The sequence below is a fragment of the Bradyrhizobium sp. USDA 4354 genome, assembly GCF_054060315.1.
This window is the reverse complement of sequence record NZ_JBSSDC010000001.1, coordinates 7,264,310-7,319,259: the sequence shown is the minus strand read 5'-3', so window position 1 is coordinate 7,319,259 and position 54,950 is coordinate 7,264,310. Positions and strand designations below refer to the sequence as shown.

The 54,950-nt window shown below is 63.3% G+C and carries 53 protein-coding genes, 1 tRNA gene, 1 pseudogene and 1 riboswitch (1 of these 56 cut by a window edge); of the genes and pseudogenes, 30 read left to right on the top strand and 25 right to left on the bottom strand.

All coding sequences use genetic code 11. From position 1 onward, the window contains the following. On the bottom strand, nt 1-789 hold the 5' portion of the coding sequence (locus ACVIIV_RS33995) for an MFS transporter (protein ID WP_456748084.1). Its footprint begins 414 nt before the window's first position; 789 of the gene's 1,203 nt are visible here — the first part of the coding sequence; it begins with the start codon at nt 787-789; the stop codon falls past the left edge of the window. A 108-nt stretch (nt 790-897) separates the two neighbouring features. Next, a riboswitch (Fluoride riboswitch) is annotated at nt 898-974 on the bottom strand. A gap of 327 nt (nt 975-1,301) precedes the next feature. Between ACVIIV_RS33995 and ACVIIV_RS33990 the strand changes: the two genes are divergently transcribed. Together ACVIIV_RS33990 and ACVIIV_RS33985 are read left to right on the top strand one after the other, a co-directional pair. Then, nucleotides 1,302-2,165, top strand: a complete 864-nt coding sequence (locus ACVIIV_RS33990) for a DUF1194 domain-containing protein (RefSeq protein WP_456748083.1) — start codon at nt 1,302-1,304, stop codon at nt 2,163-2,165. A 179-nt stretch (nt 2,166-2,344) separates the two neighbouring features. Then, nucleotides 2,345-2,980 (top strand): hypothetical protein, encoded by a 636-nt coding sequence (locus tag ACVIIV_RS33985; protein ID WP_456748082.1) that lies wholly within the window; start codon nt 2,345-2,347, stop codon nt 2,978-2,980. Nucleotides 2,981-3,004: 24 nt separating this feature from the next. On the opposite strand, the gene ACVIIV_RS33980 is transcribed toward ACVIIV_RS33985, so the two are convergent. Next, nucleotides 3,005-3,829: a nucleotidyltransferase domain-containing protein gene (locus ACVIIV_RS33980; RefSeq protein WP_456748081.1), complete on the bottom strand. Its 825-nt coding sequence runs from the start codon at nt 3,827-3,829 to the stop codon at nt 3,005-3,007. Between the two features lie 109 nt (nt 3,830-3,938). Between ACVIIV_RS33980 and ACVIIV_RS33975 the strand changes: the two genes are divergently transcribed. Then, nucleotides 3,939-4,541, top strand: a complete 603-nt coding sequence (locus ACVIIV_RS33975) for a hypothetical protein (protein ID WP_456748080.1) — start codon at nt 3,939-3,941, stop codon at nt 4,539-4,541. A 31-nt stretch (nt 4,542-4,572) separates the two neighbouring features. On the opposite strand, the gene ACVIIV_RS33970 is transcribed toward ACVIIV_RS33975, so the two are convergent. From ACVIIV_RS33970 to ACVIIV_RS33935, 8 genes are all read right to left on the bottom strand, one after another. Beyond that, nucleotides 4,573-5,652, bottom strand: a complete 1,080-nt coding sequence (locus ACVIIV_RS33970; RefSeq protein WP_456748079.1) for an Acg family FMN-binding oxidoreductase — start codon at nt 5,650-5,652, stop codon at nt 4,573-4,575. Between the two features lie 103 nt (nt 5,653-5,755). Further along, nucleotides 5,756-7,003 carry a class I SAM-dependent RNA methyltransferase gene (locus ACVIIV_RS33965; protein ID WP_456748078.1) on the bottom strand — a complete coding sequence of 416 codons (1,248 nt, stop codon included), beginning with the start codon at nt 7,001-7,003 and terminating at the stop codon, nt 5,756-5,758. Continuing rightward, the gene (locus ACVIIV_RS33960; protein ID WP_456748077.1) at nt 6,996-7,730 is read right to left on the bottom strand and encodes a TlyA family RNA methyltransferase; all 735 of its coding nucleotides are present in this window, start codon (nt 7,728-7,730) and stop codon (nt 6,996-6,998) included. The genes ACVIIV_RS33965 and ACVIIV_RS33960 overlap by 8 nt, the downstream gene beginning before the upstream one ends. A gap of 332 nt (nt 7,731-8,062) precedes the next feature. Next, nucleotides 8,063-9,991 (bottom strand): 1-deoxy-D-xylulose-5-phosphate synthase, encoded by a 1,929-nt coding sequence (dxs, locus tag ACVIIV_RS33955; protein ID WP_456748076.1) that lies wholly within the window; start codon nt 9,989-9,991, stop codon nt 8,063-8,065. 619 nt (nt 9,992-10,610) lie between these two features. After that, complete coding sequence (locus ACVIIV_RS33950) at nt 10,611-10,862, bottom strand: exodeoxyribonuclease VII small subunit (protein WP_027516568.1); 252 nt, start codon at nt 10,860-10,862, stop codon at nt 10,611-10,613. A gap of 73 nt (nt 10,863-10,935) precedes the next feature. Continuing rightward, nucleotides 10,936-11,865: a histone deacetylase family protein gene (locus ACVIIV_RS33945; RefSeq protein WP_456748075.1), complete on the bottom strand. Its 930-nt coding sequence runs from the start codon at nt 11,863-11,865 to the stop codon at nt 10,936-10,938. A 133-nt stretch (nt 11,866-11,998) separates the two neighbouring features. Then, the gene (locus ACVIIV_RS33940) at nt 11,999-13,654 is read right to left on the bottom strand and encodes a bifunctional metallophosphatase/5'-nucleotidase (protein WP_456748074.1); all 1,656 of its coding nucleotides are present in this window, start codon (nt 13,652-13,654) and stop codon (nt 11,999-12,001) included. 146 nt (nt 13,655-13,800) lie between these two features. Further along, nucleotides 13,801-15,576 carry an acyl-CoA dehydrogenase gene (locus tag ACVIIV_RS33935; protein ID WP_456748073.1) on the bottom strand — a complete coding sequence of 592 codons (1,776 nt, stop codon included), beginning with the start codon at nt 15,574-15,576 and terminating at the stop codon, nt 13,801-13,803. A 277-nt stretch (nt 15,577-15,853) separates the two neighbouring features. Here ACVIIV_RS33935 and ACVIIV_RS33930 point away from each other — a divergent pair. Then, a tRNA-Gln gene (locus ACVIIV_RS33930) sits at nt 15,854-15,928 on the top strand. Nucleotides 15,929-16,038: 110 nt separating this feature from the next. Here ACVIIV_RS33930 and ACVIIV_RS33925 read toward each other — a convergent pair. Then, nucleotides 16,039-16,509, bottom strand: coding sequence for a DUF1622 domain-containing protein (locus tag ACVIIV_RS33925; protein ID WP_456748072.1), 471 nt, complete (start codon nt 16,507-16,509; stop codon nt 16,039-16,041). A gap of 127 nt (nt 16,510-16,636) precedes the next feature. Here ACVIIV_RS33925 and ACVIIV_RS33920 point away from each other — a divergent pair, with 127 nt between their 5' ends. From ACVIIV_RS33920 to fabI, 6 genes are all read left to right on the top strand, one after another. Further along, nucleotides 16,637-17,089 (top strand): DUF2254 family protein, encoded by a 453-nt coding sequence (locus ACVIIV_RS33920; protein ID WP_456748071.1) that lies wholly within the window; start codon nt 16,637-16,639, stop codon nt 17,087-17,089. A 32-nt stretch (nt 17,090-17,121) separates the two neighbouring features. After that, nucleotides 17,122-18,174 carry an AI-2E family transporter gene (locus ACVIIV_RS33915; protein ID WP_456748070.1) on the top strand — a complete coding sequence of 351 codons (1,053 nt, stop codon included), beginning with the start codon at nt 17,122-17,124 and terminating at the stop codon, nt 18,172-18,174. Nucleotides 18,175-18,237: 63 nt separating this feature from the next. Continuing rightward, a complete protein-coding gene (locus tag ACVIIV_RS33910; RefSeq protein WP_456748069.1) occupies nt 18,238-20,457 on the top strand; it encodes a DUF3141 domain-containing protein in 2,220 nt (739 codons plus the stop codon). 29 nt (nt 20,458-20,486) lie between these two features. After that, nucleotides 20,487-21,449, top strand: coding sequence for a phosphate acetyltransferase (locus tag ACVIIV_RS33905; protein ID WP_456748068.1), 963 nt, complete (start codon nt 20,487-20,489; stop codon nt 21,447-21,449). A gap of 5 nt (nt 21,450-21,454) precedes the next feature. Next, nucleotides 21,455-22,669: an acetate/propionate family kinase gene (locus ACVIIV_RS33900; protein ID WP_456748896.1), complete on the top strand. Its 1,215-nt coding sequence runs from the start codon at nt 21,455-21,457 to the stop codon at nt 22,667-22,669. Then, complete coding sequence (gene fabI / locus ACVIIV_RS33895) at nt 22,666-23,454, top strand: enoyl-ACP reductase FabI (protein ID WP_456748067.1); 789 nt, start codon at nt 22,666-22,668, stop codon at nt 23,452-23,454. Before ACVIIV_RS33900 ends, fabI begins: the two co-directional genes overlap by 4 nt. Nucleotides 23,455-23,521: 67 nt before the next feature. Here fabI and ACVIIV_RS33890 read toward each other — a convergent pair whose 3' ends face one another. From ACVIIV_RS33890 to ACVIIV_RS33870, 5 genes are all read right to left on the bottom strand, one after another. Continuing rightward, nucleotides 23,522-23,980 carry a MaoC family dehydratase gene (locus tag ACVIIV_RS33890; protein WP_456748895.1) on the bottom strand — a complete coding sequence of 153 codons (459 nt, stop codon included), beginning with the start codon at nt 23,978-23,980 and terminating at the stop codon, nt 23,522-23,524. A 14-nt stretch (nt 23,981-23,994) separates the two neighbouring features. Further along, nucleotides 23,995-24,645: a 3-oxoacid CoA-transferase subunit B gene (locus ACVIIV_RS33885; RefSeq protein ID WP_456748066.1), complete on the bottom strand. Its 651-nt coding sequence runs from the start codon at nt 24,643-24,645 to the stop codon at nt 23,995-23,997. A gap of 4 nt (nt 24,646-24,649) precedes the next feature. Beyond that, on the bottom strand, nt 24,650-25,303 hold the full coding sequence (locus ACVIIV_RS33880; protein WP_456748065.1) for a CoA transferase subunit A: 654 nt from the start codon (nt 25,301-25,303) through the stop codon (nt 24,650-24,652). Between the two features lie 66 nt (nt 25,304-25,369). Next, entirely contained in the window at nt 25,370-25,984 is a 615-nt protein-coding gene (locus tag ACVIIV_RS33875; protein WP_456748064.1) for a hypothetical protein, read from the bottom strand. Further along, nucleotides 25,981-26,907 carry an alpha/beta fold hydrolase gene (locus ACVIIV_RS33870; protein WP_456748063.1) on the bottom strand — a complete coding sequence of 309 codons (927 nt, stop codon included), beginning with the start codon at nt 26,905-26,907 and terminating at the stop codon, nt 25,981-25,983. The genes ACVIIV_RS33875 and ACVIIV_RS33870 overlap by 4 nt, the downstream gene beginning before the upstream one ends. 133 nt (nt 26,908-27,040) lie before the next feature. Here ACVIIV_RS33870 and ACVIIV_RS33865 point away from each other — a divergent pair, with 133 nt between their 5' ends. From ACVIIV_RS33865 to ACVIIV_RS33850, 4 genes are read left to right on the top strand one after another with little or no spacing between them, the layout of a single operon-like run. After that, nucleotides 27,041-29,548 carry an alpha/beta hydrolase gene (locus ACVIIV_RS33865; protein ID WP_456748062.1) on the top strand — a complete coding sequence of 836 codons (2,508 nt, stop codon included), beginning with the start codon at nt 27,041-27,043 and terminating at the stop codon, nt 29,546-29,548. A gap of 9 nt (nt 29,549-29,557) precedes the next feature. Further along, nucleotides 29,558-30,421, top strand: a complete 864-nt coding sequence (locus ACVIIV_RS33860) for an alpha/beta fold hydrolase (protein WP_456748061.1) — start codon at nt 29,558-29,560, stop codon at nt 30,419-30,421. A gap of 39 nt (nt 30,422-30,460) precedes the next feature. Continuing rightward, nucleotides 30,461-30,637, top strand: coding sequence for a hypothetical protein (locus tag ACVIIV_RS33855; protein WP_456748060.1), 177 nt, complete (start codon nt 30,461-30,463; stop codon nt 30,635-30,637). 16 nt (nt 30,638-30,653) lie between these two features. After that, entirely contained in the window at nt 30,654-31,109 is a 456-nt protein-coding gene (locus tag ACVIIV_RS33850) for a potassium channel family protein (protein ID WP_456748059.1), read from the top strand. Here the strand turns inward: ACVIIV_RS33850 and ACVIIV_RS33845 are convergent. After that, a complete protein-coding gene (locus ACVIIV_RS33845) occupies nt 31,090-31,773 on the bottom strand; it encodes a helix-turn-helix domain-containing protein (protein WP_456748058.1) in 684 nt (227 codons plus the stop codon). The genes ACVIIV_RS33850 and ACVIIV_RS33845 overlap by 20 nt on opposite strands. Nucleotides 31,774-32,116: 343 nt before the next feature. On the opposite strand from ACVIIV_RS33845, the gene ACVIIV_RS33840 reads away from it, so the two are divergent. The 3 genes from ACVIIV_RS33840 to ACVIIV_RS33830 all read left to right on the top strand — a co-directional run bounded on the left by ACVIIV_RS33840 (nt 32,117) and on the right by ACVIIV_RS33830 (nt 33,657). Beyond that, a complete protein-coding gene (locus ACVIIV_RS33840) occupies nt 32,117-32,746 on the top strand; it encodes a response regulator transcription factor (protein WP_456748057.1) in 630 nt (209 codons plus the stop codon). A gap of 126 nt (nt 32,747-32,872) precedes the next feature. Further along, a complete protein-coding gene (locus ACVIIV_RS33835) occupies nt 32,873-33,247 on the top strand; it encodes a response regulator transcription factor (protein WP_456748056.1) in 375 nt (124 codons plus the stop codon). A gap of 140 nt (nt 33,248-33,387) precedes the next feature. Then, nucleotides 33,388-33,657: a hypothetical protein gene (locus ACVIIV_RS33830; RefSeq protein ID WP_456748055.1), complete on the top strand. Its 270-nt coding sequence runs from the start codon at nt 33,388-33,390 to the stop codon at nt 33,655-33,657. A gap of 127 nt (nt 33,658-33,784) precedes the next feature. Here the strand turns inward: ACVIIV_RS33830 and ACVIIV_RS33825 are convergent, their stop codons facing one another. After that, the gene (locus tag ACVIIV_RS33825) at nt 33,785-34,357 is read right to left on the bottom strand and encodes an invasion associated locus B family protein (RefSeq protein ID WP_456748054.1); all 573 of its coding nucleotides are present in this window, start codon (nt 34,355-34,357) and stop codon (nt 33,785-33,787) included. Between the two features lie 30 nt (nt 34,358-34,387). Beyond that, a complete protein-coding gene (locus ACVIIV_RS33820) occupies nt 34,388-35,281 on the bottom strand; it encodes an alpha/beta hydrolase family protein (protein WP_456748053.1) in 894 nt (297 codons plus the stop codon). A 157-nt stretch (nt 35,282-35,438) separates the two neighbouring features. On the opposite strand from ACVIIV_RS33820, the gene ACVIIV_RS33815 reads away from it, so the two are divergent. The 3 genes from ACVIIV_RS33815 (at nt 35,439) to ACVIIV_RS33805 (ending at nt 38,167) form a co-directional block, all read left to right on the top strand. Continuing rightward, nucleotides 35,439-35,798, top strand: a complete 360-nt coding sequence (locus ACVIIV_RS33815) for a hypothetical protein (RefSeq protein WP_456748052.1) — start codon at nt 35,439-35,441, stop codon at nt 35,796-35,798. Beyond that, nucleotides 35,795-37,489 (top strand): SulP family inorganic anion transporter, encoded by a 1,695-nt coding sequence (locus ACVIIV_RS33810; protein ID WP_456748051.1) that lies wholly within the window; start codon nt 35,795-35,797, stop codon nt 37,487-37,489. Before ACVIIV_RS33815 ends, ACVIIV_RS33810 begins: the two co-directional genes overlap by 4 nt. Before the next feature lie 252 nt (nt 37,490-37,741). Further along, a complete protein-coding gene (locus ACVIIV_RS33805; RefSeq protein ID WP_456748050.1) occupies nt 37,742-38,167 on the top strand; it encodes a hypothetical protein in 426 nt (141 codons plus the stop codon). A gap of 65 nt (nt 38,168-38,232) precedes the next feature. On the opposite strand, the gene ppk2 is transcribed toward ACVIIV_RS33805, so the two are convergent. Together ppk2 and ACVIIV_RS33795 are read right to left on the bottom strand one after the other, a co-directional pair. Beyond that, nucleotides 38,233-39,033: a polyphosphate kinase 2 gene (gene ppk2 / locus ACVIIV_RS33800; protein ID WP_456748049.1), complete on the bottom strand. Its 801-nt coding sequence runs from the start codon at nt 39,031-39,033 to the stop codon at nt 38,233-38,235. A gap of 44 nt (nt 39,034-39,077) precedes the next feature. Then, nucleotides 39,078-39,533 (bottom strand): hypothetical protein, encoded by a 456-nt coding sequence (locus ACVIIV_RS33795; RefSeq protein WP_456748048.1) that lies wholly within the window; start codon nt 39,531-39,533, stop codon nt 39,078-39,080. Between the two features lie 151 nt (nt 39,534-39,684). Between ACVIIV_RS33795 and ACVIIV_RS33790 the strand changes: the two genes are divergently transcribed. From ACVIIV_RS33790 to ACVIIV_RS33765, 6 genes are all read left to right on the top strand, one after another. Then, a complete protein-coding gene (locus tag ACVIIV_RS33790) occupies nt 39,685-40,140 on the top strand; it encodes a hypothetical protein (protein WP_456748047.1) in 456 nt (151 codons plus the stop codon). After that, nucleotides 40,133-41,368: an HlyD family secretion protein gene (locus tag ACVIIV_RS33785; RefSeq protein WP_456748046.1), complete on the top strand. Its 1,236-nt coding sequence runs from the start codon at nt 40,133-40,135 to the stop codon at nt 41,366-41,368. The genes ACVIIV_RS33790 and ACVIIV_RS33785 overlap by 8 nt, the downstream gene beginning before the upstream one ends. Nucleotides 41,369-41,560: 192 nt before the next feature. Then, entirely contained in the window at nt 41,561-43,465 is a 1,905-nt protein-coding gene (locus ACVIIV_RS33780; RefSeq protein WP_456748045.1) for a sensor histidine kinase, read from the top strand. Nucleotides 43,466-43,568: 103 nt separating this feature from the next. Then, nucleotides 43,569-45,242, top strand: coding sequence for a DUF3300 domain-containing protein (locus ACVIIV_RS33775; protein ID WP_456748044.1), 1,674 nt, complete (start codon nt 43,569-43,571; stop codon nt 45,240-45,242). Then, complete coding sequence (locus tag ACVIIV_RS33770; RefSeq protein WP_456748043.1) at nt 45,239-46,153, top strand: DUF2950 domain-containing protein; 915 nt, start codon at nt 45,239-45,241, stop codon at nt 46,151-46,153. The genes ACVIIV_RS33775 and ACVIIV_RS33770 overlap by 4 nt, the downstream gene beginning before the upstream one ends. A 1-nt stretch (nt 46,154) precedes the next feature. Further along, nucleotides 46,155-46,601 (top strand): hypothetical protein, encoded by a 447-nt coding sequence (locus ACVIIV_RS33765; protein ID WP_456748042.1) that lies wholly within the window; start codon nt 46,155-46,157, stop codon nt 46,599-46,601. A 259-nt stretch (nt 46,602-46,860) separates the two neighbouring features. Here ACVIIV_RS33765 and ACVIIV_RS33760 read toward each other — a convergent pair whose 3' ends face one another. Continuing rightward, a complete protein-coding gene (locus ACVIIV_RS33760) occupies nt 46,861-47,853 on the bottom strand; it encodes an AI-2E family transporter (RefSeq protein WP_456748041.1) in 993 nt (330 codons plus the stop codon). Between the two features lie 845 nt (nt 47,854-48,698). Between ACVIIV_RS33760 and ACVIIV_RS33755 the strand changes: the two genes are divergently transcribed. The 3 genes and pseudogenes from ACVIIV_RS33755 (at nt 48,699) to ACVIIV_RS33745 (ending at nt 50,851) form a co-directional block, all read left to right on the top strand. Beyond that, nucleotides 48,699-50,261, top strand: a complete 1,563-nt coding sequence (locus tag ACVIIV_RS33755; protein WP_456748894.1) for a glycoside hydrolase family 17 protein — start codon at nt 48,699-48,701, stop codon at nt 50,259-50,261. Between the two features lie 159 nt (nt 50,262-50,420). Next, nucleotides 50,421-50,510, top strand: a pseudogene (locus tag ACVIIV_RS33750) (ATPase inhibitor subunit zeta); the annotation flags it as partial. Nucleotides 50,511-50,524: 14 nt separating this feature from the next. Further along, the gene (locus ACVIIV_RS33745; RefSeq protein ID WP_456748939.1) at nt 50,525-50,851 is read left to right on the top strand and encodes a hypothetical protein; all 327 of its coding nucleotides are present in this window, start codon (nt 50,525-50,527) and stop codon (nt 50,849-50,851) included. A 263-nt stretch (nt 50,852-51,114) separates the two neighbouring features. Here ACVIIV_RS33745 and ACVIIV_RS33740 read toward each other — a convergent pair whose 3' ends face one another. Beyond that, the gene (locus ACVIIV_RS33740; RefSeq protein ID WP_456748040.1) at nt 51,115-51,393 is read right to left on the bottom strand and encodes a hypothetical protein; all 279 of its coding nucleotides are present in this window, start codon (nt 51,391-51,393) and stop codon (nt 51,115-51,117) included. Between the two features lie 498 nt (nt 51,394-51,891). Here ACVIIV_RS33740 and ACVIIV_RS33735 point away from each other — a divergent pair, with 498 nt between their 5' ends. After that, the gene (locus ACVIIV_RS33735) at nt 51,892-52,128 is read left to right on the top strand and encodes a hypothetical protein (protein WP_456748039.1); all 237 of its coding nucleotides are present in this window, start codon (nt 51,892-51,894) and stop codon (nt 52,126-52,128) included. 223 nt (nt 52,129-52,351) lie between these two features. Here ACVIIV_RS33735 and ftsH read toward each other — a convergent pair whose 3' ends face one another. Together ftsH and ACVIIV_RS33725 are read right to left on the bottom strand one after the other, a co-directional pair. Further along, nucleotides 52,352-54,193, bottom strand: coding sequence for an ATP-dependent zinc metalloprotease FtsH (gene ftsH / locus ACVIIV_RS33730; RefSeq protein ID WP_456748038.1), 1,842 nt, complete (start codon nt 54,191-54,193; stop codon nt 52,352-52,354). A 214-nt stretch (nt 54,194-54,407) separates the two neighbouring features. After that, complete coding sequence (locus ACVIIV_RS33725) at nt 54,408-54,686, bottom strand: hypothetical protein (protein WP_456748037.1); 279 nt, start codon at nt 54,684-54,686, stop codon at nt 54,408-54,410. Between the last annotated feature and the right edge of the window lie 264 nt (nt 54,687-54,950).

The following is a 54,950-nucleotide window of genomic DNA, read 5'->3' as shown; positions in this document are numbered from 1 at the left end:
GATGTTCATCAGCACCAGCACCGCCGGCACCCACATCGCATGGAGCCCGATATTCTGTGCGCGCAGGATCAAGAAGGCCTCGCTGAAGCGCGCGAGCGTGAAGACGATTCCGACCGCCACGACACGCCAATAGACCGCTCCGAGCTGCCGCATCGCGGCGAGATTGAGCGGATTCTTTGCGGGCTCCCGGCGTGGATCGGGCTCCGGCTCGTCCACCGCGAACGCGATCAAGCCAAAGGACAAGAATGCCGGCAGCACCGCCACCCAGAACACGAGAGCAAAATTGTCAGCCGTCCACCACATCAGGCCGATCGCTGCGAGTGGTCCGACGAACGCGCCGATGGTGTCGAGCGATTGCCGCAGGCCAAAGCTCGCGCCGCGCAGGCCGACCGGAGCGATATCGGCGATCAGCGCATCGCGCGGCGCGCCGCGGATGCCCTTGCCGACGCGATCGATGAAGCGCGCGGCCACCAGCCATCCGACGCTGGGCGCGAGCGGGAACAGCGGCTTGGTGAGGGCGGCAAGCCCATAGCCGAGCGCGGCGAGCAGCTTGCGGCGTCCAAGCCAATCCGACAGCGCACCGGAAAAGATCTTCGTGATCGCGGCCGTTGCCTCCGCAATCCCCTCGATGAAGCCGACGGTGAGGGTGGAAGCGCCGAGCACGGTGACGAGATAGACCGGCAGCAGCGCGTGGATCATCTCGGAGGAGACGTCCATCAGCATCGAGACGAAGCCGAGCACCCAGATCCCCCTGGGCAGCGTGGCGCGCGCAGCGTTCGGTGTCGTCATCGTCACGTCTTCGCCTGCTCCTACCGGCCTTCACCAGGCAACAAAAAACCCGCCATCGGCGGGTATGTCCATGATCCCGCCCAAGGCAGAGGTCCAAAGATTGCCTCTCCTCAAGCAGGAGTCATCAGCCCATGAGGTCATCGACCGCCGGGCGGTTGTCGGGGGACTCCATCCCCATCTATCCAACCAACCCTAGCATGGAAATCGTGCCGGACAAGTGGGAGAGGAGTGTCCCATCATCACCTGTCGTTCCGGGCCGATGCGCAGCATCGAACTCCGGTGCGCCCTTGCGCACCTGAGAATCTCGAGATTCCGGGTTCGGCTCTTCGAGCCGCCCCGGAATGACGGAGCCTGTGATCGCGCGTGTTCCGGTGACGCAAGCGCGGCAACATGGCGGCAGCTTTGCGTGACGCGTGCCAATTCCTTAACTCGAATGTGAAGCGCAAGCGATCTTCGGCCTTTGCGGCAAGGCGATTGCATGTCACCATCGCGTCATACGACGGGAGACTGCGATGCGCTTGCTGTTCTCGATCGGGGCTGTGTTGGTGGCCGGCATGCTTGCCGGAGGGGACGTCGCGGGCATCGCGGCACCAGGACCCAAATTCGAAGCGCCCAAGAATCAACCGCAGCGGCTTGCGGCCGACAAGGACGCGCAGACGGTCGACGTCGAGCTGATCCTCGCGGTCGACGTGTCCTACTCCATGGACATGGACGAGCTCGCGATCCAGCGCGAGGGCTATGCGCAGGCAATCCAGTCGAAGGAGTTCCTGCAGGCGCTGAAGCTCGGCCCGAACGGCCGCATCGCGGTGACCTATTTCGAGTGGGCCGCCTCCAGCGACCAGAAGGTCATCATTCCCTGGCGGCTGGTCGACGGACCGGAAACGGCGGACGCGGTCGCCGCCGAGATCATGAAGACGCCGATCCGGCGCGCCTCGCGCACCTCGATCTCCGGCGCGATCACTTTTGCGATGCCGCTGTTCGACGAGGATCCCTATCGGGGCTTGCGCCGTGTCATCGACATTTCCGGCGACGGTCCCAACAACAATGGCGGTCCGGTCACGGTGGCGCGCGATGCCGCGCTCGAGAAGGGCATCGTCATCAACGGCCTGCCGATCATGGTCAAGGAGCCGTCCTATTCGACCATGGATATCGATAATCTCGATCTCTACTATGAGGACTGCGTCATCGGAGGGCCCGGCTCGTTCGTCGTCACGATCAAGGAACGGGAGAAGTTCAAGGAAGCGATCCGCACCAAGCTGCTGATGGAAGTCGCAGGCCGCACGCCGGAGCGTCCCGTGATGCGCGTTGCCGACAAGGAGCCGCGCGTCAACTGCCTGATCGGCGAGAAGATCTGGTCCGATCGCTGGGGCCGCTAGGGGCGTGCATCCCGATCGGGACCTTTCGCCTCATCTCGCTCGGCGGTTGAACTTAACCCCCCGTTAACCGGCACGTGGCCCTAATCGGACGGTTTCTGTTTGTTCCCTGCCGGCGTCCTGACATTGGCGGCCGCCGGGAACGAAAGCGGGCTTGTCAGGCCCGTCCTCCGAGCAAGTCGATGGCCACCGTCACTGCGACCACCAGCCAGATTTCGCCCGCCAATGAGCGGGTCTTTCGCCAGAGCAGACTGCTCGGTGAATGGAAGGGCAATTGGGTCGGCAACAACCAGCCCGTCAGCTTCAAGGTCGTCAACATCCGCGGTGCCCGGGCGCAGGTCGAGTACACCCATAACGGGCGTACCGACCGTGGTTTTGCCGAGGTGAACGGCTCGCTGATCACCTTCGGCGGGGTCACGGTCGGCACCAAGGACGGCAAGAACATGGTGCTGCTGTTCTCCGTGGGTGGCGCTGGGAAACAGACTGCCAACCTGGAGAAGCAGGACCCGCCGGCCTCCGACAGCCGCCTCATGGGAAGCTGGGGCGGTTATTCCAGCGACAACGGCAAGAGCGCGAGCTTCAAGGTGATCTCGGTCAACGGCAAGGAAGCTCAGGTCAGCGTCACCACCGACGGCATCACCCGCCAGGGCACCGGCATCGTCTACAAGAACGTCATCATGTTCGGGCAGGCGCAGATCGCGACCGACGACGGACAGAACGGCAAGGTCATCTATCAGGTCGGCACGAAATCCTTCATGGTGCCGGTGACGAAATATCCGCCGGCGGATTCGTCGTCTTCTGTCGACAAGACGGCATAGCGTTCACGGCGGTGTCCCGCCGGGTTATGTCAGCGTCTTCAATTGCTGGTCGACCTGCCGCAGCATTGCGCAGGCCTGTGCGAAGCCGCCGTCAGCGACGAGTTGCCAGATTTGGTCGGACTGCTCCACCAAGTGTGGGATCCCCAGCGGCAAGCCTGCTGCCTCCTGCAGGGCCCCCTTCTCGTTGATCAGATAGCGCTCGTTCAGTGCGAACAGCACCTGCGCGACACAGGCGAGCGATCTGTAGAGGCATCCCGCGACATGGGTCCGCTCGTTGCGTGCGGCCGCGAGCTCGGCATTTTCGATGCTGAACAGGACCTCCCATTGGAAGCGCCGGATCAGGGCGCTGCGCAAAGGCTCCGGATAGGGAAGCGCGATCGATTTGAGCCGGGCGATCACGCCCTTCGGATCGTGCAGCGGCTGACAATATGCGATCTCGCCCATCCAGATCGCTGAGCAGAAGCCATGCGGATGGCCGGGCTGGTAATCCATGGTGACCACGCCGGCGCGGCAGGATTCCATGACGGCCTCGACCGCGTCGGCGTTACGGTAGAGCAGGTCGACCTTGCGGCCTTCCACCGAAAGCCAGGCGCCGCCGACGATCCATTGACCCCATTCTCCGACCGGCGTCACGGTCGTGGCGGCGGGATCGTCCGCAATGTCCTTCGCGGCGGCCAGCACCCGCTCGGTGTCCAGCGGAAACGCCGTCTTGAAGTAGAGGCCGATATCGTAGTCCGACGCCGCGTGCGCGCTGCCCCGCGCGCGTGAGCCGCCGAGCACGACAGCCTGAACGCCCGGTACGTCGGCAAGAACGGATGTCAGGCGCGTGAGCAACGGATCGTGCGGCATCAGATGCGGATCCCCGAAAGACCTGCGGCCGCGACGCCGGCGCGGTCGCTCTGCTGGCATTGACGATGGCCGAGGAGTATAATTTGCAAAATTCTTGACGGTCATCTGAATGTTCAACCTTGCACGTTCATGCCTCCTTGCAGCTCTCGCAGTGCTCTGCCTCGGCGGAGAGCCGGTTCATGCGCAAGTCGCGCCGCTGAGATATTGGATTCCCGGCGGGCCTTTCGGCCTCGGTGGTGGTGCCGGCCAGAGTTCCGACACCTACGGCAACTTCGCGAGCTTCAATGCCGGCGATGCGGGGGCTTGGCGTACCAGCTATGCGAACGGTTTCTTCGTCGGCAGCGAGCGCGGCAATTTTGGTTGGAGCGGCTTCAATCAGGCCGGTTCGGCCGGCAATTTCAGCGCGCTGTCCTATGACAGCACGCAGTTCGGCTACAACACCAAGACGGCTGGCGGCATGCCCGTCACGTTCTTCGCCGGCTTCGACACGTTGAAGTATGGCAACGGCATCGGTAGCTCGCTGGCGCCGCTGACCTCCAGCGCCGCGCCCGGCTATGGCGGGTTTGCGGGTGTCGAATTCAAGCCGACCTCCAATCTCAGCCTGTCGTTCGGGGTCGGCTACACCCAGCAGCAATCGGGCCGCATGGACAGCGACATCAACTCCTCGATGCTGCCCGGCGAGTCCCCGGCCTTGGGTGGCCTTCGGCGTTAGAGCATGATCCATCCAAATCTCATCGCGCTTTTCAGGATTTCATCACCAGTTCCGGTGGACGTCGCAGCGATTTCGGCAGGTTCGGGCCGGTTCCGAAGCGCATCACGATGTCTGGACGCCGTTCGCCTAGTCCGAGTGAGATCCCGAATTGCTGCCTCAGCGCTGCCACCTCGACCGGCTGGTTGACGAAGGAGTATTTCAGTCCCAGCGCGGTCGCCTGCAAACCGAAGCGCTGGCAGGCGCGGCCGATCGCGATCCAATGCGACTTGTCGCTGCGATCGGCGGCGAGCACGACGACGCCCGCAGAGCTGTCGAGCTCCTCGCGGTACTTCTTGTTTTCCCCGCTCTCGGTGAAGAAGAGCTTCAGAAGCGGCCGCGCCACCCATGAAGGCAGCGAGGGATTTCCCGACGCGGGCGCGAACAACCCGTCCATGGTCGCGAGTGCCTCCGCCTCGTTGAAGCGGATCCAGCTGACGAGCTCGCGCATGAAGGCCGTGTCGCGCATTTGCGCCGAGTTGCCTTCGAGCACATAGTCGGCGACTTTTGCCATCCCCGCGCGCTCGGTGATCAGGATCGCCGAGACGCCGGGTTCACGGCAGGCGTTCTCGAGCTGGCGCAAGATCTCGGGCGCGGCTGGCGTGCCGGCGAAGGCGGCACGGGTGCATTGCCTGATCGGAATTGCGTCGGCCAGTGCCGATGCCGCAGGAGGGGCCTCCTCCAGCGTGATCACGATGCGATCGCCGTCCACGACCAAATCGGCGTGCCGGCCCAGCGTGGACGCGGCGAGGATGAGGTTTTCGGCGGCGCAGCCGAGACTGACGAAGAGGTGATGATCGTCCGGATCGACGGCCGGACAGCGGCGCGTGAAGTCCGGCTCAATCGCGATGACATTGCCGCGAACGGAGAAAATCCACGGCTGGGTGTTGTGGCTGTTGGCCGCGAGGGTCGCAAAGCGCACGAGCTCGCGATCCCTCGGCGCTGGTCGCAGCGGAGTCCGTGACGAGCTGACCGCCTCGTCATAGGTCATCGCCGCCGCTGCGGCCGAGGGACCGCCGATCGCTGCCGCAGAAAGTCCGAGCGCGGTCGTGATGAATTGTCGCCGGTTGGCCACGCCTGTCCGCTCCGCTTCGATTGCGCAGGGCATTCTTAGCGCCATCGGACGACAGAGCGATTGACCGGTATCAAGGCTGTGGGCTCGATTGGGAGTTTGGAGCCTATCGCACGAACCGTGCCACCAGCTCCACATGCGGCGTGTGGCGGAACTGATCGACCGGCACCACCGCCTCCAGCCGAAAGCCGCCGTCGATCAGCAGCCGCGCGTCGCGTGCAAAGGTTGCGGCGTTGCAGGACACCGCGATCACGACGGGCACCTTGCTCGCGGCGAGCTTCAACGCCTGCGCCTGGGCGCCCTGGCGCGGCGGGTCGAACACCACGGCGTCGACGTCGCGCAGCTCCTGCGGCACCAGGGGGCGGCGGAACAGGTCGCGCGGCTCGGCTTTGATTGGCTTCAGGCCCGGTGTACGCGCGGCTTTCACGAGGGCCGTGATGGCGCCGGCATCGCTGTCATAGGCGGTGAGGCGGGCTTTCTCGGCGAGCCGCAGAGCGAACGGGCCGACACCGCAGAAGAGATCGGCGACCTCCTTGGCCTTGCCGATGCGCTCAGTGACGAGGGCCGCAAGCGTCTCTTCGCCCGCCGCCGTCGCCTGCAGGAACGAGCCCGGCGGCAGCGTCACTTCGGCGCGGCCCATCTTCACCGTCGGCGGCAGGCGTTGCAGCACCAGCTCGCCGTGCCGCGTCAGTCGTGCCAGGCGATGCTGCTCGGCGACGCGCGACAGCGCCGTCACCAGCGGCGTCGGCAGCGGGCCGGAGCCGCGCACGTCGACGTCGAGGCCGTTGGCGGTCGCGGTGACCTGGATATCGAGCGGCTTCGTCACCGGCATCCTGGAGGTCAGCGGCTCGGCCAGCGCCCAGGCGGCATCGAGCGCGCCGTCGAGTGCGGGATCGAGGATGGGGCAGCGATGGATCGGAATGACGTCGTGCGAGCTCGCCGCGGAGAAGCCGACCTTGAGGATGTCGTGCGTGCCGAACCGGCCGTGCAGCGTGATGCGCCGGCGGCCGGCGCCGTGGGCATCGACCAGCGGCGCCACCTCGCAATCGATGCCGGCCTGCGCCAGCGTTTCCACCACGATATTGCGTTTCCAGGCGCGATACGGCTCAGCCGCCCAATGCTGGATGGCGCAGCCACCACAGACGCCGAAATGCGGACAGAATGGCTCAATGCGTTCGGGGCTTGCGACCTCCACCGCGAGCAGCTTGCGGCGGTCGGGATGGTGGCCCACGACGTGATCGACCTCGACGGTCTCGCCGCCGAGCGCGTAGGGCACATAGATAGCTTCGCCGGCGTCGAGGCAGACGCCGTCACCGCGATGGCCGACATGATCGATGGTCAGTCGCTCAACCACGGCGCGCGCCCAGGAAGAATTCGATATTGCCGTCGCCGCCCGTGATCGGCGAGGGGAACACCTCGATATCGGTGCAGCCGAGCGAAGCGGCAAAGGCCGCGACGTCGTCGCAGATCTCCTGGTGCACGGCGGCGTCGCGGATGATGCCCTTCTTGTTGTGCTTCCGGTCCGCCTCGAATTGCGGCTTGATCAGCGCCAGCAAGCTCATCGGCGCGGCCGCCAGCGACAGCGCCACCGGCAGCACCGTCTTCAGCGAGATGAAGCTGACGTCGATGACGACGACATCGGGCCGCACCGGCAGGCGCCTGCCCTCATAGCTGCGGATGTCGGTCTCCTCCATCGACACGATCTTCGGATGATTGCGCAGCGAGGGATGCAGCTGGCTGCTGCCAACATCGATTGCGAACACCAGGCTCGCACCGTTCGCCAGCAGCACCTCGGTGAAGCCGCCGGTGGAGGCGCCGACGTCGAGGCAGACATGGTCCTCGATATCAATCGTGTAGCGCTCCAGCGCCCCGGCGAGCTTGACGCCGCCGCGGGAGACGTAGGGGTGCGCGGGTTCGGCCTGGATCACCGCGTCCTCAGCGATCGTCTCCGACGGTTTCGAGACCTGCTTGTCGTCGGCCGTGACGAGCCCGGCTTCGATGGCCGCGCGTGCCCGCGCCCGGCTCTCGAACAGGCCGCGCTCGACCAGCAATACATCCGCGCGCTTGCGGGGAGGGGGCATCGGGTCTCCGGGACGATGAAAAGGCTAATGTAGCGATCAATCACGCGGCCGCCATCCGGACGCAAGCTCGAACGCGGCCAGATCGTGCCGGACATCGATGGACATCGTGGCCGGCGTCACCAGCGAGCAGCTGACTCGGCCGACATTCAATGAAGCGAATGGCGAAATATTTGGAATCAAGGTGCGAGCCACAGCGCATGCTCTGCTCCCTCCCCCGCTCGCGGGGGAGGGCTGGGGAGAGGGTGTCTCCGCAAGCAAGAACCCTCAAGAGGAGAAAGCCCTCACCCGACGCTGCGCGTCGACCTCTCCCGCAGGCGGGAGAGGTGAAACCATCAAGCCAGCTTGACCGTCTCGGCCTTCACGTCCTTGCCGAGCGCCTCGAACACCTTGGCGACGATGCCCTTGGCGTCGAGGCCGGCGCGGCCGTACATCGCCGCCGGGGTGTCGTGGTCCTGGAACACGTCGGGCAGCACCATCGAGCGGAACTTGACCATGCCGGTGTCGAGCACGCCCTGATCGGTCAGGAACTGCGCGACATGCGAGCCGAAGCCGCCGACCGAGCCTTCCTCGATCGTGATCAGGATCTCATGATCACGCGCGAGCTTGAGCACCAGCTCGGTATCCAGCGGCTTCATGAAGCGCGCATCGGCGATCGTGGTCGACAGGCCGTGGGCGGCGAGCTCGTCTGCGGCCTTCTCGCATTCGGCGAGGCGCGTGCCGAAGGAGAGCAGGGCGATCTTGCTGCCCTGACGGATCATGCGGCCCTTGCCGATCTCGAGCGGAATCCCGACTTCGGGCATCTCGACGCCGCGGCCTTCGCCGCGCGGATAGCGCAGCGAGCTCGGACGGTCGTCGATCGCGACCTGGGTCGCCACCATGTGCACGAGCTCGGCCTCATCCGCCGCCGCCATGATCACCATGTTCGGCAGGCAACCGAGATAGGCGTTGTCGAACGAGCCGGCATGAGTCGCACCGTCGGCGCCGACGAGGCCGGCGCGGTCGATGGCGAACCGGACGGGCAGGTTCTGGATCGCGACGTCGTGCACGATCTGGTCGTAGCCGCGCTGCAGGAAGGTCGAGTAGATCGCGCAGAACGGCTTGTAGCCTTCGGAAGCAAGACCTGCGGCGAAGGTCACCGCGTGCTGCTCGGCGATGCCGACGTCGAAGGTGCGGTCGGGGAAGGCCTTGTTGAAGATGTCGACGCCGGTACCCGACGGCATCGCCGCGGTGATGGCGACGATCTTGTCGTCCTTCTGCGCTTCCTTGACGAGGCTCTGGCCGAACACGTTCTGATAGGCCGGCGCATTCGGCTTGGCCTTGGCCTGGGTGCCGGTCGCGACGTCGAACTTGACGACGGCGTGGTACTTGTCCGCGGAAGCTTCCGCCGGGCCGTAGCCCTTGCCCTTCTGCGTCACGACGTGGACCAGGATCGGGCCGGTCTCCATGTCGCGGACGTTCTTCAGCACAGGCAGAAGATGGTCGAGGTTATGGCCGTCGATCGGGCCGACATAGTAGAAGCCGAGCTCCTCGAACAGCGTGCCGCCATCCATCATGAAGCCGCGGGAATATTCCTCGACGCGATTGGCGCGGTTGGCGAGGATCTTGGGCAGGCGCTTGTTGATCTGCTTGGCCGCATCGCGCAGCGTGCGATAGGTCTTGCCCGAATAGAGGCGCGACAGATAGGCGCTCATGGCGCCGACCGGCGGCGCGATCGACATGTCGTTGTCGTTGAGGATGACGATCAGGCGCGAGTTCATCGCACCCGCATTGTTCATGGCCTCATAAGCCATGCCGGCCGACATCGCGCCGTCACCGATCACGGCGATAACGTTGTTCTTGCCGCCGGAGAGGTCGCGCGCCACCGCCATGCCGAGGCCGGCGGAGATCGAGGTCGAGGAATGCGCCGCACCGAACGGATCGTAGTCGCTCTCGCTGCGTTTGGTGAAGCCGGACAGGCCGCCGCCAGTGCGCAGCGTGCGGATGCGGTCGCGCCGGCCGGTGAGGATCTTGTGCGGATAGGCCTGGTGGCCGACGTCCCAGATCAGCCGGTCGCGCGGCGTATCGAAGACATAGTGGATCGCGGTGGTGAGCTCGACCACGCCGAGGCCCGCGCCGAAGTGACCGCCGGTCACCGAGACGGCGTCGATGGTCTCCTGTCGCAGCTCGTCGGCCACCTGCCGCACCTGCTCGACCTTGAGCTTGCGCAGGTCTTCCGGCGTCCGGATGGTGTCGAGAAGCGGCGTCTTGCTGTATGCGTTCACGGCGATTTCCAATTTGTCAGCGCCGGAAGGTCATTCCGGTGCGCGATGGGTTTGCACAATATCGGCGCAGCGCGAGTCCTCAAACCGTCGGAGCCACCTGCACGGGGCAAGGCCCCGTCTTCAAGCTTAGGTAAGCTTAAGTGCGCTCCGGTTCAGTCTCTGTGATCCCTGTCACTTAGATCGGCTTCGTCCGTCCCAAGCCAATTTCATTAGCAGTTTGAAGCGCTTGTCGTCGGTAATCGGTGCCCACGCAAGGCTTGCAAAAAGCCACACTCCGCGCAGCTTTACACCAAAGCTTGGGCCAAAGCCAACCCGCCGGACCGATTGGGGGTATGCAGGTGCAACTGGCGGGCCAGAGTGGTTAACCGTGGCCCGGGATAAGGGGTTCCGGCCTTGCTCGGTTCCTTGGCAGGCTTTTTTGCCTGAATCGAAGCTTTTTGGGCCTCAGCGGCCGATTCTGGAACCTGGGACGGCATCGATTCGCCGGCACGGAACCGCGATATCTCCCGGGAACGGCGCCGTGCGATCCTGAAAACGATGCGCCGGCGACGTCCCCGTGAAAACGTCTGCGGGGCCCTGCACCGTCAGGAGACTGAACGGGAAAGTCTCGGCTTCACTATTACTGGACGTCGAGCGGCGCGGTGCCCGTGGCTTGGCCGCTGGCATCGGTGGTGATCTTGTCGACGCGTGCCTCGGCCTGGCGCAGCAATTCCTCGCAGCGCCGCTTCAGGGCCTCGCCGCGCTCGTAGATCGTCACGGATTCCTCGAGCGGCACCTTGCCGTCTTCGAGCCGCTTCACGATCGTTTCGAGTTCCTCGATCGCGCGCTCGAAGGTGAGCCTGGAGACGTCGATTTGAGTATTTTCGGCCATATCCGTTTCCGATTGCCCGATTCGATTCACCCTGGAGAAACCAGAGTTTTGCGGGCGTAATGTGGCGGGTGCGTCAAGCGCCCATCAGGGCGCCGACATGCGCCGTAACAGATTCTTTCAGTCCTTGCAGGTCATAGCCGCCCTCGAGCACCGAAACAATGCGGCCTCCGGCGGTCTTGTCGGCGAGATCCATCAGCTGGCGCGTCACCCAGGCATAATCCTCCGCGCGCAGGTTCAGCGAGGCCAGCGGATCGCGATAATGCGCGTCGAAGCCGGCGGAGATGATCAGGAGCTCGGGGCTGAATTTTTCGAGCTGCGGCAGGATCAAATTCTCGAACGCGGAGCGGAATTCGGGACCGCCGTCTTCTGAAGCCAGCGGCGCATTGACGATGGTGTCGTGATCGCCGCGCTCGCTCTTCGCGCCGGTGCCTGGGAACAGCGGCATCTGGTGCGTCGAGCAGTACATCACGGTCGGGTCCGACCAGAAGATGTCCTGCGTGCCGTTGCCGTGATGCACGTCGAAATCGACGATGGCTGCGCGCTTGATGCCGTACTTGCGCTGCGCGTGGCGTGCGGCGATCGCGACATTGTCGAAGAAGCAGAAGCCCATCGGCTTGCCGATCTCGGCGTGATGGCCGGGCGGGCGCACCGCGACGAAGGCGTTGCGGTGCTCGCCCGCCATCACCGCTTCGGTCGCCGCAACCGCGCCGCCGACGCCGCGCATCACCGCTTCCCACGTGCCCGGCGACATCGAGGTGTCGCCGTCGATATAGACCTGCCCACTGGTCGGCGCGATGTGGCGTAGCTCAGTGACGTAATGCTCGTTGTGGCAGAGCGTGACGAGATCAAGATCGCCCTCCGGCGCCTGCTCGCGCGCCAGGAACTGGAAGCGCTCATGCGACAAAGCTTCTTCCACCGCGCGCAGACGATCCGGCCTCTCAGGGTGTCCCGGCGGCGTGACATGGTCGAGGCAGGCCTTATGGGAAAGGAGAAGCGTGCTCATCAGGTCGGCCTCATGGGATGCGGGCTTTTGACGTCGTTGGCGCATCCGGCGCCAAAACGCAATGCAAAAGCCAATCTAAGCGCTTGGCCGGGAATGGCAAAGGGTCGTCCCGATCCGGCCCGTTTGATCCGGATCAATTCACGCGCAGGATGCGGGTGGGCGGCAGCGGACCGATCGGTCCGTGCGCCCGGAAGAACGCGAACAGCGCGTCCGCGTCGTAGCCGCCATATTGCGGCGCCGAGCCCTGTTTGGCGACGCTAAACCCGTCTCCGCCGACGGCGAGGTAATCGTTGAGCGTGACGCGGTAGCCGCTTCCAGGTTCGATCAGCCTGCCGTTGAGCGTCATCTTCTCCAGGCTGACGCGCTCGCCGAATGGCTTTGATGCATCCCAGGTATAGCTGAACCCGTTCGACACCTGGAGAATCCGCGGCCGCTTCGGGTCCAGCCATTGCTGCTCGAGCATATCCTTGAGCTGGCTGCCCGTCAGCGTCATGGTGACGAGGCGGTTGCGGAACGGTTGGCTGGCGAAGACATCGCCGAACGTGATCGCGCCGTTCTCCTTCGGAACGATGTCGGTGCGGATGCCGCCGGGATTGGTGAGCGCGATGACAGCGCTGCCATCTTTCGCATCGCGGGTTGCGAGCAATTGCGCGTCGGCAATGACATCGCCAAGCGCGCTTTCGCCGGCCTCGTTCGGCACGCGCGACAGCGTCTGCGTCACCGAACCGGCCGGCCGGTTGGCGATCGGCGCCGACAGCTTGTCGTAGGCCTCGATCAGCGCGGACTGCTCGGAATCCTTCGCCAGCGAAGCATTGGCGACGATGACATTCTCGGCCTTGGCGCTGACAATATCGCGCGTTGCCGGATCGAGCTTGAGGTCGATCGCGGTGACCAGCGTGCCGTATTTGTCGCCGCTGGTGACGAGCCGTCCATCGATATCGCAGACATAAGCGCGGTGGGTGTGGCCGCTGACGACGACATCGACGGCACGATCGAATTTCTTGACGATGTCGACGATCGGCCCCGTGATGGCAGGGCATTCATTGTAGTCGCCGGCGGGCTCGCCGCCCTGGTGGATCAGCACCACGATCGCCTCGACACCGCGCGACTTCAGCTGCGGCACGAGCGCGTTCACCGTCTCGGCCTCGTCGCGGAATTCGAGGCCGGCAATGCCTGCGGGCGAGACGATGCCGGCGGTCTCCTTCAAGGTCAGCCCAATGAAGGCGACCGGGACGCCGTCGAATTCCCGGATCTCGTAGGGCGGCAGCACGCTCTTGCCGGTCGCGGTCTCCACGGTGGAGGCCGCGAGATAACGGAATTTGGCGCCCGCAAAGGGATGCGGTCCCTGGCAGCCGTCGACGGGATGGCAGCCACCGTTCTGCATGCGCAGAAGCTCGGACTTGCCCTCGTCGAATTCGTGATTGCCGACCGAGCTGATCGCAAGGCCCATCATCGAGAGCGACTCGATCGAGGGCTCGTCGTGGAACATCGCCGACAGAAACGGGCTCGCGCCGGTCAGGTCGCCGGCGGCGACGAAGATGGTGTTCTTGTGCCCTTCGCGCAGTTGCTTCACCAGCGTCGCCATGTACTCGGCGCCGCCGGCCGCCACCATCACCTTCTTGGATTTGTCTTCAGGGTCATTGATGCGGATGCCGCCCGGCGGCGGCCGCAGATTGCCGTGAAAATCGTTGATCGCGAGGATGCGCAGCTCGACGGGGGCGGCGGTCTGGGCAGAGGCGGGAAGGGCGCAGGTCAGCGCGAGAAGGGTCAGGCCGATGAGATATCGCATGGAATAAGACTAGACCTTCAGCGCAAAGATTTCACGAATCCTCTTGTTGAAGCACCGCGCGTTTGCCGCACGCTCGGTGCCGCGGCGATGGCGGTGGTGCAGCGTACTGAGGAGGGGCCTCCCGTCACGGCGCGGTAGCGCGCTGCCTACAGCAGCACCGCATCCGCCGCCGCGACCGACTCCGCGCTCTCCGTCACGGTGCGCTCGAGCGCGCCGGCCTGCACCGCGATGTTCTCGGCGAAAAAGCGCGCCAGCGAGACGTAGCGTTGCGCATCGCCAAGGCCTTCGGCCTTGGCGGCGAGCGCCTCGGAGGCGAGGAGGCAGCCGCCGAGCGTGGCGCCGAACTGCTGCAAATAGGGCGTCGCACCTGCAAGCGCCTCGTTCGGTGCGGACGCAACGCGCTCCAGCAGCCATTTGCTGGTGCGTGTCAACGCCTCCAGCGCCTCGCGCAGCTTAGTGCCCGTGGTGCCGAAGGCGGGATCGTTGGAGGCCTCGACCTGCTTGACGGTTGCCGAGAGCTCGTCAATCAGCGCCCACACCGACGCGCCGCCATTGGCCGCGAGCTTGCGCGTGACGAGATCGATCGCCTGGATGCCGTTGGTGCCCTCGTAGATCGCGGTGATGCGGGCATCGCGGTAGTGCTGGGCCGCGCCGGTCTCCTCGATGAAGCCCATGCCGCCATGCACCTGCACGCCGAGATAGGCGACCTCGTTGCCGATATCGGTGGAATAGGCCTTGGCCATCGGCGTCAGCAGCGCCGCGCGTGCGGCCGCTTCAGTGCGCACCTTCGCGTCCTTGGCGCGGGTGGAGACGTCGATCGCGACGGCGGTCGCATAGCAGATGGTGCGCGCGGCCGCGGTCTGCGCCCGCATCCGCATCAGCATGCGCTTGACGTCGGGATGCACGAAGATCGCATCCGAGCCGTCACCCGTCTTGCCGACTGCGCGCCCCTGCTTGCGCTCCTGGGCGTAGGACAGCGCCTGCTGATATGCGCGGTCGGCAACGCCGACGCCCTCCAGGCCGACGCCAAGACGGGCCTGGTTCATCATCGTAAACATGCAGCGCATGCCCTGATTCTCTTCGCCGATCAAAAAGCCGATCGCGCCGCCATGATCGCCCATGGTCATGGTGCAGGTCGGTGAAGCATGCATGCCGAGCTTGTGCTCGACGCCGGAGGCATAGATGTCGTTGCGCTGTCCCAGCGAGCCGTCCGCATTGACCATGAACTTGGGAACGAGGAACAGCGAGATGCCCTTGGTGCCGGCGGGCGCATCGGGCAGACGCGCCAGCACGAAATGCACGATGTTGTCGGTCATGTCGTGCTCACCATAGGTGATGAAGATCTTCGTCCCCTTGATGCGATAGGTGCCGTCGGCCTGCTTTTCGGCGCGGGTGCGCAGCGCGCCGACGTCGGAGCCGGCCTGCGGCTCGGTCAGCTGCATCGTGCCTGTCCATTCGCCGGAGACGAGCTTTTCGAGATAGATCTTCTTCAGCTCGTCGCTGCCATGCGCCTCCAGCGCCTCGATCGCCGAGGCCGTCAGCAGCGGGCAGAGGCCGAAGGCGACATTGGCGGCGCTCCAGATCTCCGTGCAGGCGGCGTTGATCGCGAGCGGCAGGCCCTGGCCGCCGAAATCTTCGGGGCCGGACACCGCGTTCCAGCCGCCCTCGGTCCAGCGCCTGTAGGCGTCGGGCCAGCCCGGCGCGGTCGTGACCTTGCCGCCCTCGAGCTTGATGCCGTGCTCGTCGCCGACCTTGTTGAGCGGCGCCAGGACATCTGAAGCGAACTTGCCGGCTTCCTCCAGCACGGCGGCCGCGAGGTCGGCGTCGAAATCGCCATAGTGGCCGGCCTCCACGGCGGCCTTGAGGCCCGCGCCATGGTTGAGCGACAGCAGCATGTCAGAAATCGGTGCGCGGTAGGTCATGGCTCACTCCCGAGGACAAATATTGGCGCCGTATTCCCATGAAACGGGGGCAGTCTCAACTGCCGGGACGTCGGGCTGGCCGGGCCGGAACGGGGCGGCCATTGGAGCCTAGAATAGAGTGTGGGCCGCCAGCCGATCGCGCCAAGGGTATGCCAAGGGTATGCCAAGGGTATTTTGCCCCTCCAGGCGGTTGAAATGCCGCGCCGCTCCCTATAGACCGGCTGCGACCAAAGGGAATCTGCGGTAATCCGTGTCTCCGCCATTCCCGGTCGCCAGTTGGGGCGTAGCCAAGCGGTAAGGCAGCGGATTTTGATTCCGCCATTCGGAGGTTCGATCCCTCCCGCCCCAGCCAGCCCTCAAGCTGCTGCGTTCGTCAGGTAAGCAGCTCTGTTCCTGCCAATTTTCCCGACCGCGTTTGGAAATCAATGTCCTGATGCGCGAGATGTTAGAGCCAGCAAACACCTAATTGGGTGAGTGCTTTTCTCGACCTTGGGCTCGGTTCATGGACGCGCGCTCCGGCTGCCACGGCCAGCGGCCTTCGATTTCGAGTGTCAGTGTCCAGCTCAGGAAGGTGCGGACCACGACCAATCCGGCCAGCAGGCCGAGACTCACGAAGGTCAGCTCGATCGCAATCGTTTTCACGATATCAGCGGCAACCAGCACCTCGAGGCCAAGCAACAGCGATCGTCCGATACTGATCTTGTTGGTGTCATAGCGGGACGGGACGTTTCGCCCAAGAATGTATCGGGCCGACCAGATGATCCCCGCGACGATGATGAAGACTCCGAAAATTTCGATCCCGACGCCGACGAGGTGAATCCATTGGCTGGCCGCGGTCTCGAAGGAGGGCGCATGATCGGCGGCGGAATTCATGATCCAGTGTCTTCGTTGCGCGCACGGCGCGCCGTCGCGAGGAGCGTTGCGTCCGCCCATGAACCCTCATTGATCCGCGCGTGCGCCACGCACCCTTGATCAAGATCAACAAACCGCTGGCAATCGCGAAGATGCTGCGTCCACGGAGCCCAACGCGGCGGAATTCGTGCATTGTTAAGGAAGTGGCATGCAGCTTTGGCTCATACCCACGCTCTACGCGATTGCGAGTGTCGCCGCCGGCTTTGTGGTGCCGCGCCTGGAATCCACGTTTCTGGCTGTCGGTCTCAATCTGTCGACGTCCTCGGCCCAGGCTTACCTGTCCGCGGTTGCCTCGGGCATGATGGCGCTGACGGGCATCGTGTTCTCGATCGCTTTCCATTTCGGCCGCGGCCTGGCGTACGAAATGGTCAACATCTATCTCGTCAAGACCGCTTCCGTGTTCATGATGACGACGTCGACGATCGCCCTCTACACGGGGCTCACGCCGCGTTGGCTGGCCTATGGCGGGTATGCAGTCGCCGCCGTCCTTCTCATCGGAAGCTACTATATCGACCGGAGCCTCGTCGTCTTTCCGTTCTGGGTGCTCCTGGTGAGCATCAACATCTGGCTGAAGAAGCACGAAGGCGAGGTGCGCCCGTGAGGTCGCTACGCCAGCTTTTCTCGGGGGACGAGTTGATCCGGCTCGTCATCCGCCTCGGATCGCTGGCTCTGTTGATCACCTGGACGCTTGTTCTGTTACGCCCGTTCGGAACGATCCTCGCATGGGCCATGGTGCTGGCCGTCGCATTCAACCCCGTCTTCGTCAGGTTGGCGAAGATCCTGGGCGGCCGGCCGAAGCTTGCAGCCGGGCTTCTCACTGTCGTCAATCTTGCAATCCTCATCGGGCCGGCGGCGTGGCTCGGCATCGGCGCGGTCGAAGGAATCCAGGATTTTGCCGGGCAGTTGATTGCCGGCGAGTTCAAGATCCCGTCTCCGCCAGAGGCGGTCAAGAGCTGGCCGCTGGTCGGATCGGCGCTCTACGAATTCTGGGACCAGGCGTCGTCGAACATCCGCTCGGTGCTGCGCCAGGTGACCCCTTATCTGAAGCCGCTGGCCGGAACGCTCCTCGGGTTTGCGGGCGATGCCGGCATTGGCGCGATCAAGTTTCTGCTGTCGGTCGCAGTGGCTGGATTCATGCTGCCGTACGGACCGCTGCTTGTGGCCGCTGGACGGCGATTCCTGTCGCGGATCGTCCCCGAGCAAAGCGAACACTTCCTGGATCTGGCGGGCGCGACCATCCGCGCGGTGGCCCAAGGCGTGATAGGTATCGCGGTCATCCAGGCTCTGCTGGCCGGTATCGGCTTCAAGCTGGCAGGCATCCCGATCGCCGGTCTTCTGGCATTCATCGTGCTGCTGCTCACAATCGTGCAGGTCGGTGCCGCGATCGTCATGCTGCCCGTGATCATCTGGATCTGGACTGCCAAGGACGTCACCACGGCAGTTCCGCTGACGCTGTTTCTGGTCGTTGTCGGTCTGCTCGACAATGTCTTGAAACCGCTGCTGATGGGCCGAGGACTCACCACCCCGACGCTGGTGATCCTGGTCGGTGTAATCGGCGGGACCTTCGCGCATGGGATTATCGGCCTGTTCATCGGACCGATAGTCTTGTCGGTGGCTTGGGAGCTGACGGTGGCTTGGATTGCTACCGACCGTTCCGGCGCGGCCCGCAATGCGTCCGACCGTTGACCTAAGTCAACGTATCTCCTCGCCACGGGCTCTCTATGAAGGGCGGATAAGAGAGGTCGGAACATGTCGATGGAAACTCCAAGTCTCCCGGGTGGTCCCATGTCCGGGCTCGTCGCCTCGGCGGTCGAATATCTGGTCGATGCCGGGCAGCGCAGTGTGCTGTTCCTGGACATCATGCGCCGGCGCGGGGACCAGTATCGCGAGCACGTCGCGCAGACGGCTCCGCACGTCCTGCAATATGCCGCCGAACTGATCATCGACGGCCGCAAGCTTGACGAACCGGTCAATTACGCGCTGGTCCGCATCATTCCGCCGAAGGGCATCGAGATTGATCTGGAGCGGCGGCCATTCATCGTGGTCGATCCGCGCGCCGGACACGGTCCGGGCATCGGCGGCTTCAAGGCCGACAGCGAGATAGGCGTCGCGATGAAGGCGGGTCATCCCTGCTATTTCATTGGCTTCCTGCCGGAGCCGATGCCGGGGCAAACGATCGAGCGCATCGCCCGCGCCGAAGCGCTGTTCATCGAGAAGGTCACCAGCCTGCATCCCAAGGCCGATGGCAAGCCCTGCGTGATCGGCAATTGCCAGGCCGGCTGGGCCGTGATGATCCTGGCGTCGTTGCGGCCGGAACTGTTCGGGCCACTGATCATTGCCGGTGCGCCGCTTGCCTATTGGGCCGGCGTGCACGGCAAATATCCGATGCGTTACTCGGGCGGACTTCTGGGCGGAAGCTGGCTGACGGCGCTCGCCTGCGATCTCGGCGCGGGCAAGTTCGACGGCGCCTGGCTGGTGCAGAATTTCGAGAACCAGAATCCGTCCAACACGCTCTGGACCAAGCAGTACAACGTCTATTCGAAGGTGGACACCGAGGCGGACCGTTACCTCGAGTTCGAACGCTGGTGGGGCGGTCACGTCAATCTGAACGCGGAGGAAATCCAGTTCATCGTCGATGAACTCTTCATCGGCAACAATCTGGCCGCGGGCAAGATCGAGATGTCCGACGGCAGGAAGGTGGACCTGCGCAATATCCGCTCGCCGATCGTGGTATTCTGTTCTGAGGGGGACAACATCACCCCGCCTCAGCAGGCGCTGGACTGGATCCTCGATTGTTACGCCGATGTCGATGAAATCAGGGCTTACGGGCAGACGATCGTCTATACGGTCCACCAGAGTGTCGGCCATCTCGGCATCTTCGTGTCCGGCGGCATCGCCAAGAAGGAACACGCCGAGTTTTCGAGCAACATCGATCTGATCGACGTGTTGCCGCCCGGCCTCTATGAGGCCACTTTCGAAGCCAAGGGCGAAGAGACCACGAGCTCGGATATGGTCGTCGGCCAATGGGTCATGCGCTGCGAGGCGCGGACCCTCGACGATATCCGCGCCATGGGTGCCAATTCGCCCGAGGACGAACGGCGTTTCGCCGCCGCAAAGCGCGTCTCCGAGATCAATCTCGCGGCTTACCGGAAGTTCGTCCAGCCCTGGATCAAGAACGTCGTGAGCCCGCAAGTGGCGGAAACGATGCGCAACCTGCATCCATTGCGGCTGCAGTATGAGGCCTTCAGCAGCCAGAACCCGCTGATGGCCACTGTCAGGTCGGCCGCAGAGGAGATCGAGGACAAGCGCAAGCCGGTGTCGAAGGACAATCCGTTCCTGGCATTTCAGGAGCAGATGTCCAAGCAGATCGTTCACGCGCTCGATAGCTGGCGCGACGCAACCGAGGCGCTGAGCGAGACGGTCTTTCTCAATCTGTACGGATCGCCGGCCGTGCAGGCAGCGCTGGGGATCGATCCAAAATCGGAGCCGTCGCGTCGTCGGGAAATGTCCGCCGAGCACCGGGCGATGCTCGAGAAGCGGATTGCCGAACTGAGATCAAGGATCGGCGAGGGTGGTCCTCGTGAGGCGGCCATTCGAAGCCTGCTCTACATCGGCTCGGCACGCGGAATGGTCGACGAGCGCAGCATCGAGGCGCTCCGCCGCGCGCGACGGGACTACAGTGGGCCTCGCCTGTCGCTCTCCGAGTTCAAGATGCTGGTCCGAGAGCAGTTCTTCATGCTGCTCCTGGATAAGGAGGGAGCCCTCGCAGCCATCCCGAAAATGCTGCCTGACGACATCAATCAGCGCCGGGCTCTGTTCGAGTCGATGCGGGACGTGCTCTCCGCCAGCGGCGAGCTTGTCGGTGAGCCCGCAAGGCGCCTTCAGCGTATTGCGGCGCTTCTTGGCGTTGAGGCGGGAGAGGGGAGCGAGAGCAACGTTGCCCCTTTCGACCAGGCGAAGGCATCGTAACGGCCGTTCAGAGGATCGGGAGCAGCATCATGGCAGCCGAAACCGGGCAATCGCAATCCTCCAGCAAGTATGATCGGCTGATCGCGGCAGCCAAGGCCGTCCCTCCGGTCCCAACCGTCGTGGTGCATCCCTGCGACGAGACTTCGCTGCGTGGGGCCGTCGACAGCGCACAAGCCGGGATCATCCGGCCGATCCTGGTCGGGCCCGAAGGCAAGGTCAAAGATACGGCCAGAAAGTTCAGTCTCGATATTTCTGGGTTCGAGGTCGTCGATGCCGCGCATAGCGAGGACGCTGCCGCCAAAGGGGTCGAGCTGATCCATGCTGCCAAAGGCGAGATGCTGATGAAGGGCAGCCTGCACACTGACGAGCTGATGCGGGCCGTCACCGCGAAGGCCGGAGGTCTGCGCACCGATCGCCGGATCAGCCACGTGTTCGTCATGGACGTGCCGGCCTATGCGGAGACGTTGTTCGTGACGGACGCCGCCATCAACATCTTTCCCGACCTCGACGCCAAGCGCGACATCATCCAGAATGCGATCGATCTCTACACCCAGGCTGGGTTCGGCAAGGCGCCGCGAGTCGCCGTCCTGTCAGCGGTCGAGACCGTCACCTCCAAGATTCCATCGACCATCGAGGCGGCTGCGCTCTGCAAAATGGCTGATCGCGGTCAGATCACCGGCGGCGTGCTCGACGGGCCGCTGGCGTTCGACAATGCGATCGACCCTGAGGCGGCGCGCATCAAGAGCATCAAGTCCGAGGTCGCAGGCCGGGCGCAGATCCTCGTCGTTCCCGATCTCGAGGCCGGCAACATGCTGGCGAAGAACCTCGCCTACTTCGCCAAGGCCGATGGCGCCGGCATCGTGCTCGGCGCGCGGGTGCCGGTCGTCCTGACCTCGCGGGCCGATACGCCGCGTGCGCGAATGGCCTCGTGCGCGGTGGCATCGCTTTACGCCAACGCGCGTCGCCAGCATGCTCCAACGATAGCCGCGTGATCCCCATGGATACGATCCTCGTCGTCAACGCCGGCTCTTCGAGTGTCAAGTTCCAGATCTTCTCGGTCGAGGGTGAGGGCCGTCTGCGGCGACAGATCAAGGGCCAGATGGATGGCATCGGCAGCCGTCCGCGGCTGAAGGCAAGCGGCGCGGCGGACGATCCCATTGCCGACCGCGCCTATCCGATCGAGGCAGTGCCGGACGTTTCAACTGCAATGGGCGTCGCCGGCGAGTGGCTGCGCGAGGAGCTTCGCATTCACCCGATTGCGGTCGGACATCGGGTGGTGCATGGGGGCCCGGACTACGACAAGCCGGTCTTGATCGACCATGGCGTGGTGGCCCGGCTGGAGCGCTTCATCAATCTTGCACCGCTGCACCAGCCGCACAATTTGTCGCCAATCCGCTCGATCTTGACGAATTTCCCAACGCTGCCGCAGGTCGCCTGCTTCGACACCGCGTTTCACCGCACGCACGGTGCCCTGGCGGACTATTACGCGATCCCGCATCAGCTTCATGCGGAGGGCGTGCGACGCTACGGCTTTCACGGCCTGTCCTATGAGTACATCGCCAGAACCCTGCCGAGCGTTGCGGTTGAAATCGCAAAGCGTCGAGTGATCGTTGCTCACCTCGGCAGCGGCGCCTCGATGTGCGCGATGAAGGACGGGCGCAGCGTCGAGAGCACGATGGGTTTCACCGCCCTGGACGGTCTGCCGATGGGAACGCGGCCGGGCCAGCTTGATCCCGGCGTCGTGCTCTACCTCATGGCCGAGAAGGGCATATCGGCCGCGGGCGTGCAGGATTTCCTGTATCGCGAATGCGGGTTGAAAGGCCTCTCCGGTGTCAGCAACGACATGCGCGAGCTGGAAAAAAGCGAGGATCCCAAAGCAAAGCTCGCGATCGACTATTTCGCCTATCGGATCGGCCTCAACGCCGGGATGCTGGCGGCCGCTCTGCAAGGTGTCGATGCCTTCGTCTTCACGGCCGGGATCGGCGAGAATTCCGCAACCATTCGTGCCCGCGTGGTCGAGCAGCTCGCTTGGCTCGGAGCCGCGCTCGATCCCATCCAAAACTCACGCCACGCGCGGCTGATCTCGCAGCCCGGCAGCCTCATTCCAGTCTACGTGGTGCCGACCGATGAAGAGCTGATGATTGCGCAGCATACGCTGTCGCTGCTGATGAACACACCATCGAGCAACCCCAGACAAGAGAGGGTGTCATGATTCCCGTGTATCCGGAGACCAAGGTTGCCCTGAAGGGCAAGAAGGGGCTCGTCGTCGGTATCGCCAACGATCAGTCCATCGCCTGGGGCTGCGCCAGGGCGTTTCGCGCGCTCGGGGCCGAGCTAGCGGTAACCTATCTGAATGACCGTGCAAAGAAGCACGTGGAGCCGCTCGCGCAGGCGCTCGAAGCGCCGATCTTCATGCCGCTCGATGTCATGGTCGAAGGCCAAACCGAGCAGGTCTTTGAACGGATCGCGAATGAGTGGGGGCAGCTCGATTTTCTGCTGCACTCGATCGCCTTCTCGCCCAAGGAAGCGCTGCACGGCCGTGTCGTCGACGTCGGCCGCGAGGGCTTCCTCAAGACCATGGAGGTCTCCTGCTGGTCCTTCCTGCGGATGGCGCATCTGGCTGAGCCGCTGATGAAGAACGGCGGGACGATGTTCACCATGACTTATTACGGCAGCCAGATGGTGGTCGAAAACTACAACATCATGGGTGTGGCGAAGGCGGCGCTGGAATCGGCGGTTCGTTATGCGGCGGCCGAGCTGGGACCGAAGGGCATCCGGGTTCATGCGATCTCGCCGGGACCGTTGGCCACCCGTGCGGCCTCGGGCATTCCCGAGTTCGACGAGTTGATGGACAAGGCGCAATCCAAAGCGCCGGCGCGCAGCCTGGTGAGCATCGACGATGTCGGCAACGCCACCGCGTTCCTGGCGCTCGACGGCGCCAAGCTCATGACCGGTGGAGTGCTCTACATCGATGGCGGATATCACATCATAGATTGAGCGGGGCCGGCTATCGACGCCCTTACTGACCGGCTTGTGAGGCGAAGGCTCTGGTGCCTACGGTGTCTCAGCGATAATGCAGCGCGATCAGCTCGGCGACACAGGCCGGCTTCGTACCGCCTTCGATCTCGATCACGAGATGATAATTCACGCGCAGGCCGTCGGGCGGTACATCCTCGGCTTCCGCGACGGTCACGCGTCCTCGTAGTTTGGATCCTGCCGGCACGGGCGCGAGGTAGCGGATCCGGTCCGCGCCATAGTTGAGTGTATTGCGCAAGCCCTTCAGGCCGATCACAGATCGAATGAACAGCGGCGCGAGCGCGAGCGATAACAGCCCGTGGGCGATGGTCTTGCCGCCGGGCATTTCTTTCCTGGCGCGCTCCTGATCGACGTGAATCCATTGCTCGTCGCAGGTCGCTTCTGCAAACTGGTTGATCCGTTCCTGGGTGATCTCGATCCAGTCGCTCATCCCGATTTCGGTGCCGACGGCCGCTTTGATCTCTTTGAAGTCGCTGAATATCCGCATACTGCTTTGCCCGCTCATATCTTCATTTCAGGGACGGTGTCGCCGACGATGAGTTCGGCCTCGGTGACTGCCATGACCTCGCCGACGCTGACGCCGGGAGCGGTCTCGATCAGGGTCGCTTTGCCGTTCGGAAAGCCGATCACCGCGAGGTCAGTGACCACCAGGCTCACCGGCCGGCTGGACGTCAGGGGCAGATTGCACTGCTTGACAATCTTCGACTTGCCCTTGGCCGCATGCTGCATGGCGACGATGACCCGTTTGGCGCCGCTCACCAGATCCATGGCGCCACCCATGCCGGGCACCATCTTGCCGGGGATCATCCAGTTGGCGAGGTGCCCGTCTGCGTCGACCTGCAGACCGCCAAGCACGGTGACGTCGACATGGCCGCCGCGGATCAATGCGAAGGACATCGCGCTGTCAAACGTGCTTGCACCCGGGAGCGCACTGATCGGTCGGCCTCCGGCATCGGTCAGCAGGGGATGCTCCAGTCCCTGTTCGGGAATGGGGCCGGTGCCGATCAGCCCATTCTCGGACTGGAAGAACACCTTCAACTCGGGCGAGACATAGTTGGCGACGAGCGTCGGAATGCCGATGCCGAGATTGACGAGGTTGCCGGACTTGAGCTCCCGTGCAACCCGCCGGGCGATGATCTCCTGTGCATCCATGATGTCACCCGTTAGGGTTCGTAATGAGATAGTCGACCAGCGGTGCCGGTGTCACGACATGGTCGGGTGCGATGACACCCACGGGTACGATGTGCTCCGCGGTCACGATCACGGTATCGGCCGCCATGGCCATCACCGGATTGAAATTTCGGGAGGTCAGGGCGTAGGCGAGATTGCCGAGGTAGTCGGCGAGGAAGGCATGCACCAGCGCGAATTGCGCGCGCAGCGCGGTTTCGAGCAGATACGGCTTGCCGTCGACCTCGATCTGGCGCTTGCCTTCAGCAACCAGCGTGCCGACTCCGGTCGGCGTGAGCACACCGCCCAAGCCGCTGCCGCCGGCGCGGATGCGCTCCGCAAAAGTGCCCTGCGGAATGAGATCAACCGCGACCTGGTTCGACAGCATTTGCTGCTGCGCCTTCGGATTGAGGCCGATGTGGGTGGCGGTCAGCCGCGCCACCAGCGTCGCGTCAAATAGCTTGCCGACCCCCTTACCTGGCGTGGCCGCGTCGTTGCTGATGATCGTGAGATTGCTCTTCTTCTGTCGAACCAGCTCGTCGAGCAATCGCTCCGGCGTCCCGACGCCCATGAAGCCGCCGATCATGACGCTCGCGCCAGTCGGGATCATCGCGACGGCTTCTTCGACGGATACGGCCCTCATGGTGGAACTCCGATCGGTTCGTCCGCGGAATGTTGGCGGGCGGTGGGCGCAATCCTTTGATTTGGGTCAAGGCTTCGCGTCATTCTCGTTGCGCGAAACAATGCCGATGCTCCCCAGCATCTCGCGCCATAGCTTGCGCATCTCGGCGTGGCGCCGTTCGAGCGCGGCGCTCACGGCATCGCGAAACGGCACGAGGCTTTCGCCCTTCAGGAACATGATTTGCGCCTGCAGCAGCCGGCCGCTCTCGAACTCGACGCGCCGGAGCGCCATTGCGAAAGGATCGTTCGGATTCGCCTCCACCGGGAGCAGCGCCGCCGGCCTGATGCCGGCGTGAACGGCGTGAGCGAGCGTGGCAAGATCCACGGCGAGCGCGAGGGTCCGATCTGGAATGTCATCCGCCGGTGCGGGAAACCAAGCGGTCTCCCAGGCCGCTGCCAGATAGCCGAGGGCGATGTCCGGTGTCCAACTGGTTGCGCGCAGGAGCAGGGAAACGATCTCGGACTCGTTGTAGAACTGCGCGTTCAATTCGGTCTGCCAGGCCGATTCCAGCCTTAGAGGCAAGGCGAGAGCGAAGCGACGCCCGAGCGCACCATGGGCTGAGATCAGGAAGCTCGCGACGCGGGTCTGCTGCCCGGCAGGCACGCGGCCGCCGGAATCGAGCGGACCGAAGAACGCGTTCATGCGATCGCTCCCTGCACGGGGACCGCACGCAGATGATCGTAACCGGCAGGAAACGGCATGAGATCGCCGCCCGCATCGTCCGGGGCGATCCAGACCGACTTGTTGCCCTGCCAGCGTCCGGCCATCACGTCGCCAGCGAAGCGGACGAGCAAATCGGCGGTCAGTGCCGGCTTCTCCAGCGTGAAGGCATGATAGGCACGGGGGATGATGACGAGGCTGCTGTTGGGAATTTGAACGCGCAATGTCTCGTGCAGCGCACGTGGCGTGAGGAAATCGAACTCGCCGTTCAGGATCATCGTCGGTATGCCGATCGACGGCAGTTGCGGCGTCAGCGGCTGGAAATCGAGGAAAGACTCCATCAGGTTCTGCAGGGCATAGACGTCGTTCACGAGCCAGCCCTGCCGCTTCACGCTGTCGAGTGTGTCCAGCACCGGCGCCAGCCATCGATCGGAGACATTCATCGGCAACAGCAGATCCTGCAGGTAGCTGGTGCCGCCGAGGATCAGGCCGGTGCGCAGCGCGTTGCCGAGCAGGAAGAGTTGCGGTGGCAGCTCCGCAAAGCAGCTCATCGGCACAAGTCCGGTCAATCGCTCGCCATGTGCAATGGCATAGCGTAGCGCGATCAGACCGCCGAAGCTGATGCCGCTCAGGAACACGGGCCCGCTGCCGAGCTCCTGGATCAGAAGGTGCAGGGCCGCAACCTGATCGTCCTGGCTGATGAAGAGGGCGGGCTTGTCGGACTCGCCTTGACCAAGCAGATCGAACGTTGCGACGCGGAATCGCCGTGCGATGAGCGCATCGCGATAGGCGGTCCACAGCTCGGCATACTGCGTGAGACCGTTGACCAGCACATAGGCCGGCGCGTCGGCAGGACCGTCCAGCTCGTAGCGGATCCGATACGAGCCGTGGCTGAGGAAGGGCATTGCGGCGATCCCGCGGGTAATTTGGTGCCGAAGCATCCTCGGTCAGAACTTCCGCAATCCATTGAGTTAAGTCAAAGGATGCCGCGCAGCCCCTCCTAGCCTCCGATCAGAACAATTGCCGGAGGAATTCGCCATGAAAGGGAGTGAGGCCATGCGTCGTGCTCTCGTGAGTGCAGTGTTGCTGTTGATCGGCACCTCCCTCGCGCTTGCGCAGCCATTCACGCGTCGCTCATCGCAGGTGCAGCACGACGAGTTGAAGAAGACCTACGAAATTGCGAACTTCCGCCTCGGCGGCAAATACGACCTCTCCGATCCCTCGAAATGGGACAACGGCGGCGAGGGCGGCGTCACGCTGGAATCCCTGGGCGGCGGCAAGCTGCGGACCGCCTATATCGCGATCGGCAATGCCCGCCGCAACGCGGCCGGCGAGATCACCAATGCGGTGATCGTCAATTCCTACTACTCCGGCGACTCCACCGACATGTACGAGCAGTGGGTCAAGGGCGCGGCCTTGTCCGGCGGCGTGCCCATCATCGGTCCGGGCAGGCCCATCGACACCGATCGCTATTACGTCGTCATGGTGGACCCGCTCGGCACCTGGGGCGCGAGCAAGCCGTCCGACGGGCTCGGGGCCAAATTTCCCCAATACAGCTACTACGACATGGTGCAGGCCAACTACCGCATGCTGCGCGACGGCCTGAAGATCGCTCGCGCCGCGTTGATCACCGGCGTCTCGATGGGCGGCACCCAGACGTATGTGTGGGGCGTCATGCATCCGGAGTTCATGGGCGGGCTGATGCCGATCGGCGGCACCACGCAGTCGGATGGCGATGATCCCGTCGGCAATTGGACCTTCCAGATGATGACGGCGGCAATCCAGTCGGATCCGGTGTGGCAGCAGACCAAGGGCGATTATTACAAGCTGCCCAAGGAGAAGCATCCCGTTCCGGGCCTGGCGTTCGGCTGGTCGATCCTCGGCATGACGGGCTACGATTTTGCCTTCCGCACGAGCCAGAACTGGAGTGCGGTGCAACCCGAAATCTTCTACTGGGATCCGCCGAACGAGAAGGCAGGGCTGAGCGTTATCAACCGTGCCAAGCTCTACGACGCGGTCGATCTCGTCTGGCGCAATCGGGTCGGAGAGACCCACAACGTGAATCCCTATCTCGGCCGCATTCGCGCGCGCACGTTGGTGATGCACATCACCAACGATCTGTGGCTGAACTTCAAGCTGGCGGAGAAGGCCGTCGACCGCGTTCCCGGCGCAGACCTCATCGCGCAGGAAAGCCCGGTCGCGCATTACGGTGTGTTCCCGATCATCAATCAGCGCAAGAACGATCCGAAGTTCGTCGCCTTCATGGACGACGTCGCAGCGCTGGATCGCGCGCAGACATTCGATGACAAGAACTATCGCGTGCCCGGCGTGGCGGAGAACATCGATCCGAAGAAGTCCTTCTGGAAGGATTTCGTGACCTACCCCTATCCGGTCAAGTACGCCAACGCGAAAGACAAGAGCGGCAACTCCTGGCAGATCGGCTACATGGACGAATATGCCGGCACCGACAAGGATCCGAAGGTGCTGGTCATCATCCATGGCAAGGGCGCGTTCGCGGGGCACTACGGCAACGTCATGCAATATGCCTTGCGCAGCGGCGTGCGTGTGATCGCCCCCGACCTGCCGCACTACGGCATGTCCGGACCAGGCAATCTCGACCAAAGCCCGGCGCGTACCATGCAGGACATGCGAGAGGTCATCTATGACCTCGTGGTCAACCAGCTCGGCGTCAAGAAGGCGTACTATCTCGGCCACTCGCTCGGCGGCCAGTTCGTGATGGGTTACGCCCTGACCTGGCCGGACGCCGTGCAGGGTCTCGCGCTCGAGGCGCCTTCCGGCCTCGAGGAGTATCCACGCGACATCACCATCGCCAAGGACAAGAATGCGAAGCTGTTCGATCAGGCTTTTGACCACGACTTCGACAAGTGGAAGGCAACCTGGGGTCCGACCGGCATCCTCGACGCCGAGATCAAACGTTCGGAGCAGAGTGTCCGCGACTTCTTCTATTTCAAGAAGCGCAATCCCGAGACCAACGTGGTCTCGGCCGCCAAGAGCGGCTACTTCTTCAGCGACAGCGAATATGCCCGCCTCCATACCGAGCAGCGCGTCGGTTTGATCAAGGGCAACCCGAAGGAGCTCGAACAGTGGTGCAATGTCTTCATCTACGACATCTACACCATCGGCGCCGAGCTGCAGCAGGATGATCCGAAGAACCTTTACGAGCGGCTTACCCAGATCAAGGCGCCGATCTTCCTCTCGTTCGGCGACAAGGAGCCGTTCATCCCGACGCCCGCCTTCAACGGATTGACGGATCTCGGCCGTGACGCCATCACACCCTTCATGTCGCGCATGACGAATGCCGGCAATCGGCCGCTTCTGAAGGTCTATCCGGAGACCGGGCACTTCATCCATACCGACAATCCGGTGGAGTTCCCGGCCGACGTCGTGGACTTCGTGACGAGGGGAACGGTCGATACCTCGTCACCGCTCGGCACCGACCGCATGATCAAGGGTGCCGTGATCTCTGCTCTGCCGGTCGCGCCGACGCCTCCGGGCGCGGCGCCCACGGCCGGTCTGAACAAATAGGACCGGACCATGCCAAGGGTGCAGGCGGGCGATATCCAGTTGGGTTGGCGCGAGTGGGGCAGAGGCGACGCCACGGTCGTCTTCGTCCATGGCAATCTCGCCAGCAAGGACTGGATCGAGCTCGCCGCACCCTTGTTTCCCTCGGGGCTGCGCGTGATCGGCATCGACTGGCGCGGCTGCGCCGACAGCGACCGGCCGAAGCCGGCCGCGGACTATTCCAATTACTCCATGCAGCAGCATGCGCAGGACCTGCTGGCCGCGATGGATGCGCTCGACATCCGGTTCTGCCATCTCGCCACCCATTCCACGGGCGGTATTATCGCCGCGCGGATGTTGCTGATGCAGCCCGAGCGGTTCGGGCGGGTGTTCGCGCTCGATCCCATCACCCCACTCGGCATGGCCTTCAACGCCGACCAGATCGGCGTCTTCCGCGCGATGATGGCGAGCAAGGAGGTGACGCGGGCGGTGATGGCGACTGCGGCATCCTCATTGTTCGTTTCTGACAGCCTTGCGCCGAACACTGTACCGCGGTTTCGAGAGGGGCTTGGAGACATCCGGCTTTTGTTCGAGCGCATCCTCGATCAGACCTTCGGCGTCTCGGACGGCATTTGGATCGGGACGCCCGTCAATCTGAACCGCGAGTGGGAGAGCAAGGAGCTGGAGCGTCGGATGGCGGAGATCAGGCATCCGCACCTGGTGCTTTGGGGGGAGCGGGACGGGTGGATTCCGCCTGCAGATCTGCGAGCGATGGCGGCGGCAATGCCGGACTGCCGGCTCGTGATTGTGCCCGGCGTGGGCCATTCGATGAATCTCGAAAATCCGGCGCTCTATGCCGGCTATTTCGGCGCCTGGTTCGGAGGATTGGCGCGCTAGTCGCATCGCTATCGATAGCAACTGTATGAGGACGATATCATGGCCGGCACGACCAAGCTCTCGGTTGAGAAGGCGCTCGAAAAACTGCGCGGCGACGAGCCACTGAAGACCGGAGCGGAGCAGCGAGACGAGAAGGCCGAAGCGCTCAAAGAGGAGCTGAAGCGGATGAGAGCGCAAAGGCTGCGTCTCGACCCGACCCCACGCAAGCGCAGTTGAACCCCGTTCGGTTCGGATGGCACTTCAATTTCTGGCTGGCGCTCTCGTCAGCGCGATCAATATCATGATCCACGCGATCGTGACGGTGGGCGCCATCAGCATTGCGCGAGCGGCGGGCCTGAAGCACACCGCACGACCGAGACTGCACTTGATGGCCGTCATGGTCGCGACGGCAGCGGTGCTCATGCTCGCACACACGCTGGAGGTCCTGGTCTGGTCGCTTGCCTACCTGATCCTCGGTGCTGCGCCCGCCGGATCCGATCTGCTCTATTTTGCCTTTGTCAATTACACCACGCTGGGTTACGGCGACATCACGCCGCATCAAGCGTGGCGGTTGACCGGGCCGATGACCGCCATGAACGGTATCCTTCTGTTCGGCTGGTCGACCGCGGTGCTGTTTGAGGTCTTGCGCAAGACGCTTGAGCACCTTGCCGCTATCGGCGCTTCCGGGTTCAGCCCTGCAGATCGATAGTGGCGAGCTTCTTGCGATCCGACAATACGATCTGACGCTGCGTATTGCCGAGAAAATCGATGATGCCGAGCTCATGCAGCCGCGACAATGCGCGCGAAACAGTTTCGAGCGTCAGACCGAGATAGTCGGCGATATCGCGTCGCGACATCGGCAGCGCTATGACGTCAGCCCCGGTCAGGCGCTGGTCCATCTCGAGCACGAAGGCGGCAACACGCTCCAGCGAGGTCTTACGGCCCAGCAGCAGCATGTGATCTTCGGCGTGCTGAAGGTTATTCGTCGTCATGTTGAGCAGGTTGTTGGCGACGACCGGATCGCTGTCGGCCACGAGCTCCAGTGTTTGCCTGCGGATCAGCCGGACGGTGGTGTCAACAATCGCCTCCGCCGTGAAGCGGTGCGAAGTCCCGTTCTCCAGTCCGAAGATGTCGCCGACAAGATGAAATGCGCCGATTTGACGCCGTCCGTCCGACAGGAGCTTGTAGCTTCGCACCGCTCCCGTCTTGACCTGATACACGTAATTGGCGGGCTCTTTCTCGCCGTAAATCTCAATCCCTTTCTTGTAGGAAAATTCGCTTAGGCTGACCGTCGGATTCGAGCCGCTGGTCATTCCGAGATCACGAAGTGAGTTTGGACGCTGCGTGGGATCAGTTGTGATGCGCAAAAACATGGGCCAACTCCTGGACGAATCGCTGAATTGGTCTCAGACCAGAATTTCATTCCGGGAATGCGCCGCGCTATCCCACTCCCGCCGGGGTTGATTTACGACTATAGAGGATATTCTCGTCCATTGTCTCTGGGGACATTGTACCTTGAGACAGGTCGAAAAGTTCGTGCACGGGATGAGAAGGCCGACGAGCAATATGCATGACTTGAAGCGAGGTCTCGATTTGAACCGGTTTGCTAAGCACAATGTCGTTCATATGGACGGAATTACTTCCTGATTTGAATCAATTGCGCTTGCATGCAGCGCAAGAGACGCGCGGCAGGTATTTCGTGGCTAAGAGGTAGAATTGCCTGGCCTGGTTCATGTGGTAGACGACGATCCATCGTTCCGGACGGCGATAGCGCGCCGGCTGAGACTGGCGGGTTATGACGTCGCAACATATTCATCGGCTGAGGAATTGCTCGGGCATCTGCCGAGCGGCGAGCAGCCCGCTTGCGTGGTGCTCGATGTGAAGATACCGGGCCTGAGCGGTCCCGATCTGCAAAGCCGGTTGATCGACATCGGTTCGACATTGCCGATCATCTTCGTTACCGGATACGCGGATACGGCGACGACCGTGCGCACGATCAAGGCGGGAGCCGAGGATTTCCTGACGAAGCCGGTCGCATCAGAGCAATTGATCGACGCGATAGAGCGGGCCATGTCGCGTCAGAATGCCGCACAAAGCCAGCGCGGCAAGCTCAACGCATTTCGGGCGCTCGTCTCGTCCCTGACGCCACGCGAACGGCAAGTTTTCGATCTTATCGTGCGTGGCAAGATCAACAAGCAAATTGCTCACGAGCTCGGAACGACGGAGCGGACGATCAAGGCGCATCGCCACCAAGTGATGGAGAAAATGCGAGTCCATTCGTTCGCAGAACTCGTGTCGATCGCGGAGCGACTTGGGTTGCTCGATCAGAACGTCTCTAAAGACTAGGCATGCCCCTGGAAGAAGGGACAATATCACAGGTTATTGACGGGCGCGGTTTTCGAGGCGCGCAATGCGCCGAGACTGGGCTGTAGGGCGTGACGCTCTCGCCGGTCTCGAGGAAGGCCGAGCACCTTGCCCGAAGACAAATCAGTTTACGTTGTCGACGATGATCCGTCCTTCCGGAGGAGCATGAATCGGCTTCTCCGCGAGTATGGCTACGACGCGACGCTGTTCGATTCGGCGGGGGCGCTACTTCAGCATCGAAATTTCGATCAGGCTCTCTGCATCGTTCTGGACATCGATCTGGCTGGCCACTCCGGAATCGATCTGCGTCGTCAGCTTGCGGATAGGGGTATCGCGGTGCCCATCATCTTCGTCACCGGCAATGACAGCGAAGTCTGGCGGTCGGCGGCAGTGATGTCCGGATGCGCAGCTTATCTGAACAAGCCCTTCAATCCTCGCTTGTTCATCGCCTCGGTCCAGGCGGTGTGCGGGCGAGCGGACTAGCGGCGCGTGCTGCTTCCCTGGGCGTGCCCGACTTCGGCTGCCGTTCCCGCTGCTCAAATTGAGGTTCTGTTGATCTTTATCAACGGTGCGGCGACGGATGAACTCACGTTAATCCTCTTCATCGCCAAGGAGAGACGAGCATGAAGTCGTCGTTCAGATTATTCACATCGGCCACCCTCGGTGCGCTGGCTTCGAGTGCGCCATTGGCCGTTCTGGGTCTCTCGGTCACAAGTGGCCCGGCAGCCGCAGTGGTGTACTGCCAGTACATCGACTATCCGCCGAGCTGCATCGCCAGACCTGGCGTCGTGCTCAGGCCGCGCCCGGTCGCCCGTGCAGCCGCTCGCGAAGCGGTGCGGCCCGGAACACCGATGAATCGCGGTGGCCCGGTCAACCGGGTCGGACGCCGCTGAGCTCGGTGCTCGAGCCGCGCGCGATGGGCCAATTCGCAAAGCTGGCCCCGGCGACACAGCGGCAGATCGTGCTGCTCGACCGCAAGGGGCTTGCCGAGTACGACGCCTGAGAGGGGCGGGGGCTTGCTCACTCCTCGATGTCTTGCTCGAGCGTCTGCGCCGGCGGTCCCTTGCGGGTTGCGCCGAACCCGGCGAGCGGCAGGGACGTCGTCAGCGACAGCAAATTGGAATCCACGACTTCGAGCGTCAGCGTCGTTCCCGCTTCCATCTCTTTGACCAATTTGGAGCTGGCCACGTCACCTGCAATGCAGCCATTGCTGAGGCACCAACTATAGGGAATGGGGTGATAGGCGCTGGTGTCGACCCTCAGCTTGGTGGGTATTCGCAGGTACATACCGACCGGGACAAAGATCTGCACGCGCGCATTGCCGCCTTTCTCTCGCTCGATCAGATCGATCCGAACCGCCATCTGTCCGGTTTCATGAGTCCCCGAGATCGAGGTCCTGCAGAGAAGCGGGGCTCCGGCGGCCTTGAAGCAGAGCTTCTTCCATTCGCCGTACTTGATATCATTCGCGGATCGCTGCCCACGCGGCGCGATCTCCGCAAGGACGGGCGCCATCATGGCGTCGACCGACAGCAGGGCCGCAAGCCAAGCCCTGGCAATCCAGCTGCGAGCGGTCTTCGAATCGCAAAGATGCATATCCAGGTCCTCCTGACGCCAGCACGGCCATCACTTCAGCGCATCGAGGAATTTGGTGACAAGCGGCGACCAGATTGGGATCGCATCGGGCGAACCGACGAAATAGTGTCCTTCGTTGCCGAAGGGCGGCACCAGGTGATATTCGGCCTTGCCGCCGGCAGCCGTGAAGGCTTGATGCATCCGCTTCGACAATGCCGGGCCGAAGAACGTGTCGTTCTCGATGTAGATCCACAACATCGGCAGCCGCGAGGTGCGGCCGAATTCGCCTGTCGTCTCGACCAGCTTGTCGGGCGCACAATTATTGTTCGGCTTGCCGTCGACCCGGCCACCGCGGCCTGCAGCGAAGGTGATGATCGCCTTGACCTGCGGCGGGTTCAGGCTCGACAGGGCGATCGAGGCCCAGCCTCCTGCGGATTGTCCGACCACGATCGCGCCGTCGGGCAGGACGCGCTTCTCGGCAACCATGTACTCCATGATCCAGAGGTCAACCTGGGCGACGGCAAGACCCGCATCGCGGAAATTCGGATTGCTGCACTTGCCCACTTTCGAGAAAAACGGGCCGTAGATTCCGCGCTCGGGGATGTCGATCGCGGAAGCGCCATATCCGGTGCCGACCGGCGCCACCACGAGATAGCCTTGCCTGGCGAACCATTTGGCGGCGTCGCGAAACTCGACCAGGGGAAAGAAGCTGCGCTCGGTCGGGTTGAGCGACACACCGTGGTTCATGATCACCAGTGGGAAGGGGCCGTCGCCCACGGGGCGCACCAGATAAGCGAACATCGGGAGCGGCAGTGGCAGAGCCCAGATCTCTTCCTGAATGCGTCGGGGGGCGGCTCGATCGTCGGCATGCGCCATCCCGATCCACAAGGCCGGGAACAGCAGCACCGTCCGCAACAGGCGCTGGATCGAGGAATACCGCCGCATCCCGTCCTCCGGTATCCATGGCGCTATTCCCCAGCGCAAGCTCCAATGGATTTGAATCCTCGAAGCCACTTGGAGGCTTGATTCAAGTCAAGCCTTCCCTCCGCTCGTGCGGCGTCAATAGGCGACTGCCGCATCGGCGACACACGACGTATTGGTTATGAGCTCATTAGGTATTGCCGCCGCGCCATTACTGCGCCGCGACGAGACGATCACCGTCGCACTGCTGCTGGCCTTCGCGGGCGGCTGTCTCGATGCCTATACCTGGATCATCCACGGCACTGGTAACATGCGCCAGGCGATCGAGGGCATCTTCGCGGTGGCTTCCGGCGGCGCTGCGGCTGGGACGTTGCGGCGCTCCGGCATCTTTACGGCCGTGTGCTGCGCCTTCGGCCTTGGCGCGGCCCTCGGTGCTCTGGCGACCAAGGCCGTCCCGGACCTCGCATTGGGGCTTCCTGTGGTCGGGTTGCTGATCGTGCTGCTGCGGTGCGAAGTCGTGCGCTCCGAGGTGCGGTCATGAGGCCATCCTCCGAACAGCGGGTCGGCTGGACGCGGTTCTTTCCGCCTTTCGGCTGGCTGTCGGGATATCGGATGGCATGGCTGCCCTCTGACGCCGTGGCAGGCGTGACACTGGCTGCGTACGCAATTCCAGTGTCGCTCGCCTATGCCGCCCTTGCGGGCCTGCCGCCGCAGATCGGCGTTTATGGCTATATTCTCGGCGGGATCGGTTACGCGCTGCTCGGATCCTCGCGCCAGCTCGCCATCGGACCAACCTCGGCCATCTCGCTGATGATTGCAGGCACGGTCGGCTCGCTCGCAGCGGGTGATCCGGTTCGCTATGCGCAGATTGCAAGTCTCGTCGCCTGTGCAGTGGCGCTGCTTTGTCTCATCGCCTGGCTGTTCAAGCTCTCCACTCTCGTTCGCCTGGTTAGCGACAGCATCCTGGTCGGCTTCAAGGCGGGCGCCGGGCTCACCATCATCGTGAGCCAGTTGCCGAGCCTGCTCGGCATTCCCGGCGGCGGCCGCAATTTCTTCGATCGGGCCATCCACATCGCTGGCCAGCTTGGCGATACAAATCTGCTGGTGTTGACGGTCGGTGCCGTTGCGCTGCTGCTTTTGCTGCTCGGCGAGCGGCAGTTGCCGGGCCGGCCGGTCGGCATCACCATCGTGGGGCTCTCGATCCTGGCCGCCACATTGATTGGGCTGCCGGCCATGGGGGTGCCCGTCACCGGCAAGATCCCCGAGGGCTTGCCGACCCTTGCCGTTCCGACCTTCGGGCTGGTTGAGCCCGAAGAGCTGTTTCCCATTGCTGCCGGCTGTCTTCTGTTGGCCTACATCGAAGGCGTGTCCGCAGCGCGCAGCTTCGCCGCAAAGCACGGATATGCACTGGACGTTCGACAGGAGTTCCTCGGCCTGGGCGCCGCCAACCTCGCGGCGGCCTTCGGCCATGGCTATCCCGTCGCCGGCGGGCTGTCCCAATCGGCCGTGAACGACAATGCCGGGGCACGGACACCCCTGGCACTGGTGATCTGCTCCGTCACCTTGGCGATATGCCTGTTGTTCTTCACTGGCCTGCTGACCAACCTACCAAAGGCGGTGCTGGCCGCTATCGTCTTTGCCGCGGTGTACAGGCTGGTGGACATTCCTGCGCTGGTGCGCATGTGGAAGGTCAGCCGGATCGACTTCTACGCGGCGGCCATCGCCCTCGTTTCGGTGCTGCTCCTGGGAATCCTTCAAGGTGTGCTGCTCGCTGCGATCGCGTCGATCTTCCTGCTGCTGGTGCGGGCGTCGCAGCCGAACATCGCTTTTCTCGGGCGGCTACCCGGAACCGGCCGCTATTCCGACAGCGCCAGACATGAAGGCGTGGAGCCCCTGGTCGGCGTGGTCGCCTTCCGCCCCGAGGCTTCGCTGCTCTACATCAATGCCGAGACGATCCTGACGGCCGTGCTGAGCGCGCTGCGAAAGTCAGCCGATATCAGGCTGGTCGTCTGCGATCTATCGGCATCGCCCTATATCGATCTCGCCGGCGCGCGGATGCTCCACGATCTCTGTGACGAGCTGACCTCTCGTCACATCGCACTCTGCATCGTCGGTGCGCACGCGCAGCTCCGCGATCTCCTGCGGGCGGAAGGGTTGGCCGAAAGGACCGACAGCGCACAGTGGCTGCGGACGCTCGACAGCGTTCTCGGCGGCAGCGACGCGAAGGCCTAACGGCTGTTGCGTTGCGAAACGAGCGCTCCCTGTAAAGCCGTTCGAGATCATTCAGTCCGTTGACTTGGATCAATGGAGCGCAGGGCCGTGCGGCCACGATCCCGCATCACAATTGCCCTGGGATCGGCAGACAGACATGTCCAAGGATGGCAGCTCCGCAGAGATGCGTATCGATCGATTCTTTTCCGGGCCCGGAGCGCGGGTAGATGACTGGCGCGATCTCGATAGGTGAGCCAAACTCAGAGGAAAGTCATGAAGAAACTAGTTGCTGTTGCTGCTCTTGTTCTCGGTGTCGCCGGTTTCAGCGCGCCGTTGCGAGCCGAAACCGGCACTGTCGCCGTGGTCTTCACCAAGGGCGGCTTCATCGTTGGTGTGGGAGGCGGCGAGGGCTTGCTGCACCTGCGCGGCAAGAATTATCCGTTCACCGTATCCGGCATGAGCGTCGGTTTGACCGTGGGGGCCTCGACCACCAAGTTCGTGGGGCGTGCCTTGAACTTGCGGGGGCCTGCGTCAATCGAAGGCTCCTACGCGGTAGGCGGGGCCGGCGGCGCCGTTGCGGCCGGGGCTGGAGCGGTTCAACTGCAAAACGCGAATGGAGTGATCCTCCAGCTCAGCGGGCCGAGGGTGGGTGCCGAAGTGTCGGCGGCCGTCGGCGGAGTCACGATCCGGCTGAAATAGGTCATAAGCGAAGATGAAACAGGCCGCGCACCGCGCGGCCTGTTCTCTGTTCCATCGGGATTCTTTCAGTAGCGCTCCTCCACGACCCTCATTCCACGCAGGCTCGCTTGATCGTTGTAACGCCCCTTGTCGGACCGAGGTGGCAGCTTGACCTTGTCCTTCTTGATCCGCTTGTACGGGATCGAATCCAGCAGATGCGCGATGCAGTTGAGCCGCGCCCGCCGCTTGTCGTCGGACCGGACGACGGTCCAGGGCGCATGCTTGGAGCTCGTTGCCTCGAACATCAGGTCCCGGGCCTTGGAATAATCGTACCAGCGCCGGTAGGACTCGGTGTCCATCGGGCTCAGTTTCCACTGCCGCAAGGGATCGTCGATCCTGGCCCGAAACCGCCGCTCCTGCTCCTCCATCCCGACCTCGAGCCAGATCTTGATCAGGATGATCCCGCTCTCGACGAGATGCTTCTCCATCTGCGGGCACAGCGTGAGGAACCGCTTGTGGTCCTCGGATGAGCAGAAGCCCATGACATATTCCACCCCGGCCCGATTGTACCAGCTCCGGTCGAAGATCACGACCTCGCCGCCCGCGGGGAAGTGCTGCATGTAACGCTGGATGAAGAGCTGCGATTTCTCTCGGTCGGACGGAGCGGGAAGGGCGACCACCCGGAACACGCGCGGGCTGACCTTCTCGGTGATCGCCTTGATCGTGCCACCCTTGCCCGCGGCGTCGCGGCCCTCGAAGAACACCACGACGCGCAGCTTCTTTTCTTTCACCCAATCCTGGAGATGGCAGAGCTGGACCTGGAGCTTTTCCAGCTCCTTTTCATAGGTCTTGCGCTTCATCCGTGCCCCGACCTCGCCCTTTGCCATGCTCTGCCTTTCGCATTGTCCGATCGGATCCAGGAGGGCGAGAATCAGTCGCCCCAGGAAATCATGACGCCGATGTCGCCGGGCATGCCACCCGGGAAATCAATGATCTGGTAGCTGATGCGATAGCCACGCGGCTTCAGATAATCGGTCCAGAGCTGGAAGATCTCCTTCGGGATGCCGGTCAGCGTCTTCTCCCAGCCCGCTTCCTGCTGGTTGATGGCGCGCCCCTTGTCGGTGCACAGCGTGTTGGGAAAGCGATAGACCTGCACCTCGGTCAGCCCGTTGCGCACCGCACGCTGGATGATGGTTGCGGCAAGCTGGATCTTCTCTTCCTCGGTCTTGCCCGACGGTTTGCTCAGCCGCTCGATCAAGGCGTGCTTTTCGGCCTCTGCCGCGGCAGCCAGGCGGGCGTATTCCTCCGCCTTTTCGGCCTCCTTCAGGGCCGCTTCCTTGCGGATTTGCGTGGCATTGGGGATAAGGGTGTCGAGATTGGCGGACATTGCCGATGTCTCCTGCTGCTCTGTTTCAGTGCTCGAGCAAGGCTAGGTCGGACGGGCGCCATTCCGTTGATTCAAATCAAGCAACGCAGACCCTGCCGTCGCCAAACTGCGGTTAGGGCCGCGGCAGCCGGGTCCCGACCAGGAGAGCACGTTGAGCGAGCAGCTTCACCCGAAAGCACCACACCATCTGCCATTCTACATCACCTCGCCTAGTGAAACAGACGGGCTGATGATCGTGACGGGCATCATCCTGATCGCGGCCGTTTTCGCGGTGGGGCTTTTGTACTGGCATTTGCACAGCTTGCCCGAGCGCATGGCGCACAAGACCCAGAAACTGCAGTTCGAGATCGTGGCCGTGCTGGGACTTCTCGCCCTGTTCACACACGAGCATCTGTACTGGATCGCGGCCTTGATTCTTGCGCTGATCGAGCTGCCGGATTTCGGAACGCCGCTACGCAGCATCGCCGGCTCGGTGGAGAGGATCGCAGACGGCGCATCGCCGGACAGTGCGGACGAGATATCACAACCCAAGGTGGCGGCCACGGCAGCGATCAGTCGGAGCGATCAGGATGTGGACACCGACCAAAAGGTGCGCAGCCATGCTTGAGCTCATCATCTGCTCGCTCCTGACCATTCTTCCGGACTACCTCTATCGGCGCTTCGTCCAGGGCAAGCGGTTCGGCAAGGAGATCACGCTTTTCTCCGTCTGGTACGAGCTTCGCTGGGGCATCACCGGCTGCCTGATGCTGACCGTGGCGCTGATCACCAGCGTCTTCTTCTTTCATCCGGCGACCTCAAACGCGGCATTGCTGTTCCGCACCGTCCCGATCCTGCCCGAGGGATCGGGCCGCGTCGCCGAGGTCAATGTCGGCTACAGCCAGGCCGTGAAGAAGGGCGACGTCCTCTTCAGGCTGGACAATTCGAAGCAGACGGCCGCGCTCGAAACGGCAAGGCGCAAGGTTGCCGAGGTCGACGCTTCCATGGCCTCGGCAAGGGCCGACGTCGTCAAGGCGGAGGCGCAGATCCAGGAGGCCAGGGCCAGCTATCAGCAGGCCAAGGACGAGCTCGAGGTCAAGACCGAACTGCAACGTCGCAATCCCGGCATCGTGCCGCAGCGTGATATCGAGAAGCTTCAGGTCGTCGTCGACCAGCGTCAGGCCGGCATTGACGCCGCGACCGCGGCGAAGGAATCTGCGACCCTGCAGGTGTCGACACTGCTGCCGGCGCAAAAAGCGAGCGCGGAGGCCTCGTTGGCCGAGGCGCAGGTCGATCTCGACAAGACCTTCGTCCGTGCGGGGGTCGATGGACGCGTCGAGCAATTTCTCGTTCGTGTCGGCGATGTCGTCAACCAGCTGATGCGACCGGCCGGAATTTTGATTCCGGAAGGCGCGGGTCGGTCGCGGCTGCAGGCTGGCTTCGGCCAGATCGAGGCAGGCGTGATGAAGGAAGGCATGGTGGCCGAGGCGACCTGCGTGTCAAGGCCGTGGGTTGTCGTTCCCCTGGTCGTGACCGCCGTGCAGGATTACATCGCGGCCGGCCAGTTTCGCACCGGCGAACAGCTCATCGAGGTGCAAAACCTCGCCAAGCCCGGAACGATCCTGGTGTTTCTCGAGCCGCTCTACAAAGGCGGCCTCGATGGCGTGACGGCCGGCAGCACCTGCATCGTGAACGCCTACACCAGCAACCACGAGCAGATCGTCGATCCCAAGACGTCGACCGGCCGGCGCATCGTCCTCCATGCCATCGACGCGATCGGATTCGTGCATGCGCTCTTGCTCCGCATCCAGGCGCTGCTGCTGCCGTTCAAGACGCTGATCTTCAGCGGCGGTCACTGATGCGGAATGAAAGGAGGGAGGCGGACAGTCGGCTGTCGCGCGCGGAATGCCGCTGGAGGACAGCGAGACAGGTAGCACCGCTGCCGTCCGCAATAGGCCGCTTAACCGGAGCTTGGTGCTATTGGGGGCTGGTGCAGGCGCGCTCAAATGTGCTGTGATGGCACCGTCCTGACGAGGCGGCCGGAGAAGAACATGAGCGGGCGCAATTCCATTGCGTCGGTCAAACCGCGGATTGTCGCCCTTGCGCTGTTGTGTCTCGGATGGGCCTTTTGCCTGAACGTCTGCATCGAGTCGGCTGCCGCCGCCGAGCAGCGCAACGTCAATCGCCCCGAACCCAGGCGCGTGCTGTTGCTGCACTCCTTCGGGCGGGACTTCCTGCCCTGGAGCGAGTATGCCCGGAGCATCAAGGCCCATCTTGAGCAACGCTCTCCCTGGCCGCTCGAGATTCAGGAGCATACGCTCTTCTCCGCGCGATTCACATCCCCAAGCCCCGAGCGCCCGTTCGTCGAATATCTTCGGTCGCTCTACCAGAGCAGCCCGCCCGACGTCGTGATGAGCATCGGAGGTCCAGCAGCCAGCTTCGTGCAGGGCCATCGCGAAGAGCTCTTCCCAAATGCACCGATGGTCCTCACAACCGTCGAAGAGCGGCTGATCGACCGAGCGAGCCTGACCGAGAAGGACACCGTTGTTTCAACACGCCACGACTTTGTCATGGCATTCCGCAACGTTCTTCAGGTGCTGCCGGACACACGGACGATCGCCCTCGTTATCGGTGCGTCCAGGTTGGAGAAGTTTTGGCTTGAGGAAGTGAAGAAGGATGTCAAACCGCTCCAGGATCGTGTTTCCTTCGTCTGGTACGGTGATCTGCCATTCGACGAGATCCTGAAGAGGGCCTCTGCACTTCCGCCCGACACAGCATTGTTTTGGGGATTGATGTCCGTCGACGCGGCCGGCGTCGTTCATGACGGGGAGAGCGCGCTGCACCGCCTTCGTGCCGTCGCGAACGCCCCCATCTTCTGCTTTGAGGAGTCCTTCTTCGGGCGCGATATCGTCGGCGGCCCCATGCATTCCATTCCCGAACTCGGCCGTAAGACCGCCGATGCGGCGCTACGAATCCTTGGCGGCGAAAAGCCGGCAAATGTCAATATCGAACCGATCGCATACGCGGCGCCCAAATACGACTGGCGCGAATTGGAGCGGTGGGGAATCAGCGAGAGCAACCTGCCGCAGGGCAGCGAGGTGCTGTTTCGTGATCCGAGCATCTGGGAAAAGTACCGCTGGCAGCTGGCGCTTATCGCGGCGGTGATCCTCATCCAGGCGGGGCTCATCAGCGGTTTGCTTCATGAGCGCCGGGGCCGACGCCTTGCCGAGGTCGAGTCCCGACAGCGCTTGGCTGAGCTCGCTCACGTCAACCGCTATTCGGCGGTCGGCGAGCTGACGGCCTCGATCGCTCATGAGCTGAACCAGCCCCTCGGTTCGATTCTGACAAATACGGAGACCGCGGAACTGATGCTGAAAGGTACATCGCCCGATCTCCAGGAAATCCGCGAGATTCTCGCCGATATCAGGCGTGACGATCAGCGTGCCAGTGAGGTGATCCGCCGGTTGCGCAGCGTCCTCAAGAAGGCGCCTTTCGAGATCAGGGATATCGAGCTGAAAGAAACGGTGCGAGAGGTGACGGGTTTCGTCGGCGATGTGGCCGCGGGACGCGATATCGATCTGAGCTTTTATCGGCCGGCCGATCCTAACCTGCACGTCAAGGGCGATCCCATCCAACTGCAGCAGGTCGTGCTCAATCTCATCCTCAATGCATTGGATGCCATTTCGGAGGTTCAGACAGGCAAGCGCGAGGTCAGCGTGATCATGGCCCGCGCCGGGAATTTTGCCGAAATTCGCGTTGGAGACACGGGACCCGGTATCGCGGTTGCCGATCTCAAGACCATCTTCGATCCGTTCTTCACCACCAAGCCGGAAGGCATGGGGATGGGGCTGGCGATCGCTCGGACGATCGTCGAGGCGCACCACGGTACGATTACCGCGGAGAACCAGCCGTTCGGCGGTGCGCTGTTCATCGTTCGGCTCCCGCTCGCGAGCTAGTATCCCGCGTTGCAGCAGGCGACACTCTCGTTTCGTTGATTTTTGTCAATGAACCTCCCTCGCTCCGTCTCATGGTCTCGGCAGAACCGAGATGGAGGATGCGATGATCCGCTGCGGCAAGACGTTGATCGCGCTTGCGCTGTTGCTGGCCACGCCGGTTTGCGTGTCGGCCCAGACGACCGACAAATCCGCCGGTCCCGCCCCGCAGGCGCAACCGGCGAATTCGGCTGTCCCGACGGCTGAGCTTCTGAAGCCCGAACAGCTGGAGGCTTTGGTCGCGCCGATCGCGCTCTATCCGGACGAGCTGCTTGCCAACGTGCTGGCCGCCTCGACCTATCCGCTGGAGATCGTGCAGGCTGACCGCTGGCTGAAGGAGCGCAAGAGCCTCAAGGGCGATGCGCTGAAGACGGAGGTGGACAAGCAGGGGTGGGACGACAGCGTCAAGGCACTGGCCAGCACCGCCGACGTCCTGACCATGATGAGCGACCAGCTCGACTGGACTAAAAAGCTCGGCGATGCGTTTCTGGCGCAGCAGCCCGACGTGATGGATGCGATCCAGCGCCTGCGCACCAAGGCCTATGACAACAAGAAGCTGGTCACCACCAAGCAGCAGAAGGTCAGTGTCCAGTCTCAAGAAGGCAAGCAGGTGGTTGTGATACAGCAAGCCGATCCATCGGCAATGTATGTGCCGTATTACGATCCGGCCGCCGTCTACGGCAGCTGGCCCTATGCGGAGTATCCGCCATACTACTGGGGCTATCCGTCCTACATCGGTGCGGGAGTGGTTGCCGCCGGCATCGCGTTCGGCACGGCCTGGGCGATCGGACGCTGGGGCAATTACTGGGGCGGCGGCTGCAACTGGGGCAACCGCAACGTCTACGTCAATCACCGCACCACGAATATCGGCAATGGCTGGCAGCACAATCCCGCGCATCGGCAAGGGGTGCGCTACAGCAACACCAACGTTCAGCAGCGCTTCGGCAACAACAACCTGAAGGCGGGCGCATCGGACCGGATGGACTTCCGCGGCCGTGACGGCAATCAGGTGCTGCGTCCCAATCAGGGTGCGGGAGACCGGGCGGGAGATCGCGCAGGTGACCGTGCTGGTGATCGTGGCGGACCGGGTGACCGCGCTGGCGACCGGGCCGGAGATCGCGCAGGCGATCGTGGTGATCGGCCCGGCGGCGGCGACCGTGCTGGTGCCGGGGATCGCGCCAAGGGTGGCGGTGACCGGTCCAAGGCTGCTGCCAAAGGCGGCGGCGACCGCGCCAAGGCCGCGGCGCGCGGCGGCGGTGCAGCCAACCGCGGCGGTGGCGGCAATCGCGGTGGCGCGATGAACGTCTCATCCGGCCGATCGGCGGCCGCGGCATCGGCGCGCGGGCGGTCCAGCATGGCGAGCATGCCGCGTGGCGGTGGCGGCGGTCCGAGCATGGCCGGCCGAGGTGGCGGAGGCGGAATGGCGATGCGTGGCGGTGGTGGAGGCGGCTTCCGTGGAGGCGGCGGCGGCCGGCGCTCCGACATCGCGCTGAAGCGCGATATCGTCCTGCTCGGGCACCTCGCCAGCGGCCTCGGCTACTATCGCTTCAGCTATATCGGCAGCGACAAGGCCTATGTCGGAGTGATGGCGCAGGAGGTCGCGCAGGTGATGCCTGACGCGGTCACGCGAGGCAGCGACGGTTACCTGCGGGTCGATTACGAAAAGCTTGGGCTGACATTCCGCACCTACCGCGACTGGCTCGCCGGCGGCGCGAAGCTCCCTGCGGAGGTGATGCCATGATCGGTCTGAAGTCGTTTCGCCGCGCGGTGTTGCCGGGCATGATGGTGCTGGCACTGCTTTGCAGTGCGGCCCAGGCACAGCAATCCTACAAGACGCCGGAGGACGCAGCCGCAGCGCTTGCCGCCGCAGTCAAGAGCGGACCTCGCGACATCCTGAGAGTGCTCGGCAGTGCAGCCGAAGACATCGTCTTCTCCGGCGACGAGATCGCCGACAACGATATCCGCCAGCGCTTCACCTCGATGTATGACGCCAAGCACGGCATCAAGGCAGAGGGAAACAAGACCGCGATCCTTATCCTGGGACCCGACGATTTCCCGTTCCCGATTCCGCTGGTGAACACCAAGGCGGGCTGGGAATTCGCCACCGACGAAGGGCGCATCGAAGTCCTGCGCCGGCGCATCGGGCGCAACGAGCTTGATGCGATCCAGACCGCGCTCGCCTTCGTCGACGCGCAGAACGAATATGCCGACAAGGACCGCGGCGAGGGCGTCGGCGCCTACGCACAGCGCATCGTCTCCACGCCCGGCAAGAAGGACGGTCTTTTCTGGCGCGACGACAACGATCCGAGCCCGCTCGGCCCATTGGCGGCGCAAGCGTCGAGCGAGGGCTACAAAGCCGGTGAGGGAATGGCGCCCTATCACGGCTACTACTTCCGCATTCTCAAGGGGCAGGGGCCCGATGCGCCCGGCGGCGCGATGAATTACGTCGTCAAAGGCAAGATGATCGGCGGCTTCGCGCTGATTGCCTGGCCAGCCGAATACGGCAATTCGGGCGTGATGACCTTCCTGGTCAATCATGCCGGCGTCGTCTACCAGAAGGATCTGGGCAAGCGCACCGATTTCGTCGCGAAGCGCCTCACGCTGTTCGATCCGGACCAGACCTGGAAGAAGGTCGATGCTGCGAAACCGTGAGATGACCAGCGCCATACTGCGCTCGATCAGCCGCCTTGCCGCGATCGTACTGTTCGCCGTCACCGTTCCGGCCGCTCCCTCGCTTGCGCAAGCTGCCGGCCATGTCCGGGTCAAGATCGTGAAGGCGGGCCTGCTGCTGGGCGGCGGTGCCGGCACTGGTGTGTTGAGCTATCGCGGCCGCAGCTATCCCTTCCGCGTCACCGGAATAAGCTTCGGCATCACGGCCGGTGCCACAGCCGGCCGCCTGGAAGGCTGGGCCTCCGGCATCAGGGATGTCCGCGACTTCGCTGGCACCTACAGTTCGGTTGGCGGTGGCGGCGCTCTCGTCGGCGGCGTGGGTGGTGTCCACCTACGAAACGACAACGGAGTTGTGATGGTGCTGCAAGGGCCCAAGGCCGGGTTGGAGATGGCTGCCAACCTCAGCGCGATTGTGATTTCGCTGAAGTAGGCTCGATCTGAATGCGCTGCTCGGGAGCGTTCTTGTTCGCGCGAACGAATATTTTGCCTCGATAGCCGAAACGACGAGGTTCCTGGGCGATTGCCTTCGTGCGCTGGCGAGGGCCGGCATCATCCGGCCCAACCAGCGTGCTCGGGACTGGACCCGAAAACCTTCAACATCGCGCTCGAGCTTCGCGACACGCTCTTGCAGCCTGAACACGTACTCGAAATCACGCACGAAGCCGGCCGAAGCTCAACACGCGTTGCCGTCAGGCATTGAGGGCTGCCGCCCGGTCGCGCCAGATTTGCACCAAAGCCAAGGTGACTGCGAGCACCAACGGGCCAAGCACCACGCCAGGCGCACCGAGAAAGATCAGCCCGCCAACGATGGCGATAAAGGACAGAATCGTGTGCATCCGAAGCCTGTTGCCGACCAGGATCGGATAGATCACGTTGTCCACGAGGCCGACGACGAGAGTCCCCCACACCGTCAAGACGGCAGCGGATGTATAGGCGCCGCTCAAGGCGAGAAATACGGCGGCAGGCGCCCAAATCACGAAGGCGCCCAGGAACGGAACGATCGCAAGAAGCGCCATCGCGAGGCCCCAGAACACGGGGGCGGGTAACCCCAACCACCAGAACATCAGGCCGCCGAGCCCGCCCTGCAGCGCCGCAACCGCGACGGTCCCGAAGACCGTGGCGAAGATGGTATCGCTCGCCACGCGCGTGATCCGTGCCAATTCAGGGGGCGACAATGGCAGATAGAGCCGCGCGACCTCGGCTATCCTTTCCCGGTCGCGCAGCAGATAGAACAGGAAATAGAAGGTCAGCAGCAGGTTGGCGACACCGGAAAAGGAGGCGCGCAGGACGGAGCCGCTCCACGTCGCAAAAGCCGAACTGGCGGTTCGGATCAGATCCGGAAGATCGATCTTGTCGTGGATCCATTGTAGCGCCGGCGCAAGCGAGCGCTGCTCGCCTAGCACGCGCGCCCAGCCTTCCGCGTCGAACATGGGCGCGACCAGCGCCGCGCTCCGCACCGCTTCGTTAAGCAGAGTTCCGGCCATCAGGATGGCGGGGACGACCACGATGCAGGCGACGACGACAACAGTGATCAGCGCGGAGAGACCACGAGAGTTGAGACGCTGGCCGACGACCGTATTGAATGGCGCGCACAAGACTCCAAGTGTGGTTGACCAAACCAGAGCGCCCAGAAACGGGCCGGCCATGAACGCGCAGAGGATCGCACCCAAAGCGATGGCCATGGCGAGAGCCGTCGGGGCTAGCCTTCGCTCGAAGAATGGTTGGGCTTGGTGCGCCGGTCCTTGACTGTTCTCTTCCATCGGTTCCGCTATGGCGTGAAAGTGCGCTTCGCATCATCAGCATGCGCGTGGCGAGGCCAAATGACAGACCGACAGCGGCACGCGCACGGGTGCAACGTCGGATTGGGCCTATCCCGACCACGGAGCAGGGGCAGATCGACAACAATAAAGATCATTTGTGTCACAAGAGACCTGATCTCGGTCAAAGGTTCCAGTGGAATTGGTGGTGCGAGCCCCGTCCACCCAATATTCTGCAGGTCCCGCGGCGTCGTCCGCAAGCTCGTCGATTGACGCAAATCAAGATGACGATGTGCAAGCCGTCAAGTTCGCTCGAGGATTTGCTTGCGAGGACGAGGTGCAGGGAGTGATCCCCGGACCCCGTTGGCGTTACTGAGATTATGTAGATTGCAGATCAGGGAGGCCAGCCGAAGCTGGCGATCTCCCCGGCAGCCATCCATGGCGACTTCAGGAATTGCTGAATCAACCAGCTTGTGGAAACGCGAGCGATCCTATAATCGGTTTGGGAGCGACCTTGAACATATTCAATTGCATGATCCTCCTGTTTTTCATGCAGTTGCGATCGCAGGCGCGCGCTTGAGGCGATGCGACGCGTCCGCGACATCGCGGCAAGTGAAAAGCTCCACCTCACGTGTGATCAGTTGGTCCATCCTCGGAAAGCAAGCTGGTTCTCCAGGCTGCTGCTCCCGCGAAGAGGAGAAGCCAAGCACGTCGCGCCTGCCACAAGGCTCGATGCTCGCCGCGTTTCGCTCGCGCTCTTCCTGATATCGCTGGGCGCCATCGCCGCCGTGTGGCGGTGGTTGGGGACGCCAGTCGATCTGGTGCGCGCACCCATCGATCCAAACGACAAGGTCCAATGCATCTCATACGCTCCATTCCGCAGCCATCAGACCTCGCTTTCGCCCGCGACGCAGGTATCGCGTGAGCAGATCGCGGAAGATCTCGCCCAGCTTGCGGAGATATCCGACTGCATCCGTACCTATGCGACGGATCTTGGTCTCGATCAAATCCCCGAACTTGCATCCAAAGCGGGTCTGAAAGTCATCCAGGGCATTTTCCTCGACAAGGACCAGCAGAAGAATCGAACGCAGATATCGACGGCGATACGCCTCGCTAGGGAATATCCGGGGACCGTGATCGCGCTGGTGGTCGGCAACGAGACCTTGTTGCGCAAGGACATAACTGTATCCGATCTCGCTGACACGATCCGGGCGGTCAAGGCGCAGGTCAGTGTCCCCGTGACCTATGCCGACGTCTGGGAATTCTGGCTGAGCAATCGTGAGCTCTACGACGCCGTCGATTTCGTCACGATTCACATCCTGCCATATTGGGAGAACGTGCCGATCCCGGCGGAATCCGCGGCCACGCACGCCGACGCAATCCGCCGGCAGGTCGCGGCGGCCTTTCCGGGCAAAGAGATCCTGATCGGAGAGATAGGTTGGCCGAGCCAGGGGCGGATGCGGGAATCGGCGGTGCCGTCGCGTATCAATCAGGCCCGGGTGGTCTCGGAGGTGCTCGACCTCGCCCGGCGCGAGAACTTCCGCGTCAACCTGTTCGAGGCCTATGACGAATCCTGGAAGCGAGAGATCGAGGGCACCGTCGGTGGATCATGGGGCCTGTTCGGAGGCGAGCAGCGCGTGCTCAAATATCCTGCCGGCATCCCCGTCAGCAACTTTCCGCTCTGGAAGCTGCAAATGGGCAGCGGAGTTGCGCTGGCGACCCTGGTCTTTGCTGCCGCGTGGCTGACCTCGCGTCGCAAGCCCGGGAGCTCTGGCCTGGCTTCATGGTTCGGGGTCGCAATATCGGCGACGACAGCCGGAATCCTGTTTGGCGTGGCCGCCCAAAAGGTGTTCTTTGAAAGTGTCGGAGCAGGTGGCTGGCTGCTGTGGAGCTCTCTGCTGGCGGCCGCGACGGTTTCGCCGGTGCTTGGTGCCAACGCCCTGATGTCGGGGCGTCCACCGCCGAGTTTTCAGGAGTTGCTCGGTCCGAAAGGCTACCGGACGGAATCGATGCTCGTGACCATGCACGGGCTGGCCTTGATCGTAATCGTCGTGACCGGCACGGCGACCGCACTCGGGCTTGTGTTTGACCCGCGCTTTATCGATTTTCCTTTTGCCGCACTCACCATGGCAGCCTTACCCTTGGCGGCCATGACGCTGCTCAACCCGCCCGGCAAGGGAAGCCGTCCGGTGGCGGAGGCGCTGTTTGCGGGCGTGCTTGTCGGAGCCGCGATCTATGTGGGGGTCAACGAAGGGCCGGCGAACTGGCAGGCGATGTGGACTTGCGCCGCCTATCTCCTGCTTGCCGCGACGCTGTGGCGGGCGCGTGCCTGAGAATGGCACGACATGCAGCAGTAGCTTTCCCGCACCGCTCCCGTCGATGAGGCAAACACATTCTCGGCGCCAGAGCGTCTGACCTGCATCAACCGGGAGCGCAGCTCTCCGGTTAACTTTGCAGTTTGGTGCTTCCGCGCCAAAGTTGGAGGATCGAGCATGTCTTCGTTCGACGAGCGCGAGAATGCATTCGAGACCGGGTTCGCGCACCGCGAGGAATTCAAGTTCAGAGGGCGGGAGCGTGCTGTGGCATCGCTTGCGCAGTGGGCAGCGCGGCGTCTCGGCAGGTCCGCAGCAGCCGCCAAGGTTCTTACCAGGAAATCCTGGAAGCCGCCGTCGCAAGTCCGACCGTCGAGCCGACGATCGATCGGGTCGCGGCTGACCTTGCACCGGCAGGCATCCCAAAGCAGGAGGTCTGGCAGGCGATGAACCGGTTCCTGACCGAGGCCGAAGCCGCCGAGCGCATCGGTCGTCCGTGGCGGGAGCTGGTGCGCGGCAAGTTTACCCTGCCCGAACCAGATCAATTCAGCTTTCCAAGAAGTCTTCGGATGATCTTCCTCAAATTGTCGGCGTACTCGTCGACGACCTGACGCCTCTCGGCCGATGGCGAAAGTTGACGATCATCGTCCTCGTCCGCTGATGGAATATCCGTCCGGGGTCTCCCGCGGATGATGGAGGCGGTCGGCTTTGTCACTTTCACGGGAATTCCGGCCCCTGGATAGAGCTGCGCGCACTGTTCAGGGTAAGGGCCAATTCCATCGGCGGATTTCACACAAGTTAAGTCGCCGCCGATCGCTCGACGTCCTGCCCGGAAAAGCGAGTTCGTGTGCATGATCCAGCTCGCTCGCGGCGGCTACACGCACGAGGCGGTCGGATCGCACTTGGGGCAGCGGCCGTCTGCGGCTACTCCGAGCTGACGGCCGAGCTCGATCCTGAGAGCTTCCTTGTCCCATTTGGTGCCGTCACTTCTGACGATGCGCTTGGCACGTTCGAAGGCGTGGCTCTCGGCAGCGTCATCTCCGATGCGGACGATCACGTCGCAATGGAACGGGCAAGCAGTCGTCGCGCGGGTGGTCTCCAGCGCGTAGCGCACGACCGCGGTGAGATCGTCGGTGTGAATGTCGGCAAGCATGTCGGCTCTCCTGATCGGCGTACTCCTTTGCCCAGACGATCCCATGGGTTCGACGAAAATCGGCCCCGGGCTCCATGGGAGCGCCGAGGCCGATTGTTCGCATCCAGGGGCCGAGCCCGTCCAACAAACCCGCCTTGCCGATTTTGGTTCCATCGAACTCTCCGGCGGAGCCGCTCTCTCGCCTGCTCCATGCTCGCGGTCTTCTGCACCCGTCTGTGAAAGCGGCGCCCGCAGGGCCTCGGAATCCGAACGTCGCTCGTTCCGGCAACGGTACCTCGAAAAGCGTTCCCGATCCGACACAACGCTATAGTCAGGTCACAAACATGTCTTGATCCAGCTCAAAGTCGGCTGGAGGCGCTCGCCGACCGCTCTCGATCGGCAACTTGCGCAGCAGCGCTTGGCGATGTCTTTGCCACTTCCGCGTGGATCCGTTCAGGACATTTGCCTAAGTATTGGCCCGCAATTTCAAGGCCGGAGCGCCCGGCGCATATATGCAGCATGGAGCGCAACATCATCTTCAAGTGTCCCCGCACCGGCATGAACGTGCAGCACTGGCTGTCCGGCGCAACGTCCGACGCCGCGGACACGCACGTATCGGTCCGATGTCCCGCTTGCGCCGCGTTGCACCACGTCAACATCGCCAGCGGCAAGACGTTGAGCGAAGGGATCGGCCGGCATCGCGCGACCACGGCGCCAGGCGGTCTCGGCGACCAGCCTGATCCGTCACGTCCTTGACGTGGCGAGCCTCGCGCAGGCCAGAGGACGTGCCAAAGACGCGGCAAGGAGGCTACGCTCATCCGGAGTAGAGATCTGCAAAGCGTTCGCGCATGACGTTCTTCTGCACTTTTCCCATCACCCGGCAGCCAATCTCCTGCCGAAAGCAGGAGGGAGACGGCGAAATAGACGTGCCGTTCGCATCTGATCTGGGACGCAGACCGATCGCTGTGCCGCGCACCAGTTAGATGGCCCGCAGCCCCTCCTTGGGCATCTCCCGGATCAGCACGTCGATATCGCTCTGCTCGAGCGTCTCCTTCTCCAAGAGCTTCTTCGCTGCGCGGTCCAGGATCGGCCGCCGCGTGCTCAAAATGCCCTGGGTGCGCTGGAAGACCTGGTCGACGATGGCTTTCACCTCGCTGTCGACCGCGGCTGCAGTCTCTTCGGCATAATCGCGCTCACGCGTCGGATAGGGGCGGTCGGCGCTTGCCAGGAAGTTGCCGGGATCGCGCTCATAGGCGACACTGCCCAATCTCTCGGACATGCCGTAACGCGTCACCATGCTGCGGGCGATGTCGGTGACGCGGCGCAGATCGTCGGCCGCACCGGTGGACAGATGCCCGAACACGATCAGCTCTGCGGCGCGGCCGCCGAGCAGCACCGCCATCTTGTTCTCCAGCTCCTCCTTGGTCATCAGGAAGCGGTCTTCGATCGGTCGCTGAATGGTGTAGCCGAGCGCGCCCACACCGCGCGGGATGATCGAGACCTTGTGCACGGGATCAGTCCCCGGCAGTGAGAGCGCGACGAGGGCGTGCCCCATCTCGTGATAGGCGACGATCTCGCGTTCCTTGGTGTTGAGCAGGCGGTTGCGCTTTTCGAGCCCCGCGATCATGCGCTCGACCGCATTGTTGAAGTCAACCATGCCCACCGCGTCGGCCGCGCGGCGCGTCGCCAGCAGCGCCGCTTCATTGACGAGATTGGCGAGGTCGGCTCCGGTGAAACCCGGGGTGAGCGCGGCAACGGCGTCTGCATCGACGCTATCAGCCACCCGCACTTTCTTCATGTGCACCTTGAGGATCTCGATGCGGCCCTTCTTGTCGGGACGGTCGACCAGCACCTGCCGGTCGAAGCGGCCGGCGCGGAGCAGGGCGGGATCGAGGATCTCGGGCCGGTTGGTGGCGGCGAGGATGACGAGCCCCGAGCGCGAATCGAAGCCGTCGAGCTCGACGAGCAGCTGGTTGAGCGTTTGCTCCTTCTCATCGTGGCCGCCGGCGAAAGGACCGATGCCGCGGGCGCGGCCGAGCGCATCGAGCTCGTCGATGAAAATGATGGCCGGCGCCTTTTCGTGGGCCTGCTGGAACAGGTCCCGGACACGCGCGGCGCCGACGCCGACGAACATTTCGACGAACTCCGAACCCGAGATCGAGTAGAACGGCACTCTGGCCTCGCCGGCGACGGCCTTGGCCAGCAAGGTCTTGCCTGTGCCCGGCGGGCCCACCAGCAGCACGCCTTTCGGCATGCGGCCGCCAAGCCGGCCATAATCCGTCGGGTTCTTCAGGAAATCGACCACCTCGCGAAGCTCGTCCTTGGCTTCGTCCACACCCGCGACGTCGGCAAAGGTGACGCCGGTATTGGATTCGACATACACCTTGGCCTTGCTCTTGCCGATCGCCATCAGCCCGCCGCCGATCCCGCCGCCTTCGGCCATGCGGCGGCCGATGTACCACCAGACGCCGAAGAACAGCAGCACGGGCATGACCCACGACAAGAGATCGCGCAGAAACGTGCTCTCGATTTGCCCGGTGAAACGGACGTTGTGTTTCTCCAGCTCCTGCGCGACGTCCTGGTCGACGCGCGTGGTGACGAATTGCTTCTGGCCGCCGGGCAACGGCTCCTTCAGCGTGCCCTGCAGGGTGCGGTCGGAGATGCCGACGGCATCGACTTTCCCCTGGCGTAACAATTGCTGGTATTCACTGTAGGGGATCACGGCGATTTGGTTCGCCGTGGAGATCAGGTACTGAATCAAGAAGACCGCGAAGATCGCGGCGACCGCATATCCGAGGTTGAAACGGACATTCTTGTTCATGCGAAATCCAGATCCGATAATCTTGCGCGGCCGGGCCGCGTCGAGCCGCATATGTTGCGTGCTCGCTCGGGCCCGGTACGGGTCCGGACCTGCATCGTATCGACAGAACTTCTCCCGCTGCCTTCGGTTCCCGATCTACCAACGCGCTTCGTGTGAGAGGCATCCCGCCTAGGCAGCGCTAAGGCCCGGTTGCTGGCCGGGCCTTTGCGCAAGTCTACCAGGGATACCAGTAGGGGTACGCCGCTGGATAATAACGGACGGTCCGATAGTATCGGGGTCCGTAGTAATACCTCGGCGGACCATAGACCGGCTCATAATAGACCGGAGGTGCAGCCGCGGCCGCCAGCGCTCCGGTGAACAGGCCGAGCGCAAGGGCCGGACCGATGCCGGGACCACCCCAGTGATGATGGCCCCGCCAATGGGCCGAAGCCGGCGCAACCGTTCCGATGAGGAGCGTTGCTGCCGCGGCGATTGCAAGAGCACGCTTTCTCATGTGACTTCCCTCTCAGATAGACGCCCGCAAAAGCCGCGGGCTTCTCAATCCTCTGCATGAGTTTCTTTTCCGCCGAACACGTGGCCCGGCAGCATTCGAACTTAGGATTGGCCGGGGCGACTTCAAGTCTCGCCCTGCTGCTCCCGCGCGGTCGGACGCTTGGTCGCAGTGCGAGCGGAGCTGCCCCTTCACGCGTGGAGAGCTTGCTCGTCGCCGCCGCGGCGGATGTCCGACCGAATTCCGCCGTTCGAAATGTCCGCCGCC

Excerpts from the sequence above, each read along its gene's own strand:
- ACVIIV_RS33880 (WP_456748065.1), bottom strand. The coding sequence starts at position 25,303 with ATGAGGGCCGTATCCGTCGAAGAAGCCGTCGCGATGATCCCGACTGGC.
- ACVIIV_RS33870 (WP_456748063.1), bottom strand. The coding sequence starts at position 26,907 with ATGCCCTTCCTCAGCCACGGCTCGTATCGGATCCGCTACGAGCTGGAC.
- ACVIIV_RS33725 (WP_456748037.1), bottom strand. The coding sequence starts at position 54,686 with ATGAGAAAGCGTGCTCTTGCAATCGCCGCGGCAGCAACGCTCCTCATC.
- ACVIIV_RS33865 (WP_456748062.1), top strand. The coding sequence starts at position 27,041 with ATGAAAGGGAGTGAGGCCATGCGTCGTGCTCTCGTGAGTGCAGTGTTG.
- ACVIIV_RS33950 (WP_027516568.1), bottom strand. The coding sequence starts at position 10,862 with ATGGCCGAAAATACTCAAATCGACGTCTCCAGGCTCACCTTCGAGCGC.
- ACVIIV_RS33960 (WP_456748077.1), bottom strand. The coding sequence starts at position 7,730 with ATGCCCCCTCCCCGCAAGCGCGCGGATGTATTGCTGGTCGAGCGCGGC.
- ACVIIV_RS33940 (WP_456748074.1), bottom strand. The coding sequence starts at position 13,654 with ATGCGATATCTCATCGGCCTGACCCTTCTCGCGCTGACCTGCGCCCTT.
- ACVIIV_RS33740 (WP_456748040.1), bottom strand. The coding sequence starts at position 51,393 with ATGCTTGCCGACATTCACACCGACGATCTCACCGCGGTCGTGCGCTAC.
- ACVIIV_RS33900 (WP_456748896.1), top strand. The coding sequence starts at position 21,455 with ATGGATACGATCCTCGTCGTCAACGCCGGCTCTTCGAGTGTCAAGTTC.
- ACVIIV_RS33830 (WP_456748055.1), top strand. The coding sequence starts at position 33,388 with ATGAAGTCGTCGTTCAGATTATTCACATCGGCCACCCTCGGTGCGCTG.
- ACVIIV_RS33810 (WP_456748051.1), top strand. The coding sequence starts at position 35,795 with ATGAGGCCATCCTCCGAACAGCGGGTCGGCTGGACGCGGTTCTTTCCG.
- ftsH (WP_456748038.1), bottom strand. The coding sequence starts at position 54,193 with ATGAACAAGAATGTCCGTTTCAACCTCGGATATGCGGTCGCCGCGATC.
- ACVIIV_RS33945 (WP_456748075.1), bottom strand. The coding sequence starts at position 11,865 with ATGAGCACGCTTCTCCTTTCCCATAAGGCCTGCCTCGACCATGTCACG.
- ACVIIV_RS33990 (WP_456748083.1), top strand. The coding sequence starts at position 1,302 with ATGCGCTTGCTGTTCTCGATCGGGGCTGTGTTGGTGGCCGGCATGCTT.
- ACVIIV_RS33785 (WP_456748046.1), top strand. The coding sequence starts at position 40,133 with ATGCTTGAGCTCATCATCTGCTCGCTCCTGACCATTCTTCCGGACTAC.
- ACVIIV_RS33850 (WP_456748059.1), top strand. The coding sequence starts at position 30,654 with ATGGCACTTCAATTTCTGGCTGGCGCTCTCGTCAGCGCGATCAATATC.
- ACVIIV_RS33845 (WP_456748058.1), bottom strand. The coding sequence starts at position 31,773 with ATGTTTTTGCGCATCACAACTGATCCCACGCAGCGTCCAAACTCACTT.
- ACVIIV_RS33735 (WP_456748039.1), top strand. The coding sequence starts at position 51,892 with ATGGAGCGCAACATCATCTTCAAGTGTCCCCGCACCGGCATGAACGTG.
- ACVIIV_RS33985 (WP_456748082.1), top strand. The coding sequence starts at position 2,345 with ATGGCCACCGTCACTGCGACCACCAGCCAGATTTCGCCCGCCAATGAG.
- ACVIIV_RS33860 (WP_456748061.1), top strand. The coding sequence starts at position 29,558 with ATGCCAAGGGTGCAGGCGGGCGATATCCAGTTGGGTTGGCGCGAGTGG.
- ACVIIV_RS33765 (WP_456748042.1), top strand. The coding sequence starts at position 46,155 with ATGACCAGCGCCATACTGCGCTCGATCAGCCGCCTTGCCGCGATCGTA.
- ACVIIV_RS33805 (WP_456748050.1), top strand. The coding sequence starts at position 37,742 with ATGAAGAAACTAGTTGCTGTTGCTGCTCTTGTTCTCGGTGTCGCCGGT.
- fabI (WP_456748067.1), top strand. The coding sequence starts at position 22,666 with ATGATTCCCGTGTATCCGGAGACCAAGGTTGCCCTGAAGGGCAAGAAG.
- ACVIIV_RS33795 (WP_456748048.1), bottom strand. The coding sequence starts at position 39,533 with ATGTCCGCCAATCTCGACACCCTTATCCCCAATGCCACGCAAATCCGC.
- ACVIIV_RS33815 (WP_456748052.1), top strand. The coding sequence starts at position 35,439 with ATGAGCTCATTAGGTATTGCCGCCGCGCCATTACTGCGCCGCGACGAG.
- ACVIIV_RS33780 (WP_456748045.1), top strand. The coding sequence starts at position 41,561 with ATGAGCGGGCGCAATTCCATTGCGTCGGTCAAACCGCGGATTGTCGCC.
- ACVIIV_RS33885 (WP_456748066.1), bottom strand. The coding sequence starts at position 24,645 with ATGGATGCACAGGAGATCATCGCCCGGCGGGTTGCACGGGAGCTCAAG.
- ACVIIV_RS33770 (WP_456748043.1), top strand. The coding sequence starts at position 45,239 with ATGATCGGTCTGAAGTCGTTTCGCCGCGCGGTGTTGCCGGGCATGATG.
- ppk2 (WP_456748049.1), bottom strand. The coding sequence starts at position 39,033 with ATGGCAAAGGGCGAGGTCGGGGCACGGATGAAGCGCAAGACCTATGAA.
- ACVIIV_RS33920 (WP_456748071.1), top strand. The coding sequence starts at position 16,637 with ATGCAGCTTTGGCTCATACCCACGCTCTACGCGATTGCGAGTGTCGCC.
- ACVIIV_RS33825 (WP_456748054.1), bottom strand. The coding sequence starts at position 34,357 with ATGCATCTTTGCGATTCGAAGACCGCTCGCAGCTGGATTGCCAGGGCT.
- ACVIIV_RS33875 (WP_456748064.1), bottom strand. The coding sequence starts at position 25,984 with ATGAACGCGTTCTTCGGTCCGCTCGATTCCGGCGGCCGCGTGCCTGCC.
- ACVIIV_RS33855 (WP_456748060.1), top strand. The coding sequence starts at position 30,461 with ATGGCCGGCACGACCAAGCTCTCGGTTGAGAAGGCGCTCGAAAAACTG.
- ACVIIV_RS33905 (WP_456748068.1), top strand. The coding sequence starts at position 20,487 with ATGGCAGCCGAAACCGGGCAATCGCAATCCTCCAGCAAGTATGATCGG.
- ACVIIV_RS33910 (WP_456748069.1), top strand. The coding sequence starts at position 18,238 with ATGTCGATGGAAACTCCAAGTCTCCCGGGTGGTCCCATGTCCGGGCTC.
- ACVIIV_RS33890 (WP_456748895.1), bottom strand. The coding sequence starts at position 23,980 with ATGCGGATATTCAGCGACTTCAAAGAGATCAAAGCGGCCGTCGGCACC.
- ACVIIV_RS33925 (WP_456748072.1), bottom strand. The coding sequence starts at position 16,509 with ATGGGCGGACGCAACGCTCCTCGCGACGGCGCGCCGTGCGCGCAACGA.
- ACVIIV_RS33820 (WP_456748053.1), bottom strand. The coding sequence starts at position 35,281 with ATGCGGCGGTATTCCTCGATCCAGCGCCTGTTGCGGACGGTGCTGCTG.
- ACVIIV_RS33980 (WP_456748081.1), bottom strand. The coding sequence starts at position 3,829 with ATGCCGCACGATCCGTTGCTCACGCGCCTGACATCCGTTCTTGCCGAC.
- ACVIIV_RS33775 (WP_456748044.1), top strand. The coding sequence starts at position 43,569 with ATGATCCGCTGCGGCAAGACGTTGATCGCGCTTGCGCTGTTGCTGGCC.
- ACVIIV_RS33760 (WP_456748041.1), bottom strand. The coding sequence starts at position 47,853 with ATGGCCATCGCTTTGGGTGCGATCCTCTGCGCGTTCATGGCCGGCCCG.
- ACVIIV_RS33975 (WP_456748080.1), top strand. The coding sequence starts at position 3,939 with ATGTTCAACCTTGCACGTTCATGCCTCCTTGCAGCTCTCGCAGTGCTC.
- ACVIIV_RS33935 (WP_456748073.1), bottom strand. The coding sequence starts at position 15,576 with ATGACCTACCGCGCACCGATTTCTGACATGCTGCTGTCGCTCAACCAT.